This is a genomic window from Paenibacillus sp. FSL H8-0122, assembly GCF_038005345.1.
Lineage (GTDB): Bacteria > Bacillota > Bacilli > Paenibacillales > Paenibacillaceae > Paenibacillus_AQ.
The window spans coordinates 4,958,635-5,016,305 of the sequence record NZ_JBBOTB010000001.1 but is presented as its reverse complement, the minus strand read 5'-3'; the positions used below and the strand labels follow the sequence as shown (position 1 = coordinate 5,016,305).

45 protein-coding genes (2 of these 45 only partly in view) are annotated in these 57,671 nt (G+C 47.4%); 28 read left to right on the top strand and 17 right to left on the bottom strand.

Going from position 1 to position 57,671, the window contains the following annotated elements; translation table 11 throughout:
- From NSS64_RS21555 to NSS64_RS21525, 7 genes are all read left to right on the top strand, one after another.
- Positions 1-231: the 3' portion of an amino acid ABC transporter permease gene (locus NSS64_RS21555; protein ID WP_340991497.1), read on the top strand. The gene continues 480 nt to the left of window position 1, outside the view; the window shows 231 of its 711 coding nt (coding positions 481-711); the start codon falls outside the window, past its left edge; its stop codon occupies positions 229-231.
- The gene (locus NSS64_RS21550) at positions 228-980 is read left to right on the top strand and encodes an amino acid ABC transporter ATP-binding protein (protein ID WP_341141471.1); all 753 of its coding nucleotides are present in this window, start codon (positions 228-230) and stop codon (positions 978-980) included. Before NSS64_RS21555 ends, NSS64_RS21550 begins: the two co-directional genes overlap by 4 nt.
- Before the next feature lie 11 nt (positions 981-991).
- Positions 992-2,014, top strand: coding sequence for an LLM class flavin-dependent oxidoreductase (locus NSS64_RS21545; protein ID WP_341141470.1), 1,023 nt, complete (start codon positions 992-994; stop codon positions 2,012-2,014).
- Positions 2,011-3,219, top strand: coding sequence for an amidohydrolase (locus tag NSS64_RS21540; RefSeq protein WP_341141469.1), 1,209 nt, complete (start codon positions 2,011-2,013; stop codon positions 3,217-3,219). Before NSS64_RS21545 ends, NSS64_RS21540 begins: the two co-directional genes overlap by 4 nt.
- On the top strand, positions 3,203-4,360 hold the full coding sequence (solA, locus tag NSS64_RS21535) for an N-methyl-L-tryptophan oxidase (protein ID WP_341142869.1): 1,158 nt from the start codon (positions 3,203-3,205) through the stop codon (positions 4,358-4,360). The genes NSS64_RS21540 and solA overlap by 17 nt, the downstream gene beginning before the upstream one ends.
- A gap of 322 nt (positions 4,361-4,682) precedes the next feature.
- Positions 4,683-5,183 (top strand): DinB family protein, encoded by a 501-nt coding sequence (locus tag NSS64_RS21530; RefSeq protein ID WP_341141468.1) that lies wholly within the window; start codon positions 4,683-4,685, stop codon positions 5,181-5,183.
- A 54-nt stretch (positions 5,184-5,237) separates the two neighbouring features.
- A complete protein-coding gene (locus NSS64_RS21525; RefSeq protein WP_341141467.1) occupies positions 5,238-6,575 on the top strand; it encodes an LLM class flavin-dependent oxidoreductase in 1,338 nt (445 codons plus the stop codon).
- Between the two features lie 68 nt (positions 6,576-6,643).
- Here the strand turns inward: NSS64_RS21525 and NSS64_RS21520 are convergent, their stop codons facing one another.
- Together NSS64_RS21520 and NSS64_RS21515 are read right to left on the bottom strand one after the other, a co-directional pair.
- Positions 6,644-7,186 carry a hypothetical protein gene (locus tag NSS64_RS21520; protein ID WP_341141466.1) on the bottom strand — a complete coding sequence of 181 codons (543 nt, stop codon included), beginning with the start codon at positions 7,184-7,186 and terminating at the stop codon, positions 6,644-6,646.
- Between the two features lie 234 nt (positions 7,187-7,420).
- Positions 7,421-8,425: a LacI family DNA-binding transcriptional regulator gene (locus NSS64_RS21515; protein WP_341141465.1), complete on the bottom strand. Its 1,005-nt coding sequence runs from the start codon at positions 8,423-8,425 to the stop codon at positions 7,421-7,423.
- Between the two features lie 261 nt (positions 8,426-8,686).
- Here NSS64_RS21515 and NSS64_RS21510 point away from each other — a divergent pair, with 261 nt between their 5' ends.
- From NSS64_RS21510 to NSS64_RS21480, 7 genes are all read left to right on the top strand, one after another.
- A complete protein-coding gene (locus NSS64_RS21510; RefSeq protein ID WP_341141464.1) occupies positions 8,687-10,441 on the top strand; it encodes a sensor histidine kinase in 1,755 nt (584 codons plus the stop codon).
- 3 nt (positions 10,442-10,444) lie between these two features.
- On the top strand, positions 10,445-12,070 hold the full coding sequence (locus tag NSS64_RS21505; protein WP_341141463.1) for a response regulator transcription factor: 1,626 nt from the start codon (positions 10,445-10,447) through the stop codon (positions 12,068-12,070).
- 75 nt (positions 12,071-12,145) lie between these two features.
- Entirely contained in the window at positions 12,146-13,075 is a 930-nt protein-coding gene (locus NSS64_RS21500; protein ID WP_340943181.1) for an ABC transporter permease, read from the top strand.
- A 12-nt stretch (positions 13,076-13,087) separates the two neighbouring features.
- Positions 13,088-13,966, top strand: a complete 879-nt coding sequence (locus tag NSS64_RS21495) for a carbohydrate ABC transporter permease (RefSeq protein WP_340943180.1) — start codon at positions 13,088-13,090, stop codon at positions 13,964-13,966.
- Positions 13,967-14,049: 83 nt separating this feature from the next.
- Positions 14,050-15,624 (top strand): ABC transporter substrate-binding protein, encoded by a 1,575-nt coding sequence (locus NSS64_RS21490; protein ID WP_341141462.1) that lies wholly within the window; start codon positions 14,050-14,052, stop codon positions 15,622-15,624.
- Positions 15,625-15,666: 42 nt separating this feature from the next.
- The gene (locus NSS64_RS21485) at positions 15,667-17,388 is read left to right on the top strand and encodes a glycoside hydrolase family 66 protein (protein WP_341141461.1); all 1,722 of its coding nucleotides are present in this window, start codon (positions 15,667-15,669) and stop codon (positions 17,386-17,388) included.
- A 5-nt stretch (positions 17,389-17,393) separates the two neighbouring features.
- Complete coding sequence (locus tag NSS64_RS21480; RefSeq protein ID WP_341141460.1) at positions 17,394-19,022, top strand: glycoside hydrolase family 13 protein; 1,629 nt, start codon at positions 17,394-17,396, stop codon at positions 19,020-19,022.
- A 108-nt stretch (positions 19,023-19,130) separates the two neighbouring features.
- On the opposite strand, the gene NSS64_RS21475 is transcribed toward NSS64_RS21480, so the two are convergent.
- Positions 19,131-19,802 (bottom strand): PspA/IM30 family protein, encoded by a 672-nt coding sequence (locus NSS64_RS21475; protein WP_341141459.1) that lies wholly within the window; start codon positions 19,800-19,802, stop codon positions 19,131-19,133.
- A gap of 62 nt (positions 19,803-19,864) precedes the next feature.
- The gene (locus NSS64_RS21470) at positions 19,865-20,083 is read right to left on the bottom strand and encodes a PspC domain-containing protein (protein WP_341141458.1); all 219 of its coding nucleotides are present in this window, start codon (positions 20,081-20,083) and stop codon (positions 19,865-19,867) included.
- Positions 20,084-20,381: 298 nt separating this feature from the next.
- Between NSS64_RS21470 and NSS64_RS21465 the strand changes: the two genes are divergently transcribed.
- Positions 20,382-21,011 (top strand): YfbR-like 5'-deoxynucleotidase, encoded by a 630-nt coding sequence (locus tag NSS64_RS21465; RefSeq protein ID WP_036691104.1) that lies wholly within the window; start codon positions 20,382-20,384, stop codon positions 21,009-21,011.
- On the opposite strand, the gene NSS64_RS21460 is transcribed toward NSS64_RS21465, so the two are convergent.
- On the bottom strand, positions 20,986-21,630 hold the full coding sequence (locus NSS64_RS21460; protein WP_341141457.1) for a CPBP family intramembrane glutamic endopeptidase: 645 nt from the start codon (positions 21,628-21,630) through the stop codon (positions 20,986-20,988). The two genes, NSS64_RS21465 and NSS64_RS21460, sit on opposite strands and share 26 nt — an antisense overlap.
- 28 nt (positions 21,631-21,658) lie before the next feature.
- Here NSS64_RS21460 and NSS64_RS21455 point away from each other — a divergent pair, with 28 nt between their 5' ends.
- From NSS64_RS21455 to sigK, 9 genes are all read left to right on the top strand, one after another.
- Positions 21,659-22,246: a hypothetical protein gene (locus NSS64_RS21455; protein WP_341141456.1), complete on the top strand. Its 588-nt coding sequence runs from the start codon at positions 21,659-21,661 to the stop codon at positions 22,244-22,246.
- Between the two features lie 68 nt (positions 22,247-22,314).
- Entirely contained in the window at positions 22,315-23,124 is an 810-nt protein-coding gene (locus NSS64_RS21450) for a protein phosphatase 2C domain-containing protein (protein WP_341141455.1), read from the top strand.
- A gap of 179 nt (positions 23,125-23,303) precedes the next feature.
- A complete protein-coding gene (locus NSS64_RS21445; protein ID WP_341141454.1) occupies positions 23,304-26,573 on the top strand; it encodes a DEAD/DEAH box helicase in 3,270 nt (1,089 codons plus the stop codon).
- Between the two features lie 183 nt (positions 26,574-26,756).
- Positions 26,757-28,676, top strand: coding sequence for an ATP-dependent nuclease (locus NSS64_RS21440; protein WP_341141453.1), 1,920 nt, complete (start codon positions 26,757-26,759; stop codon positions 28,674-28,676).
- Positions 28,677-28,747: 71 nt separating this feature from the next.
- Positions 28,748-29,800, top strand: a complete 1,053-nt coding sequence (locus NSS64_RS21435) for a hypothetical protein (RefSeq protein ID WP_341141452.1) — start codon at positions 28,748-28,750, stop codon at positions 29,798-29,800.
- A 312-nt stretch (positions 29,801-30,112) separates the two neighbouring features.
- A complete protein-coding gene (locus tag NSS64_RS21430; protein ID WP_341141451.1) occupies positions 30,113-31,465 on the top strand; it encodes a DUF262 domain-containing protein in 1,353 nt (450 codons plus the stop codon).
- An 11-nt stretch (positions 31,466-31,476) separates the two neighbouring features.
- Entirely contained in the window at positions 31,477-32,433 is a 957-nt protein-coding gene (locus NSS64_RS21425; RefSeq protein WP_341141450.1) for a hypothetical protein, read from the top strand.
- Entirely contained in the window at positions 32,430-33,236 is an 807-nt protein-coding gene (locus NSS64_RS21420; protein ID WP_341141449.1) for a hypothetical protein, read from the top strand. Before NSS64_RS21425 ends, NSS64_RS21420 begins: the two co-directional genes overlap by 4 nt.
- 212 nt (positions 33,237-33,448) lie before the next feature.
- Positions 33,449-34,150: an RNA polymerase sporulation sigma factor SigK gene (sigK, locus tag NSS64_RS21415; protein ID WP_036691086.1), complete on the top strand. Its 702-nt coding sequence runs from the start codon at positions 33,449-33,451 to the stop codon at positions 34,148-34,150.
- 15 nt (positions 34,151-34,165) lie between these two features.
- Here the strand turns inward: sigK and NSS64_RS21410 are convergent, their stop codons facing one another.
- Positions 34,166-35,029 (bottom strand): helix-turn-helix domain-containing protein, encoded by an 864-nt coding sequence (locus tag NSS64_RS21410; RefSeq protein ID WP_341141448.1) that lies wholly within the window; start codon positions 35,027-35,029, stop codon positions 34,166-34,168.
- A gap of 139 nt (positions 35,030-35,168) precedes the next feature.
- Here NSS64_RS21410 and NSS64_RS21405 point away from each other — a divergent pair, with 139 nt between their 5' ends.
- On the top strand, positions 35,169-38,252 hold the full coding sequence (locus NSS64_RS21405) for a glycoside hydrolase family 2 TIM barrel-domain containing protein (RefSeq protein ID WP_341141447.1): 3,084 nt from the start codon (positions 35,169-35,171) through the stop codon (positions 38,250-38,252).
- Between the two features lie 227 nt (positions 38,253-38,479).
- On the opposite strand, the gene NSS64_RS21400 is transcribed toward NSS64_RS21405, so the two are convergent.
- From NSS64_RS21400 to NSS64_RS21375, 6 genes are all read right to left on the bottom strand, one after another.
- A complete protein-coding gene (locus tag NSS64_RS21400; RefSeq protein WP_341141446.1) occupies positions 38,480-41,599 on the bottom strand; it encodes an amidase family protein in 3,120 nt (1,039 codons plus the stop codon).
- Positions 41,600-42,275: 676 nt separating this feature from the next.
- Positions 42,276-43,286, bottom strand: a complete 1,011-nt coding sequence (locus NSS64_RS21395) for a glycoside hydrolase family 130 protein (RefSeq protein ID WP_341141445.1) — start codon at positions 43,284-43,286, stop codon at positions 42,276-42,278.
- Between the two features lie 36 nt (positions 43,287-43,322).
- Positions 43,323-44,273, bottom strand: a complete 951-nt coding sequence (locus tag NSS64_RS21390; RefSeq protein WP_341141444.1) for an MTP-1 family protein — start codon at positions 44,271-44,273, stop codon at positions 43,323-43,325.
- 246 nt (positions 44,274-44,519) lie between these two features.
- Complete coding sequence (locus NSS64_RS21385; RefSeq protein WP_341141443.1) at positions 44,520-46,082, bottom strand: extracellular solute-binding protein; 1,563 nt, start codon at positions 46,080-46,082, stop codon at positions 44,520-44,522.
- Positions 46,083-46,140: 58 nt separating this feature from the next.
- The gene (locus tag NSS64_RS21380) at positions 46,141-47,013 is read right to left on the bottom strand and encodes a carbohydrate ABC transporter permease (protein ID WP_340943101.1); all 873 of its coding nucleotides are present in this window, start codon (positions 47,011-47,013) and stop codon (positions 46,141-46,143) included.
- Between the two features lie 24 nt (positions 47,014-47,037).
- Positions 47,038-47,973 carry an ABC transporter permease gene (locus NSS64_RS21375; protein WP_341141442.1) on the bottom strand — a complete coding sequence of 312 codons (936 nt, stop codon included), beginning with the start codon at positions 47,971-47,973 and terminating at the stop codon, positions 47,038-47,040.
- 226 nt (positions 47,974-48,199) lie between these two features.
- On the opposite strand from NSS64_RS21375, the gene NSS64_RS21370 reads away from it, so the two are divergent.
- Complete coding sequence (locus NSS64_RS21370) at positions 48,200-50,524, top strand: helix-turn-helix domain-containing protein (RefSeq protein WP_341141441.1); 2,325 nt, start codon at positions 48,200-48,202, stop codon at positions 50,522-50,524.
- Between the two features lie 261 nt (positions 50,525-50,785).
- Here NSS64_RS21370 and NSS64_RS21365 read toward each other — a convergent pair whose 3' ends face one another.
- The 5 genes from NSS64_RS21365 to NSS64_RS21345 form a co-directional block, all read right to left on the bottom strand.
- Positions 50,786-51,502, bottom strand: a complete 717-nt coding sequence (locus NSS64_RS21365; protein WP_341141440.1) for an ABC transporter permease — start codon at positions 51,500-51,502, stop codon at positions 50,786-50,788.
- Complete coding sequence (locus tag NSS64_RS21360; RefSeq protein WP_341141439.1) at positions 51,502-52,452, bottom strand: ABC transporter ATP-binding protein; 951 nt, start codon at positions 52,450-52,452, stop codon at positions 51,502-51,504. The genes NSS64_RS21365 and NSS64_RS21360 overlap by 1 nt, the downstream gene beginning before the upstream one ends.
- A gap of 123 nt (positions 52,453-52,575) precedes the next feature.
- The gene (locus tag NSS64_RS21355) at positions 52,576-53,619 is read right to left on the bottom strand and encodes a HAMP domain-containing sensor histidine kinase (RefSeq protein ID WP_341141438.1); all 1,044 of its coding nucleotides are present in this window, start codon (positions 53,617-53,619) and stop codon (positions 52,576-52,578) included.
- A gap of 1 nt (position 53,620) precedes the next feature.
- Positions 53,621-54,316 (bottom strand): response regulator transcription factor, encoded by a 696-nt coding sequence (locus NSS64_RS21350; RefSeq protein WP_341141437.1) that lies wholly within the window; start codon positions 54,314-54,316, stop codon positions 53,621-53,623.
- Between the two features lie 37 nt (positions 54,317-54,353).
- A complete protein-coding gene (locus tag NSS64_RS21345) occupies positions 54,354-54,728 on the bottom strand; it encodes a hypothetical protein (protein ID WP_340991574.1) in 375 nt (124 codons plus the stop codon).
- A gap of 624 nt (positions 54,729-55,352) precedes the next feature.
- On the opposite strand from NSS64_RS21345, the gene NSS64_RS21340 reads away from it, so the two are divergent.
- A complete protein-coding gene (locus NSS64_RS21340; RefSeq protein WP_340943089.1) occupies positions 55,353-56,333 on the top strand; it encodes a hypothetical protein in 981 nt (326 codons plus the stop codon).
- A gap of 346 nt (positions 56,334-56,679) precedes the next feature.
- Positions 56,680-57,671 carry the 5' portion of an ACP S-malonyltransferase gene (locus NSS64_RS21335; protein WP_341141436.1) on the top strand. 283 nt of this gene lie beyond the right edge of the window, so only the first 992 of its 1,275 coding nucleotides appear in the window; the start codon lies at positions 56,680-56,682; its stop codon lies off the right edge, out of view.

The window sequence follows — 57,671 nt, the reverse complement described above, 5'->3', positions numbered from 1 at the left end:
AATCTGTCGAATTCCGTGATCGGGATGCTGCACGGGTCTACGCTGGCTTTTACCGTATCGGTGGTGGATATCAATGCCCAGGCGCAGATTGTCGCTTCAACCAACTGGAAGTTCTTCGAGGCCTACCTTGCGGCGGCGCTGATCTTCTGGGGACTGACGTTCCTCATTGAGCGGGCAACGGCCCTGATTGAGAAAAGGATAAATCTATATAACCGGGGGGGAGTCGCATGATTAAGCTGTCACAGCTATCGAAGTCGTTCGGGCGCCATCAGGTGCTGAACCAGATTGATCTGGAGGTGTCCAAGGGGGAGGTAGTGGTTATTCTCGGCCCCAGCGGCTCCGGCAAAACAACCCTGCTGCGCTGCGTGAATGTGCTGGAGAAGCCCAGCGGCGGCGAAATCTCGATCGGGGACTTCAAGCTGGACTTCCGGCATGCCCGCAAGAAGGATATCCACCAGCTCCGGCAAAAGACGGCCATGGTCTTCCAGCAGTACAATCTGTTCCGGCACAAAACCGCGCTGGAGAATGTGATGGAGGGTCTCTTGATCGTCAAGAAGCTGCCGAAGGAGGCAGCGAGAGAGAAGAGCATCGCCCTGCTGGAGAAGGTAGGCCTCGGCACCAAGCTGGATGCCTATCCGAGCCAGCTCTCCGGCGGCCAGCAGCAGCGGGTCGGCATTGCCCGGGCGCTCGCACTGGAGCCGGAGGTCATTCTCTTCGATGAACCGACCTCGGCACTGGACCCGGAGCTGGTAGGCGAAGTGCTTGCGGTGATCCGCAAGATCGCCAAGGAAGGCATCACGATGATTGTGGTGACGCATGAAATGGGATTTGCCCGCGATGTGGCGAATCATGTGGTATTTATGGACGGCGGAGTGATTGTCGAGGAGGGCACACCCACGGAAGTATTCAACCATCCGCGTGAAGAACGAACGAAGCAGTTCCTGAAGCGGATTACGCCGGAGCTGAACTATTCCATCTAGGAGGCATATCTATGGCAATTACAATCAGCGTACTCGACCAAAGCCCGATCTATCCGGGGGAGACACCGGAAGAGGCTTTTGCACATACGATCAGGCTGGCGCAGCTATCGGAACGCCTCGGCTTCCGCCGCTTCTGGGTATCCGAGCATCATGATTCCGAGCAGGTAGCCGGGTCTTCTCCCGAGGTACTGATCTCGCACCTGCTGGCCAGGACGGAGCGTATCCGCATCGGCTCCGGCGGAATTATGCTTCAGCATTACAGCCCCTATAAGGTGGCTGAGAACTTCAACGTGCTGGCTTCGCTGGCTCCGGGACGGGTGGACTTAGGGGTAGGACGCGCTCCCGGAGGTCTGCCGCGCAGCACACAGGCCTTGCAGCAGGGAGGCGTGGAAGCCGCTTCATTAACGGACAAAATCACGGAGCTGGACAAATATGTGCATAACCGGCTGGAGGCGGAGCATCCGCTGCACGGATTGAAGGCAGGCCCGCTCCCCGGCATTCCGCCGGAGCTGCATGTACTTGGCGCCAGTGTCGCCAGTGCCGAGATCGCAGCCAGCCTGGGCTTGCCATATGTGTTCTCCCTGTTCATCGGCGGCGATCAGGCTGTTGCTCTAGAGGCGGTGCAGGCTTACCGCAGCGGCTTCAATAGACGCGGCGGGCAGGAGCCGCAGGTGATTATTGCGCTGGCTGTCATCGTGGCCGAGACGGAAGAGGAGGCCAAGGAATTGGCTGGAGCGCATAAGCTGATCCGCATCCGTTTTGCCAGCGGCAAGATCCTGACGCTGGCCAGCCGGGAGCAGGCCGAGGAGTTCACCCGCCAGAGTGAGGAAGCGTACACGCTGGAGGAGCGGGAGCCTGAGATTACCAAGGGGACGAAGGAGACGGTACGTGAGCAGCTGCTGGCGTTGGCCGAAGCTTCCGGGGTGGATGAGTTCATCATCACTACGAATATACAGCCATTCGAGAAGCGGCAGCGTTCCTTCGAGCTGCTGAGTGAGGCGCTCACCGGGGCTATTGCAGGGGCTTCATTATGACCAGTACAGCGGCAGAATCCGCTGCCCGTGAAGTGCATTCCCTGGCGTTCAAGGAGCGGCTGGTTGAAATCAGGCGTCATCTGCACCGGCACCCGGAGCTGTCAGGGGAAGAGGTTGAGACTACCGCATACATCACATCGCTGCTGAAGCAGGCGGGGGTGAAGATTACAGATTCCGGGCTGAAGACCGGGGTCATTGCCGAAGTCGGCGGTCAGCGGGGCGGGCCGGTGATTGCGCTGCGGGCTGACATAGATGCTTTGCCGATCCAGGAAGAGACCGGGCTGCCCTATGCTTCGCTGTATCCGGGCAGAATGCATGCCTGCGGGCATGACTTCCATACGGCAGCGCTGCTTGGAGCTGTGTATCAGCTCAAGGAGCAGGAAAGCGCCTTGAGCGGAACGGTTCGCTTCCTGTTCCAGCCTGCCGAGGAGAAGGCGAAGGGAGCGCAGCAGATCATCGCAGCTGGAGGGCTGGATCAGGTCCGTGCCGTGATCGGAATGCACAATAAGCCGGATCTGCCGGTAGGGACCCTTGGCATTAAGGCCGGTCCGCTGATGGCGGCCGCAGACGGCTTCGCTGTCAGTATCCGGGGCTTCGGCTCCCATGCAGCCGTGCCGGAGGCCGGGATCGATCCCATTGTAGCTGCCTCGCATATTGTAACGGCGCTGCAATCCATTGTCAGCCGGAATGTGAGCAGCCTGGGCAGCGCTGTAATCAGCGTCACGCAGATCCACAGCGGCAATTCGTGGAACATCATCCCGGACACGGCGGTGCTCGAAGGAACGATCCGTTCCTTCGATGGAGCTGTGCGCAGTAAGGTGCTGAAGCGGTTCGAAGAGGTGGTCACGGGTGTGGCCGCTGCGCTTGGAGCCGAAGCCAGCGTGCGCTGGATTGGCGGACCGCCGCCGGTCATCAACGATGCGCTGCTGGCCCGGCTTGGGGAAGAAACGGCAGCGAAGCTGGGCTATACCGCTGTACAGCCGGTGCCGTCACCAGCCGGGGAGGACTTCGCCTTCTATCGGCAGGAGGTTCCCGGATTGTTTGTCTTCACCGGCACGGCCGGAAGCCGGGAATGGCACCATCCTGCCTTCGAGCTGGATGAAGCGGCGCTGCCGGTAGGCGCCGGATTCTTCAGCGGTCTGGCCGTCCGTGTGCTTGAATATCTCGCGGTGGAAAGGGGTGCAGATCATAGCGGAGCGTTCTGATTATGAAGTTATTATTGTCGGCGCCGGCTCCATGGGAATGAGCGCCGGCTACCATCTGGCCCGGCGCGGTGTGAAGACACTGCTGATCGATGCCTTCGATCCGCCGCATACGGAAGGAAGCCATCACGGGGAGACCCGGCTGATCCGGCATGCCTACAGCGGAGATCCAGCCTATATTGATCTGGCGCTCCGTGCCCAGGTGCTGTGGGAAGAGGCCGAAGCGGAGAGCGGGTCGGAGCTACTTGTTCCTTCGGGTGTGCTCAATCTGGCGGACAGCCGTGTGTATTCCTTCGCCGGACGCCATGCGGAAGCGCAGAAGCGGAAGGTGCGGACCGAACAGCTGGATGCGGCGGAAATCCGCCGCCGCTGGCCAGCCCTGAACCTCCCGGAATCCTTCGAGGCGATGTATGAGCCGGATGCCGGTTACCTCTATAGTGAGCGGTGCATTACCGCTTACCGGCAGCTTGCGCTGGCTCACGGTGCGGAGCTGCTGACGAATACACCCGTGCTGAAGGTGACGGCCCGCGAAGGCAGTGTCACGGTCCATACGAAGAATGGCGATTACCATGGAGCGGCTGCTGTTCTTAGTGCCGGGGCCTGGTTCAGTTCATTGTCGCCCTTCGTCAACTTGCCGATTAAAGCGGTACGCAAGGTAGTAGGCTGGTTTGGGAGTACGCCGGATTTCGATGCCGGGAGATTCCCCGGCTTCACGCTCGGTTCAGAGGATGGCGGGTTCTACGGCTTCCCAAGTATCGGCGGGGCAGGACTTAAGATTGGCCGTCATGACACAGGCGAAGAATGGAGGCCCGGTGAACCGTTGGCACCCTTCGGCAGCCTGGAGAGTGATGAAGGCGACCTTCGCCGTGTGCTCGAAGCTTATATGCCCGGCGCAGCCGGGAAGCTGCTTAAGGGCTCTGTCTGTAAATATGAGCATACGCCGGATGAGGATTTCATTATTGACCGCCATCCGGTCTATAGCAATGTGCTGCTGGCCGGAGGCTTCTCGGGCCATGGCTTCAAATTCTCCAGCGCGGTTGGCGAGATTCTCGCGGATCTGGCTGCCGGGGGACATACCGGGCAGAATATAGCTCCATTTGCATTGTCGCGCTTCAATAGCAGTGCATCCGATTTGAAATCATAGAGGGTGTGCGATGATATCTGGAGGACCGAGGAAGTGGAGCGTCCCCCCTTCATATGGCTAGGCGTAACGGACACTCATTCGGGGATAGTTGTAGAATGTACACTTAAAAACAGCGAAAAGGCGTACATGTATCGTATAACTGTAGTCTGTACAACTAAATATGCCCGAATGGTTGAATATCAGAAGCAAATGGATTTTTAGTTGTACGAACTACATTTAAACAGATAACGGGTTGTAAATTAGACGTTTTAGATGTACAAAGTGCAATTAAACATAGTGGCTTGAACAACGGTAATCAAAACCTATACTGGAGGGAATCGCAATGAGCAGTGTGGAGCTAACGGGCTACTTGAATACACATGAGCAATTGGTGCGGGCGATAGAGGGGCTATCAGAAGAGCAATTAAGGTGGAAGGCGGAGCCGACAAGCTGGAGCGTGACCGAGGTACTGGCCCATCTGGCGGATCACAGCATTGTGGTCTCCTTCCGCATCCGCGATATTCTGGCGGATACGAAGGTTCAGCTCCCGGCGTTCAATCAGGATGCGTGGGTCAGCGGACAGCATAGTAATCAGGGGAAGGCCGCAGACAGCCTGGAGCTGTTCCGCAGCTTGCTGCATTATAACAGTCTGCTGCTGGGAAGGCTGAGTCCCGCAGAATGGGAGAAAAGCGGGATTAACTTCAAAGGCGAGCCGGTGCGGATTACCGATATTGTCCGCAGCTTCACTGCCCATGTGCAGAATCATCTGGCCCAGATTGAACGGGTAAAGCAGGGAGTACAGGCTAATCAAGCTGCTCAAGCTTCACAACATGCGGCTCTATAAGGATAGTTCTTGAGGAATCAAGCGGACTGAATACCAATTTGAGGAGGAATGAACATGACGAAATCAAGACAGTTGAAGCTGGGAGCTCTATTGCACGGAGTGGGAGGAAGCACCTCCATGTGGCGCCATCCCGATGCGAAGCCCGATGCCAGTGTGAACTTCGAGCTATACAAGGAGTGGGTACGCAAGGCAGAAGAAGGCAAGCTGGACCTGATCTTCATTGCAGACGGTCTGTTCATCAATGAGAAGTCCATTCCTCATTTCCTGAACCGTTTCGAGCCGCTGACCATTCTTAGTGCATTGGCGGGGGTCAGCAGCCGGATTGGTCTGGTAGGTACTTTATCTACCTCTTACAGTGAACCGTTCACGGTGGCCCGGCAATTCGGCTCACTGGATGTCATCAGCGGCGGACGGGCCGGCTGGAATGTGGTGACTTCTCCGCTCGAAGGCTCCGCGCTCAATTACAGCAAGCAGGAGCATCCGGACCATGGCAAACGGTACCGTATTGCCGCCGAATACCTGGAGGTGGCACGCGGGCTGTGGGATTCCTGGGAGGATGATGCGTTTGTCCGCAATAAGGACACGGGCGTCTTCTTTGATCCGCAGAAAATGCATACGCTCGATCACCAGGGTGAATTCTTCTCGGTGAAGGGACCGCTCAATATCGCCCGCTCGAAGCAGGGGCAGCCGGTTATTTTCCAGGCAGGTTCCTCCGAAGTCGGCAAGGATTATGCCTCCAGCGTGGCGGATGCCATCTTCACGGGTCATGACTCGCTGGAGTCCGCGCAGGAATTCTATAAGGATGTGAAAAGCCGGGTGGCCTCCTTCGGGCGCAATCCCGATGAAGTGCTGATCTTCCCGGGCATCGCACCGATTCTCGGGGCCACCCCGGAGGAAGCGGAGCGCAAATATCAGGAGGTGGCCGGACTGGTGACGATTGAGAATGCGCTGAACTATCTGGGCCGCTTCTTCGAGCATCATGATTTCTCGCAGTATCCGCTGGATGAGCCGTTCCCGGATGTCGGTGATCTGGGCCGAAACAGCTTCCAGAGCGGCACGGACAAAATCAAAAAGGATGCCAGAGAGCAGGGCCTGACTCTGCGGCAGGTTGCCCTGCAATCGGCAACGCCGCGCAGCAGCTTCATCGGGACGCCGGAGCAGGTGGCTGATCAGCTTCAGGCCTGGTTCGAGGGCGGGGCAGCCGACGGCTTCATGCTGGCTGCTGCTGTACCGAACGGACTGGAGGAATTCGTGGATCAGGTGGTTCCGATTCTGCAGGAGCGCGGGCTGTTCCGCACCGAGTACGAAAGTGATACCCTGCGGGGCAACCTCGGCTTGCCGGTTCCGGAGAACCGTTACACGAAGGTCTCTGAACCGGCCGGGCAGCAGTGATTCTTAGACAAAGAAACAAGTTCTTGGCGCTCTTTCCAGCCAAGAACTTGCTCCCGCTTATAGTGAATTTATTTGAACTCTCCCGTAACCGGCATCGCAGGATCGTAAGGGATAATAATGGAGCCCTTAAGAATCCGTTCATCCCAAGGCCGTGTTGGACATGTTGTATTGAGCGGAGTAAGTTCATAGACGAAATTGCCTACCGGGAACTGTTGGTACAGGCATAGCTTGACTAAGGATTTACCGGATGGTAATGCTCCTGAAGATGCGCTGTCAGGGGAAAGCCCCATGGAGTCAGAAGCCGGCGAATGGCATACATACATCGTAATATAAGCCAAGTCCACGGTGATTTGTTGATAATAGTGCCTGCCGCTCCAATCCTGGAACAAGGCGCAGCCGGTTAATGTATTTCGTTTGCCTTGAATGACCCGCTGAACATAAACCCAGAGATTTCCCACATTGGTGTTGGTCCAAATATACACCCAGGTGTTTGTACACAAGGTTTCAGGAGTCGGGGGAATCGGGATGAACGGCGGGGTGGGATTTGACTGCGGCGGCAGGCCAATAGTCTCTAAATTGCAGGTTTGCGGGGACAGCATTTGATTTTCCAACAGAATCGCTCCTTGGCATTGAAATAAGTTATAGAATATATCTATGCGAATGCCTAGGTGAAGTTACAAATAATGGTAAAAAATATATCTCTTCTAGGTCGATGCAATTTAGGACATCCTTGAAAGGGGATACAATTTAAAATAGCAATAGCACAGAAAAAGGTTGTTCCTTCTGCCAATATGGCGTTAGGAGCAACCTTTTTGGATTCAGGAAGAACGGTTATGCGCCCCTGTTCAGGTAATTGCCCGTACGGTTTGTCTTTCCACAATGGAGTGGGCACAGATTAGACTCTCCGCAGGCTCCCCCGTTTCAATCATGCCGATCAGCTTCTCGGAAGCGAGCATTCCAATGTCATACAGCGGCTGGCGAACGGTAGTCAAGGGCGGATTGACCATCCGGGCTAACCGGAGATCGTCGTATCCCATGATGGAGATATCTTCAGGGACATTCATTCCATGCTTCGTAACGACCGAAAGGGCACCAATCGCCATTTCGTCACTGGCCGCGAAGACAGCAGTAATCTCAGGCGTTCTCCGTAATAAGGCTTCCATGGCTCTGCAGCCGCTGTCGTATGAAAAGTCTCCATACACGAGGTAACGGCTATCAAAGACGATGCCTTGTGCTTCCAGCGCTTTGCGGTATCCTTCGACCCGTGGAGTTCCGGCGATGGGATCGCCCTTGGTTCCGCTGATCATGCCGATGCTGCGGTGGCCTTTGGTGATCAGATAATGGACAGCGTCATAGGCCGCCTGATAATCATCGACCTTCACATAAGGTACATTGGCATAATCCGTCTGGGAAGAGACCAACACTACTGGAACCTTCATGCTTTCCAGCATGTCGTAATACTCTTGCTTGAGCACTTCACTGGAAAAAATAATCCCGTCCACCTGCTTCTCGCGCAGAAGCTGCAGATACTTCAGCGTACGTTTGCCGTCCTGATCGGTATTACAGACCATCACACTGTAATTGCGGTCATGGACGAATTCGCCGATTCCGTGGAGCAGATCGGAGGAGAAGGTGCTCGACACATCAGGAAATAATACGCCGATGGTCTGGGTGCGCTTGTTAATCAGTCCGCGGGCGATAGCGTTCGGCTGATATTGCAGCTCTTTGATGGTCTGATCGACCTTTTGTTTCGTTTGATCTGAATATCCGCCTAAGTTATGCAGAACCCGTGAGACGGTGGCAATGGATACGTTCGCCTTTTGGGCAACATCTTTAATTGTGGGATTCATGGACTCTCCTGCCTGCTGCTTAGCAGTAAACGTTTACTGAAAATATAAGGCCTTGCTTTTTCTTTGTCAATTGAAATTAATATTCCGGGGGAATTAAGCGTTGACAAGGAAAAATAAACAGGATACCTTTAGGTGAAAGTTTACGTTGACGTATGAAATCACACTTAAAGAGCTGGACTTTACACATTTGAGTAAACGTTTACTCAAACATATCAGCATACTGAGGTAACTCAATCTTAAGTTCTGTTGTAGAAAGGATGCATGATGAAAAACAGGAAGAACTCGCTGGGCGCAAGACTGATTCAACTGTCTGCTGCAATAACGATTCCGCTCCTCTCCGTTCTTTTTGCCGGGGGATATTATGCCAAGGGAATTGTACTCGATCAGGTATCCAGATCCTATCAGAATCTGGTTAACTCCAATCTTAAGATGATGGAGAGAAGCCTGGAGGACATTACGATTAATCTGGTCGATATTGTCGATCATGATGTGAATTTCCTTCAATTGAATCAGCCGGGGCTGACAGAGTCTGAATATTATTTTGCCCGTATGGGGATTATGCAGAGAAATCAGGCCTATCAGGCCTATTACCATAGCGTGGACATGTTCTATCTGTACTCCGGCGTTAATGATACCTTAACCCTATCCAATGTATTAGGAACGACAGAGGAGGATATGGACCAGATACGGGGGTGGATTACGGCACAGGTTCAACATGAAGAACATCTGGAAACGCTTCAGTACAAATGGTCAATCGTTAACATTGCCGGAGATTATTATTTAAACCGGACCGTCAGCAATAATCTGGGCCATACCGCTTGTATCGGCGCGCTGATCCAGATCGACTCCATGCGCTCACCGCTGGGCAATCTCAACCTGCAATCGGGCGGTGATGTGCTGATTGTGGATAATGAAGGGAATATCTTAACAAGTCCTTCAGCATCCATGGGCTACGACTTCAAGCTGCCGGGTGAGAAAATGAATCTGAATTCTTCCTTTTCGTTTACCCATGATGGCCTGAAGTGGTTTGTGGTGTCCAGCCAGTCCTCCGCACTGGGAATCAACCTGTCTGTGGTCATTCCCGCCTCCGAGCTGCTCCAGGGACTCAATGCCTTCCAGATGATTATTAATGTGCTGCCCTTTATTATTTTGCTCATTTTACTGGTCTACTTATATTATTTCCGCCGTATGGTCATCCGCCCGATTCTGGATTTGCTCAGCGGCATCCATCGAATCCGCAACGGCGCCATGGAAACCAAGCTTCCCGATTCGAACCTGGTGGAGTTTCAGGCGCTGAATCAGGCATTTAATAGCATGGTTGTGGAAATCCAGGATCTGAAAATTGATGTCTATGAGGAACGGATTCATGCGCAGAAGGCAGAAATGAAGCATTTGCAAATGCAGATTAATCCGCATTTCTTCCTGAATACGCTCAATATTATTTTTCAGCTTGCTGATCTGAAGCGTTTCGAATTGGTCAAAAAGACAGTACGGCATCTGGTGCAGTATTTCCGCTTTATGCTTCAGGTCAAGGATAACCGCATTACTTTGGGACAAGAGCTTGAACATCTCCGCAATTACCTGGAAATTCAAAAGATGCGCTACCAGCAGTCGTTTGAGTTTCAGATCACGATTGCCGAAGAGCTTAGCCGCGCCTCCATACCGTCCTTGATCGTACAGCCCTTTGTAGAAAATGCCATGCTTCACGGCATGAGTCTGAAGGCAGAGATCTTTCATCTGGAGATTTCGGCGGGTCTCTCAGAAGAAGCGGCCGATACCATGATTATTGAAGTCTCGGATAACGGAAAAGGCAGCAGTGCAGAGAAGCTGCAGGAGCTGAATTCGCCAGAGTACAACCCGGCCACAGATGAAGGGCATATCGGGATCTGGAATGTGAAGCAAAGGCTGGCGATGATCTATCAAGGGAGAGCCGGAATTCACTTCAGCGGCAATCAGCCGTCCGGATTCCGTGTGCGGCTTAGCCTGCCTATTGAATATACAGAAGGAGAACGTTGAGCCATGCGATTATTGATTGTAGATGATGAACAATTCGCGGTGGAGGGGCTGCTCTACTGCTGCGACTGGAAGGCGTATGGGATTGAAGAGGTCTTGACGGCGAACAGGGCCGACAAGGCCAGGGAGCTGCTGAATGATCAGAGAATAGAATTGCTGATTTGCGATATTGAGATGCCGGATGAAGACGGACTTTCACTGGTTGGCTGGGTGAGAGAGCACTCTCCCTGGACGGAATCGATATTTCTGACCTGTCATTCCGAATTCTCCTATGCCAGGAAAGCCGTTAACCTCGGGAGCTTTGATTACTTGCTGAAGCCTGTTGACACAGAGGAGCTGTTGTCAGCTGTATCGGGGATGATGGCGGCCATCCGTGAGAAGGAAGAGTATGAGTCCTACAACCAGATGTATCATAAGTATCTGAATCTGTGGCAGCAGGAGAAGCCGAAGCGGGTAGAGCGCTTCTGGCAGAATTTGTTGTCCCGCAGCATCCTGTCGTTCGGGGATTTCTTTGACCGGGAGCTGGCGGGTGCGGGGGTAGGGTTAAATCCTGACGATCAGGTGCTCCCGGTTCTGATCAGTATTGAGGAGTGGTCCAAACCGCTCAGCCCGCGTGATCAGGAAATCATGGAATATGCGGTGAAGAAAGCGGCGGAGGAATGTTTTACAGAAGAGCTTCCGGGGGAGGCCATCACCGATAAGAGCGGGGTTTTGTTCATTCTGCTGTATGCCGGAGGTGTGGAGGGAGAACCTGCGGCTAAGAAGATTAGCCTTCAGCAGCTCACGGCCATAGGTAAACGTTTTATCCAAGCTTGCCGTGAGTTGTTCAACAGCATTGTAACCTGCTATGTCGGCTCGTTCAAACCCCTTCAGGAGCTGCCGGGAATGTGTGAAAGTCTAAAGACTATGGAGCGTGACAATATCTCCCGGACCCAATCCGTGCTCGTATACTTACCGCAGGACCAGATGCTGTCCGCCAATTCTAATTCGGAGGATATCCTGCTGGATGATCTGATCTCTTATATGCTGAACGGCAAACGTGAGTCCGCTGTGCAGTTCATTCATCATCTGACAGCGAAGCTGGAAGCCAATCCTTGCTTTCAGGGAAGACATCTGGATGCCCTGCATCAGGATACCCTGCAGATTATCTACCACTTCCTCCAAGTAAGAGGAATCAATGCGGGAAGCATCGCCCTGTTTCCAGACTGGACAACCGCCCGGATCCGGGGACTGCTTCAATACAGGCATTGGGCTGAAGGAATCGTATCGGCGGTCATGGAAGCGGAATTCGAGCGGCAGGAGAAAGGCGGTGTGATTGAGCGTTCCATCCGCTACATCCAGCAGCATGTGGAGGAGGAGATCTCCAGGGCCAGTGTCGCTGACTATGTGGGCTTGAACCCGGCTTATCTCTCCAGGCTGTTCAAGAAAGAGACCGGCCAGAATCTTATTGATTTCCTGATTTCGGTGAAGATGAACCGCACCCGCGAGCTTCTGGACACCACGGATATGCCGGTCAGCGCGATCGCGCAGCAGGTGGGCTACAGCAATTTTTCACATTTCACCAAAATGTTCCGCAAGCAGTTCGACGTCAATCCCCAGGAATACCGCAATGTCACAAAACGAATAGATTAAGGTTATAAAAACGGCAGAGCAGCTGCAGGCCACTCCTTATAATGAAGCCATAACCCAATAAGAAGGTGTGGAACTATGGCTTCGGAAATCAACTCAAAATGGAAAAGCATATGGAAGTACAGGGCCTTGGTCGTGCTGGCACTGCCTGGTGTGCTGCTGATGCTGATCAATAACTACCTGCCCATGTTCGGTATTTTCCTGGCCTTCAAGGACCTGAATTATACGGCAGGAATCTGGGGCAGCAAATGGATCGGACTGGACAACTTCAAGTTTCTGTTTGCTTCGAACGACGCTTGGCTGATCATCAGGAATACCTTGCTGTACAACCTTAGCTTCCTGATCATCAATACGATACTCGCTGTGATGCTGGCCCTTCTCCTTAACGAGGTCAAGAATAAGCTTGCCTCCAAGTTCTTTCAGAGCACAGTAATCCTGCCCAATTTCATCTCCATGGTCATTGTCGGCTATATCGTGTATGGATTTCTGAATCCGGAGCTGGGATTTATTAATAAATTCATTCTGGAGCCCTTCGGAATTGATCCTAGAAACTGGTATGCGGAAGCAGAGCATTGGCCTTATATCCTGACCCTTGTCAACACCTGGAAGGGTGTGGGGTACTCGGCCGTTGTCTATCTGGCAGCCATTGTCGGGATCGACTCTGAATATTATGAAGCGGCCGTCATTGACGGGGCCACACGCTGGAAGCAAATGACGAAAATTACGATTCCACTGATTGCGCCGATCATTATCATCATGACACTGCTGGCGATCGGCCGGATTTTCAACGCTGACTTCGGTCTGTTCTATCAGGCAACCATGGCCTCCGGTATGATCAAAGAGACTACGGATGTTATCGATACCTATGTATACAGGGCGTTAATGGTTACCGGTGATACGGGACTCGCCTCCTCGGCAGGGCTGCTGCAATCGGTGGTTGGCTTTACACTTGTCATTACCGTCAATCTGGCCGTCCGTAAATTCAGCAAAGAAAATGCTTTGTTCTAGAAGGAGAACATCATGGAGAAAAAACGAACGAATCCCTTTATCCTTATTGTCCTGTCCTTGTTCAGCCTTGCCTGCCTGATCCCGTTCTGGCTTATATTTATGATCTCGGTCGCCGACGAAGACTGGGTAACGGCGAATGGATACAGCTTCTGGCCCGGTAAATTCAGTCTTGTCGCTTATCAGTATTTATTGGAAGATGCCGGGAAAATATTGCGGGCCTACGGTGTCTCTGCTTCGGTAACACTGATTGGAGTTGTCGTCAGTCTGTTTGTGACTTCGGCCATGGCCTATGCATTATCGCGGAAAGAGTTTCCGCTCAGGGGTGCTTTAAGCTTCTACATCCTGATCACGATGCTGTTCTCCGGCGGCTTGCTGCCCTGGTATCTGGTCTACACCCGGTTCCTGCATGTTCAGGATACGCTGATGGCGCTTATCATTCCGGGTCTGATCGGCGGCTTCAACGTGATCATCATGCGGACCTTCTTCACGAACAGCATACCGCCTTCCCTGATTGATTCCTCTCAGATCGACGGGGCAGGTGAATTCCGGACCTACTTCAGCATTATTCTGCCGCTGTCCTTGCCTGTAATGGCCACAATCGGGTTGTTCACCACCGTATCCTACTGGAACGACTGGTTTACAAGCCTGGTCTTCATCCAGAATGAGAAGCTGTTCTCGCTGCAATATCTGTTGACCAAAACCTTAATGAACGCTTCGTTCCTGCAGACGATTGCCAATAAGGCTTACAGCTCAACCGCACAGGTCACAACGCCGCTTGAATCCATCCGGATGGCGATGGCGATGATTGCAATCGGACCGCTGGTGCTGGTATTCCCTTTCCTGCAGAAGTATTTCGTCAAAGGCCTTACCGTAGGCGCTGTGAAAGGCTGATCCCAGTATAATGCTGGATTAGTATAAGCAAGTTCAGAATGATGAGGAAGAATACAGAAGGATTCCAGGGAGGTCTACTATTTATGAAGTGGTTGAAAAAGAGTTCTGTTGTATTGACATCGCTTGTGCTGACTTCAGCCCTAGTAATCGGCTGCGGCCGGAATAATGCTGCCAATTCACCGGCGGGCACAGCCCAGCCGGGAGGCACTGCCAGCTCCGAATTGAAGCCTTACGAAGTGGTCATGGTATTCCCCGATGCGCCGCAAAACGATAATCAGCGGGTACAGGATGCGATGAATGATTATCTGGCACAGACCTATCCGGACATGAACATGACGGTCAAGCTGAATCCCATCGACTGGGGCGCCTGGAGTGATAAAACGAACCTGATGATGGCCTCCGGCGACAAAATGGACCTGCTGTTTACAGCGGATTGGCTCGGACTCCAGCAGCAGGTGACCAAAGGGGGCTTGCTGCCGCTGGATGATCTGCTCGCTAAATACGGCCCGGACATCGAAGCTGTGGAGAAGGACTATCACGGGCCGGCTAAGCGCGGCGGCAAGCTGTACGGTATTCATACCCACCAGGAGCTGGGCGGTGCGCAAGGGGTTTATTTAAATAAAGAGCTTGTAGACAAGTACAACTTCGATCTGACTGCACTGAAGTCCGGTAAAGTCGAGGATCTGGAGCCCATGCTTCAGACCATCAAGGAGAACGAACCGGGGATTACGCCTCTGGTGGCACCGAGCTTTCCTCTCGAAGCGTACTATTCATCCACGAATCTGGATTCTATTGTGAGTATTGCAGCGATTAACACCGTGGGAACAGCGGCAGATGATTATACCGTCATCAATTCCTACACGACTCCGCGGTATCTGGAGCTTGCCAAGCTTACCAACAAGTGGTACAAGGCAGGATACATTAACAAGGATGCACTGACACCTGGTCTGGACGCCTGGAAGAAGATTCAAGCGGGTAAGGGCTTCGCCTTTGTCTCAGACATGGATATTATCGCGGATATGGAGATCGGCACAGCAGCCGTATCACCCAATGGTTCGATTAAAGCGGGCCGTGAGATGCTGCAAATTCCGCTTAATATTGACCGTTTGCAGACAGGGAAGATGACAGCAACCATGTATGCGATTGCAAAAAGCTCTGGCGATCCGGAACGTGCCATGATGCTGCTTAACCTGTTCTACAAGGACAAGGAATTGCTGACCCTGTTCAACTTCGGGATTGAAGGCACCCATTATGTGCTCCAAGACGGGCAAATTGCGCTGCCGGAAGGCAAAACGACAGATAATGTCGGCTACTACCATGATATTATGTGGCAGCTCGGCAATCAAATGCTCAACTATACTCGTGTAGGCGAAGATCCGAATAAATATAAGAACTACGAGAAGTTCAACGAACTGGTGTCCTCTAATCCTTCCCGGATCTTCGGATTTGTCTTCGATCCGGAGCCGGTAAAAAATGAATTGATCTCGATCGACAACGCCAACAAAACCTTTGTTGACGGTCTGAAGTCCGGTCAGCTCGATCCGGAGGAGTCTCTGCCTAAAATGCTGGACAAACAAAAAGCGGCGGGAGCAGACAAAGTACTCGCGGAAGTGCAAAAGCAGCTGGATGCCTGGCTGGCTGAAACAGGCAAGAAATAAGCGAAATGACTAAGCTCAATCTACATGGAATGGAGTATTCATATGGACAATGGCGTATTAACGCATATAGATATATATCCGGATCAGGCCCAGTACAAAACCGGTCAATCTGGCAGTATCATCATTGAAGTGGAGACCCGGGAGAAGGCGGTTCTGCAGCTGGTTGTCAGCTTCTACAAGCTGGAGCAGCAGGTTGCTGAAGCAACGTTTAGCATCAGCACGGAACCAGGCGTGAGACAGAGCGTACCCGTTCCCTTGTTCACTGAAGCTACGGAGTGGGCGGGTTACGGGGTTAAGGCTACAGTTCTGTGCAATGAAGCTGTAGTGTCAACCGCTTATACCTCATACGATATTGCCGATCACTGGAGCCGGGCGCCGAGGTATGGATTTTTAAGCGATTTCCGGAGTGAAGAATCCGGAGACACGCGTGACGTTGACAGCATGAACAAGTTCCACTTGAATGTCATACAGTTCTATGACTGGATGTACCGCCATGATGAGCTGGTTCCGGCAGAGGATGAATTTACCGATCCGATGGGCCGGACGATGTCCTATAAGGTGGTCCGTGAAAAAGTCGCAGCCGTACACGATAAAGGGATGGCTGCCATGGCCTATGGAGCGGTATATGCAAGTCTTAAGGACTTCCTGCAGGCGCGTCCGGAATGGGGATTGTACAACCGCCAGGGAGATCCGTTTCACTTAATAGATATGTTCTATATTATGGATATTACACCGGATTCGCCTTGGACCGATCATATTGTTGAACAATTCCGTCAGGCCGTACAGGCCGGATTCGACGGAATTCATATGGACCAATACGGCTTTCCCAAGAAAGCCATACGCCGGATCGCAGGAAAAGAAGAGCTGGTCGATTTGGCGGAATGTTATCCGGCTCTGATTAACCGGACCCAGGCGGCTGTGAAGGAAATCAAGGCAGAGGCCGGGGTTATTTTCAATAATGTGGGTAATTACCCTATAAATAAGACGGCCTCATCGGATCAGGAGGCACTTTATATTGAAGTCTGGCCGCCGGTAGTCCGGTTGCGGGAGCTCAAAGGGCTGATTGATCATGCGCGCTCCCTGGACCCGCATAAGCCGGTGATCCTCTCCGCCTATCTGCCCTCCTTCTACCCGGAAGCCGGACATGACAAGGAATGGGCGGAGAACGGGGCGCTGCTGACGATGGCCTCCATATTCGCCAGCGGGGGATATCACCTCTTGCTGGGTGAGGATCATGGAATGCTGACTATGCCCTACTATCCCGATTATGCAGTGATGCGGCCTGAATTTGCCATTGAGGTCAGACGCTACTATGATTTCATCGTGCGTTTTGGTGTGCTGATCCATGATGCGCAATTAGAAGATGTGTCTTATACCTATACCGCCGGGGTCAATACCGAGATTACGTTCGAGGGCAATGTCCCTTTTGCACCGAACGGAGATATTGACTCGGTCTGGACGATCATTAAGCGCAAGCCGGGCTATCAGATCGTGCAGCTGATTAATCTTGCCGGGCTTGAAGATGATTATTGGGAGCATGGCAAGAAACAGCGGCCTGAAGCTCAAAATGATGTGGTGTGCACATTGCTGATCGAGCAGCCGATTGAATGCATTTATACGGCCAGCCCGGATAATCAGGCCCAGGAAGTGATTGTTCTGGATTACGAGGTAGTTCCTCACGGGCAAGGACTTGCGGCCAGATTCACTTTGCCGTCCATGCGGATCTGGTCCATGGTTGTAGTTAAATTTAGCTTACAGGAGTGAATGGCTTGAATAATACGAAATGGTGGCAGACAGCTGTAATATATCAGATCTATCCCCGAAGCTTTCAGGACAGCGACGGGGATGGAATCGGCGATCTCCGGGGGATTATCAGCAGGCTGGACTATCTGGAGCAGCTTGGCATTACCGCAATCTGGCTAAGCCCCGTATACAAGTCACCCAATGACGATAACGGCTATGATATCAGCGATTACCAGGATATTATGAACGAATTCGGAACGATGGATGACATGGATGAGTTAATCGAGCAAGCCAAGCAGCGCAATATCCGGATGATAATGGACCTGGTCGTCAACCATACCTCGGATGAGCACCCGTGGTTCATTGAAGCCCGCAAAGGAAAGGATAACCCGTACCGTGACTACTATATCTGGCGTGATCCGGTTAATGGCGGCGTTCCCAACTCCCTGCGTTCCACCTTCAGCGGATCGGCCTGGGAGCTTGACGAAGCAAGCGGGCAGTATTATCTGCATTTGTTCAGCCGCCGGCAGCCGGATCTGAACTGGGAGAACCCCAAGGTCCGTCAAGAGGTATGGGACATGATGAATTTCTGGCTGGATAAGGGCGTCGGCGGATTCCGCATGGATGTCATTGATCTGGTCGGCAAAATCCCCGATCAGGAGATCACAGGAAATGGTCCGAAGCTGCATGAATATCTGCAGGAGATGAACCGGGAGACCTTCGGAGCGCATGATGTTCTGACGGTGGGAGAGACCTGGGGGGCGACTCCGGAAGTAGCCAAGCTCTACTCCAATCCGGACCGGAAGGAGCTGTCGATGGTGTTCCAGTTCGAACACATCGGTCTGGATCAGCAGGCCGGAGGAGAGAAGTGGGATCTCAAGCCCCTGGATGTAAGCGAATTGAAGCAGGTGCTGGCGAAATGGCAGACCGAGCTGGGGAACGAGGGCTGGAACAGTCTGTTCTGGAACAATCATGATTTGCCGAGAATTGTATCGCGCTGGGGCAATGACAGGCAGTACCGTGTGCAGAGCGCCAAAATGTTCGCTATTCTCCTGCATTTGATGAAGGGTACGCCTTACATTTATCAGGGCGAGGAGCTTGGAATGACCAATTACCCGATTCAGGACATCAGCGAAGCGCAGGATATTGAGGCGATCAATATGTATCATGAACGGATCGGGCAAGGATATGCCAGGGAAGCTATCATTCAGTCCATTAATGCGAAGGGAAGAGATAACGCCCGGACCCCGATGCAGTGGGATGCTACGCGTAACGGAGGATTTACAACCGGAGAGCCATGGCTGCCTGTACATCCGAATTATGAGGAAATTAATATGGAGGCAAGTCTGAAGGACCCGGATTCGGTGTTCCATTGCTACCGTAAGCTGATTGAACTGCGGAAGCACAACCCGATTGTGGTATGGGGCGAGTTCGAACTGGTGACCGGCGTGCCGGATCAAGTGTTCATGTACTTCCGCCGCTATGAAGGACAGACCTGGCTGGTAACGGCCAACTTCAGCGGGGAGCCCACCACACTGGAATTACCGGAGCTGGGTCACGCCGGATTCATTATCGGCAACTATTCCAGAGATGATGTGGATTTCAAGCAGCTGCAATTACGGCCTTATGAAGCTTTTGCTGTCATACTTGCTTAAGCTAACCTGTCTAGGCCTATTTGGAACAAAGTTCATTGCATCAAAAGGATGCCACCCTGGTAAAAAGGGTGGCATCCTTTTTGTTATTGCTGAGCTTACACCGTCAGCTTATTTGCGGTTGCGGAGACGTTCAAGCTCTGCTTTAACTGCGCTATTAAGCGGGGATTCAGGAGCTGCTGCGGCTGCAGCCAGCCCGGATTGCTCGGCCAGTGCTTCCTGCATGGCGATCTTGTCCTCCATCCGTTCGAAGCCGCGGGCAGCGGCACCGGCATTCAGCACCTGGCCGCTGTATCCGGCCGGGAAGCTTGAAGCGCTGGCTTGGGCAGACTGCTTGATCTCCGCAGCTTTGCGGGCACGTTCAGCCAGCTCGGCTCTTTTGGCTTTGAGGCGCGTATGTTCTTCCTTAACACCGGCAAGCTGTACCTCCAGCGAGGCAAGCGCTGCCTGCGTCTCTTGAAGTCCGGCGGTGCATTCCTGTCCGCTCTCCGTGTAGCGGAGCTTAGCCATTACCGCCAGGCGGGCAGCAGGTTCATTGCCCTCGCTCATGAACTGGACTGCTTCCGCTTCACTGCGCTCTGCGAGCACCTTGTATTCGTAGATCCGGCGCTCCAGCACACTGGCTGCTGCCTTGAGTTCACGCTGTTTGCCTTCGGCATTAGCGATCTTATCCTCCAGGTCCCGCAGGTATTGCCCGGTCAGCAGGATTGGATCTTCCAGTTTGTTCAGTCCTTCGTGAATAGCAGCCTTGGTTAATGTTGTGATTCTTTGGAATATGCTCATAATCATGATCTCCTTTATATGTGGGTTGGTTAAGGTATGACGCAAGAATTTAATAGAAGGAATTAGTAGTTGAAGCCGTCATCGAATCCGCCGTAGGATTCCTGGGGAACAATTAGGCTGCCGATGATATACAGAAAGACTACAGTGCCGAAGCTGAATATCGTAGCGATAGCAACAATCAATCTTACGAGGGTCGCATCCACGCCCAAGTAGCGTGCCAGCCCTCCACATAAGCCGGTGAGTTTCTTGTCTGTTACGGAGCGGGTTAATTTTTTTGTCATAATATATCTTCCTCTCATATTAGATGACCGCCGGTGTGGCGTGTTCATTTCCGTTGTCTATGTATGTATTGTACGTAATTATTCATCCTGGCAAAACGGCCTGCAGACTGTTCTTGATTCCCGACCTTAGTCGGGGATGGGGACCGCAATAGGACGGGGAGAGGCCGGGAAAACACTTTAGATGCGCGCAGCCGTGCGGATTTTACACAATGGGGTGCTGAGGTTCATCCGGGGTTAACACTGGAGGATTAGACTGAACTCTAGCGCAGCCTAACTAACATACGGGAGGACTAGCCCCATGGGAATTCACAAGTATTTCCGGTCACTGAATGAGCTGGAGCGCATCATCCGCTGCCCGGGCAAATTCAAATTCGAGGAGCATAGCGTAGCGGCCCATTCCTGGAAGGTCGTGCAATATGCGAAGACGCTGGCCGACATTGAAGAGAAGCACGGCGCGGTGATCGACTGGAAGAAGCTGTACGAGATTACGAGCAGCCATGATTACGGAGAGATTTTTATCGGGGATATCAAAACGCCAGTGAAGCACTCCTCACTCCAGCTCAGATCACTGATCCAGCAGGTGGAGGAGGGCATGATCGACAACTTCATCAAGGAGCATATCCCGGACGAATTCAAAAGCATCTTCTACCAGCAACTGCGCGAGGGCAAGGATGAGTCGCTGGAGGGACTGATTCTGGAGGTTGCGGATAAGATGGATCAGGTGTATGAGGCCTTCGCCGAGCTGCAAAGAGGGAACACGGAGAAGGAATTTGTGGTCATGTACCGCAATGCGCTGATCAAGATCAAGCATATTGACCTCAAGTGCGTAGATTACTTCCTGGCAGAGATTCTGCCGGACATGGTGAACGAGGAGACGTTGTCTCCGATTGATATCAGACAAATTACGGAAGAGGCGCTGGCTCTGTAGATGAGCTGTGGCTCTTTTTTTGATGCCAGACAGCCGATCCGTTAAATGCAATATGCAGCACAATGGTCAGCCCTAGCGACTCCGTCACCTGCGCGAACAGCCCGAAGAAGATCCCTCCGCTCAGCGCGAACAGCATAAACCGGATACTCTCGCGGTTCAGCCGGTAATACTGCAAATGGGAGACGGCGAACAGGAACGCAGTAAGGAGAATAGCGCCGCTGACATCGATGATTCCCGTGGCATGGAGTTGCCCAAGACCCGGATGCTGCGCCAGAATGGGCAGAACCAGTCCCCGGAAGGCAATCTCTTCAAAGATCGGGAAGCACAGCACGAAGTTGACAGTATTATATGTGCCCATTGGATTATAGCCGGAGGACCGGGAGATGATCAGGTTCACAAGCAGAATGATAAGGAACAGCGGAAGCACTCTCATCACTTGATGCGGCATGCCAAATGTATAGCTGCCACTCCAGAGAACGCTTCCGGCAATCATCGCGGCTCCCCAATAATAGATTGTATACCGCACCTGTGTTTTAGCGATCAGCCCGAGAACCCGCTCGATGATCCGGTAGGAAAAAGACAGCAGTACAGCAATAACGCATAACTTCAGTAATAGCATGAATGTTAATCCTCCTGAGATGGTGAAAGTGTTTGTAGTCATTCTGATCTTTGCTGCTTTGAACGGCTTGCTTATGTACGTCCTTCATCCCATGAATAATCTGCTGCTGATTTCGCTGGCTGCTGCGGGACTGCTCGTTACATACTACTTGTCTTCAAAAGCGGACAGGAAGCGCTTACCCTTCCGTCCCTGGATCTTATTGATCCACGTTTTGCTTGGCGTTAGCTTCTACCTGCTGTTCGGTATGCTGCTGATGAGCAAGCTGATCTTTACCTATAACCTTAACATGACGAATCAGTTTGATATACTCTTTTTTGTCTATGGCCAGGATCGGCCGGTGGTGTATGGGGTGCTACTGATTATGGCTGTATTGTATTTCGTAATCGGGAAGCTGATGCTGCGGCCTCTATATAGCTGGTGCGCGGTGAATTACTACCTGCCTGCGAGAATGAACATTAAGCTGGTTGGAGGAGAGCTTCTAAGCGGAGTGTATATTCTGCGGGACACTGATAGAAGATTCCTGACAGCGAGCGACAGCCTGAACCCGGGACCGGAGGACAGACTCTACAGGATCAACCGGGAGCGGATAGAGGTTATGGAGCGGGACTCTGAATGAAGTCGCGGTAGTAGCCGTTCGAGTATAATAGAAGAAACATAGAGTTTAGATGGGACAGGAGGAGCCGGATGGGACAGACAAGGGAACAATTTAGCTGGGTAGGCAGTAATGAGATGTATTTGGATCAACCCACTACATGTGCATATAAGAGTATGGTTATTGGCCGGTACGGAGGAAACACTGCGGCAGGTGCCGGTAAAAATGAAGATGGGGTATATGTATTAAGCAAGCCGGGCGGGGGCTGGGAGTTCGCGATGCTCCTGGATGCGCACAATACTGCAGAAAGTGCTGAACTGCTGGTTCGCACGATCAACGGTGAGGCAGGTGGAATCATCAGACTGCTGGCGCTGCCGGTCCAGCAGGCGTTCCGGGCGCTGGAGTCTTTTTTGCTGGCGATTTTCCAGTCTGAGGCATTTCTCAGCCAGTGTAGGCAGGTAACAGGGGAGACCGCATGCCTGATCTGTGTCCGGATGGAGAATTATCTCTGGTGGTTCTCGGTGGGGGATAATTCGCTCTATCTGCTGCATCCCGAGCTGGCGGCACGCGGGCAATATCTGTTGAACCAACGCAATTATTACGAGTGGATCGGCTTCGTCAACACCTTCGCCCAGCCTGTGGCCTGTTACTCCTCCGGCATCCGCGAGCTGCGGCAGGGCCGCAACATCATCGTGATGACCACGGATGGTCTGCTGGAGGTGGGGGAAAGACTGCTGGAGGACCCGCGCAGGCTGTATGAAGCTTTTACGGGCAGAGAGGATCTGGAGGAATGTGTGGCGGGAGTAATGGCGGGGGTGCATGAACAGCTTGGGCGGGATAGCGCAACGGTGGTTGCATGGAGTCTTGATAATTTGCGAGCGGGTGCGATGCCGAGTGATTGAGGGTTATTTTCGTTTTGCAACACTTGGATGAGGCCGAGAAGAACCTGTGCCAAGAGTTTTCTGTGGATGGGCTGGCACAGGACATTCGGCATGAGCCGGATAAGTTTGCCCATTTTCTAAAGTGATGTCTACTATATAATGTAGTAAAGAACAACTTAGATACAAAGCAGGTGATGAAGATGGATTTTACATTAGAAGATATCAAGGATATCTGCGGGGATACCTTTTATAAGCGCGGACGATCTTATTATAATTCGGGGCGGGTAAGCAAGCTGGTTTTGGATGCGGAGAATAACCGCTATACCGCCCAGGTAAAGGGAAGCAGAGCGTATCGCGTGCAGATCGACTTTTATTATAACTTGAATGGAGAGCCAGAAGCCCACTGTACTTGTCCCGCCTATGAGAACTATGACTGCTGTAAGCATGTGGCGGCAACACTCATGGCCATACACGCACTGCAGATCAAGAAACCGGCAGGTAGCGAAGTGCAGAAGCCGGGCTCTGCCTCCGTTGCCTCCAAAAGCAAAGATAAACGCAAATATAACCAGATGGATCTGTTGATTTCCTCACTTGCCGGGATGAAACCTGCTATGAATAGAGAGAAAGCTCCTCTGTTTGAGCATGAAGAACAATTGCAGTTTGAGTTCATCTTAAGCACGCTGTACCAGCAGCCCAGAGGATTTACGCTTGAAATGCGGGTGGGCTATAAACACCGGTATGTCGTGACGAAACTGGGACAATTCCTTGAGCATCTGGAGCAGCGGAAGCCGCTGTATTTCACCAGCAAGTTCACATTTGATGCGGAGCAGCAGCAGATAGGCGCTGCCGACCGGGAATTCCTGGAGGTCATGCTTTTACTCAAAAACTCTGAGAAATTACTCAAACCCAGCCCGAACAGCTATTATAGCCCCCCTGAGACTGACGGGAGAACGCTGAAGGTCACTCCGCTGGCCTGGGACAAGCTTAAGCCGCTTCTGCCAGAAGTGAATATTACCCTAAGAAGTGTGGGGCACCCGGAGGTTCCTGCTGTTCTTGCGGGCCAAGTCCCGCCGCTTGAATTCTCGATCGGCCAAGGAAAGAAGAAGGATTATGTTCTGACGGCTGCGAATATGGATAAACTTACCTTGCTTGAGGACTATTCTACTCTAATTATGGATGGGCTGATCTATGATGTGGACAGAGCAGCGCTCCGTACAATTGCACTGCTGCAGCAGCAGTTCACGGCCTCCAGCGACATTGCAGTGGCTCCCGGACAAATCGAAGCGGTCGTGCAGCAGGTGCTGCCAGCCTTAAGAAAGCTGGGGAAAGTAAGTGTGGAACAGGCAGTAAGCGAGCGAATTGTGGAGCCTGAACTGCAGGCTAAGCTGTATCTGGATTATGCGGACGGCACCTTAACGTTTCGGCTGGAATTTCATTATGAGGAGATTGTGATCAATCCGCTGGAAGAGAATAGCGTGGATGAAGCGCGCAAGCAGAAAATCCTGATCCGAAATATGCAGCGGGAAAATAAGATCGTTGATATTCTGGACAACTCTCCGCTTAGACGGGAACGGGAGCACTGGGTTTCCGTAAGTGAACCGGTCATCTATGAGGCGTTATATGAGCTTGTGCCGGTTTTGGAAGAGGTTGCCGAGCTGTTTGTCACCCCGGCTGTTCAGAGACTTGTGCTGGAGCGTAAAGCTTACCCCAAAGTGAAAGCGGAGCTGAGCGAAGGTCTGGATTGGTTGGATATCTCTTTTGAGCTGGAAGGCTTGAATGAGGAGGATACTGTTCGGGTCATGCAGGCGATTGTGGAGAAAAGGAAGTATGTCCGCCTGCGCAGCGGGGCTTTTCTGCCCATTGCCGTAGACAGCTTCAGCGAATTCGGCACCGTTGCCGAACGGCTGAATCTTAGGCAAAAGGATCTTAAACACTCGGTAATCCGCCTGCCCTCCGTACAAGCTCTTCAGCTTCCAGAGCGGGGCCATGGCTTCAAGCATACGAAGTGGGGCAAGTCGCTCCGGGAATTCCTGGACCAGCTGCGGGAACCGGACAGTCTGGAATTCGAGCTGCCCGCTGAGCTGAAGCCGGTTCTCCGGGATTATCAGGCCAGAGGCTTCCAGTGGATGAAGACGTTGTCGAAGTTCAGGTTCGGCGGAATTCTGGCAGATGATATGGGCCTCGGCAAGACCATTCAGAGCATTGCTTATATCTGCTCCGAGCTGGCTGAGATGCCGCCTAAGGTACAGGGGAGAGCTCCGGTGCTGATACTGTGTCCGGCTTCCTTAACGTATAACTGGAGCCATGAGTTCGCCCGGTTTGCACCAGCAGTCAACGTACTGGTGGCGGCAGGTCAGAAAGAGGAGCGCAGTGGACTGCTGGAGAGCAAGGCCATGGAAGAAGCAGATGTGATTATTACCTCTTACCCTCTTCTCCGCAGGGATATTGAGCTGTATTCCGGCACAACCTTTCATGTGCTAATTCTGGATGAAGCCCAGGCGATCAAAAATTCAGCCTCCCAAACGGCCCAAGCGGTTAAATCGCTTAAGGCTGCACGGAAATTCGCTCTGACGGGCACACCGATTGAGAATTCGGTGGATGAGCTGGAAGCTATTTTCAGCACAGTCTTCCCGGCGCTGTTCACCGGACGATTGACCTTCAAGGAGCTGCCCGCCGGACGAATCGCCAGCATCGTGTCTCCCTTTATTCTGCGGCGGCTCAAAAAAGAGGTTCTGGAGGAGCTGCCAGACCGCATTGATACTGTACAGCACACAGAGCTGCTGGACGAGCAGAAACAGGTATATCTCGCATACTTATCGAGGCTCCGTGACGATACCGAACAGGATCTGCTTGCGGACGGATTCCACAAGAGCCGGATGAAGATTCTGGCCGGAATCACCCGCCTGCGGCAAATCTGCTGCCATCCGTCGCTGTTCCTTGAGAATTATACGGGCGGCTCCGGCAAGCTGGAGCAATTGCTGGAGGTTGTGCAGGAATGCCGTGATTCCGGCCGCAGAATGCTGGTGTTCTCGCAATTCTCCAGTATGTTAGCACTGATCCGGCAGCGCCTGGAAGAAGCGGGAGTCCAGCCCTTGTATCTGGACGGCTCGACGCCGGGCAAGGAGCGGGTGGAATTGTGCAGGCTTTTCAACGAAGGTGAAGGGGAAGTGTTCCTGATCTCGCTTAAGGCGGGAGGAACGGGGCTGAATCTGACTGGAGCGGACACGGTGATTCTATATGATCTGTGGTGGAATCCGGCAGTCGAGGAGCAAGCCATCGGCCGTGCACACCGGATGGGGCAACGGAATGTGGTCCAGGTGATCCGGCTGATCACCGAAGGTTCCATCGAGGAGAAGATGCTGGAACTGCAGCAACGCAAGAAAGGTCTCATCGAAGAGATCATCGAAGCTGGCGAGAACAAGACGACCCGGCTGTCGGAAGAGGATATCCGCGAGTTGCTGCGGGTGTAGGAGGCATCAGTTTGTACTGTAAAAGAACAATAATTGGTTTTGTAATTGTGAAGGAAGCTCAAGCGGATAAGCTTGAGCTTTTTGTATGAAATGAACTGGGTAAATATTCTTATTTTGGAGGGAAGTTAAATAAATTGTCGAACTCTATCCTATAGTGAAAATAGTCTACGAGGAGGAAAGAGTATGAAACTGCATAGTTTGAAAATAGAAGGATTCAGAAGGCATTTGGAAACAGAGGTGTTATTTTCGGACGCAACATTCTTGATAGGTGAAAACAACATTGGAAAAAGCTCCATACTAAATGCTTTGAATATTCTACTCAATGATGTTAAAAAACTAACTGAAGATGATTTTTTTGCTCTGCGAGAAGAAGGGCTTACTACCAATACCCGTGGCGTGGATACCATTACATTATTAGCTGAGTTCCGTGAGATACCAGCAGAAGCAGGGGGATGGGTTGGATTTAAAGGTCGTATACTCAGTTTCATTAATGACGACGGTGAGCAAGATTATAGAATTATTTATAGGAAGACATTTAAACCCAATACTGACTGTATTATTGAGATGCGCGAGCAATCAAAAACAATAAAGGCTGAGTTTCAACAATGCCTGACAATTCAAAATTATATTGATGCAGGACTAGACACATCAAGAATAACAGAGCGAATCGCACATATAGTTACAACAAAAAAACTAACTCAAAAAGAGCTTGAACCTATAAAAGAATTGGAGGACTTATATGATTTCGATGACCAAAATGAAGTTTGGTTTACTAATCCAGGTGGGATACCTGCAAACGTACTAACAAAGCTACCCAAATTCTTACTTATACCTGCTCAAGATAAAATAGATGAGTTATCTGGAGCGTCCGGTGCGTTGAATACTACGTTGACTCATTTGTTTAATGACGTCAGGGAAGCTTCTGCTAATTTTAGACAGGCACAATTATATCTAGATTTGTTGGCTGCAGAGCTAAATCCGGAAGATGAAGAAAGTGAATTTGGGCAAATGATGCTGGAACTTAATAAAACTGTTAGCGATGTATTTCCGAATACTGGCCTTAAGGCAATTACAAATTTAGCCGAAGCTGATAAAGTTATAAAACCTCAATTTAAAATTTCGATGTTTAGCAACATTACAACGGCAGTAAATATGCAAGGGACTGGAATTATACGATCAGCAGTGTTTGCTTTATTAAGATACAGAAATATAAGGGAGAATGGACGGGGGGCAGGTCAAAGTAGACCTTTGTTAATTGGCTTTGAAGAGCCAGAGATATATTTGCACCCAAATGCAGCTAAACAAATGAGAGAAACAATCTATGAATTAGCCAGTGCACCTAATAATCAAATTGTTTGTACGACTCACTCACCCTATATGATTGATCTAAGTAAAAAACCTCTGCAAATTCTAAACTGTCTCTCACGAATTAACTCAACGCATAACATGGGGTTACGAGAGGTAAGTGTAGAAAGACTTAAGTGTACTTCCTTCAATACCAGTGAAGAGTTCAAAAAGCTTCAAAATGAAGATAAGATTTACGTTAAAATGCTGCTGAAAATTGATGACTATATTTCAAGAGTATTCTTCTCCAAAAACGTTTTAATCGTGGAAGGAGATACAGAGGATATAGTCCTTAGAGAAACTATCAATCGGATGCCACCTGTTGTAAAGAAAGACATTGAATGTAATTGGCAGATTGTAAAGGCAAGAGGAAAGGCAGCTATAATCTCTCTTGTAAAATATCTTAGGGCAATGGGAATTAATCCAATTGTTATCCACGATAAAGATGAAGGGGTTCCGCGAGCAGAGGTATTTAATGATCCGATTTTAGCAGCTGTCGGAGTAGAAGAGAATCGAATCATGTTGACAAATTGTATTGAGGATATTCTTGGTTATCCAGCCCCCTCAAATGAAAAGCCGTATAAAGCTTACAAACATATTACTGAAAGTTGGACAGAGGATTGGGAGTCAGTCTCAAGTCATTGGAAACTAATCATTGAAGATGTTTTTAAAGATTCATTTAGCCTTATAACACCCACTAATAGGCAAGTTGCTGTTGAGATGGCTGCAGCAACAACGGAAAATCCACAACAACCTTAAAATGGGGTTGAAGTCAGCTCCAGGTCAATGATATACACTGCTAATATAAGTAAGGAAGGAGTGGCTCTCAATTGATTTTTAGTATTATATCAGAGTACCATAAGCAGTCCCTGTTGGATAAACATCATAGGTTCTTATCGTGGGAGCATTGCTATAAATTTTTTAAAAACAATCATAAACTTTTCAAAGAAGAAAAAGTAATGGATCATGCTTCTCTGCACTTGGCTTTTTATCTGGCCAGTTGGGGTATGCTTAGAGGAGGAACATTTCTACTTCAGAAAGACTACAAGGTTCATGAATATCTTTTGGAAAAAGTATTTATGGACGATAAGTACAAAGAGTATTACGCTCCTGAGTTTCGTAATACTCTTTCGCATCAATATTATGATGGAATCGATATGCTAATAGAAGATGTAAGGGATGCCTATTCATATAATGTTAGACCGATAGGTGGCAGAAAGGATATTATCTCTGTTAGTGATACACTTGCTTCAAAAATATTATTAGGACTCTTTGGTGTTGTTCCTGCCTATGATCGTTTTTTTGTAAGTGCAATGAAGCTGCATGGATTTAATAATACATCGTTTAACCAGGAATCACTTATTACTTTAGTTGATTTCTATTTAGATAATGAAATTGAGTTTTTAAAATGTAAGGACATGTTTACAAGTGGGAATAGTGAATATACGCCTATGAAATTAGTCGATATGTACTTTTGGCAAGTTGGCTATATGATGAGTGAGCCCAATAGATTCCCTCAACATGAGCTGGATATGATTATGGCATTTGCGGAAGAAAAATCTGCTGTCTATAACAGTCGAAGAAAAGGTCCTTCATTTACGGAGAAAGCAGAACCAATAAGAAAGAGAGGGCTTACTGATGAAATAAGGCATTACATATTCGAGGCTACTGTGGGGGCAACGAAACGAGGTTTAGCTTATATTGATTTGACATCAGGTGATATACATAAGGATTTGCAGTTATCGAATAGGATGCCTTCAGTTTGCAATGCAATGCTAAGTATTGAGGACGTAGAGATCGAAATTCTTAATGATACCCCCAGTGGGAAAAGTTCAACAAAAAAGGTTCGTTATTGGCTACAAGAATGGAACAAACTTAATTAATTTACAGTGGATCCTTGAGCTAAAAGACCCTAAGAGTAGAATGTGGGCTAATGTCCATAAATTAAAGAAAAGTTTAATATATTTATTTAAAGTTGTTTGTACGTACCCAGATTTCCTTATAAGAATGAAACAGTTAGTATTGTATAGTCCAGAAACAGCTGTTCAGATAAAGGATTTTTAATAATGATAATAAATATGTGTTCATATCTGTTTATGTTTTTTATGCTGAAAACCGCTTCCATAGATGACCTAACTGTAATATAATATTGGAACAATGTGGATATGATAATAATATGTTGGAGGTTGAAGAAAGTGGAGTTATTTGAAGATGATTTCAAAGAAAATGATTTGCTCGAGAGTGAATTTAAAGATATAAATATTACTGATTTGTTAAACACTAAAATAAGCTATAAGACAAAAAATATGGATATTGAGAGCATTCTAAATAGTCTTAAGCGAGGCGATTATTTATTGCCAAAATACCAAAGGAAATTTGTTTGGGACAGATCTCAAGTATCTAATCTAATATTATCTTTAATTAAAAATATTCCAATTCCACCACTATACTTATATCATCAAGCAGAAACAGGGAAATATGTGATTCTTGATGGGCAACAAAGAATTACGTCTATTTTTATGTATTATAGAAATATATTTTACAAAAAAACAAATGAAAGAATAAAAATAGATTTTGCAGATATCTCATACATAGTAGATGAAATAGATGAATTAGGGGAGCTTTTAACTGGTAATAGCGATGAGCATGATAAAACACAAATAGAAAACATCTCAACTAAAAGAAAAAAATTATATAAGGAAATTGAGGAAAAGTATAATCTTGTAAAATCTGAATTTAAACTGACGACTGAATCTGAAACAAAAGATATAACCTTTGAGAATTTTGACGAAAAGGCGAAGCGAATTCTTCGTAGGAAGGATATTGAAACTGTATTTGTACAATGTGATGATGATAATTCAAATAAGGTTTATTCAGACATCTTTAAGTTACTCAATAGTGCTGGTAAAGAGTTAAGTAGCCAGGAGATAAGAAATGGTGTGTATTATGATAATAGTTTATATGATTATATAAATGAATTTAATGAAAAAAATCAATTGTGGAGAAGAATATATGGGGGAAATAGTTTGATTTTTAAAGATTTTGAATATCTACTTAGATTTTTATCTTTAAATTATTATTCTGAAATCAAAAGTACTAAGTTTAGCATTAATTATAAAAAAACATTTTCTTATTCGAATATTATTGATGATTTTTCAGCTATGTTCAACAGCAAACCGTTAAAAAATAGTTCGCAGCAACAAAGTGAGGAAGAAGTGAATAAAATCATGAACTATAATGCGCAAATTAAGGCGAATGCAAAAGAGCAATTAATGAAACTGGAGAAATTTTTCGGTATATTTTACGATGATTTTAAAGATGAGCAACCTAATGGGAAAATTAGTCTTCTCATTCTTGAAGCTGTATTCCTATCATTCTCAAAATTGGGTTTACTTGATTCTGGGTTAAAACTTGACTTTGTATCTTTTTTTAATACATTGAATCAAACGGACTTTAAAATTTCTAAGTCTACTTCAAACCGGGGGACAATCGAAAAAAGAATTAATAAAGCCATAAATATTATTAGAAAGGAATTTCCAAAAAAATGAGAGTGAAGGACGTGAAAAGAAAATTAATTGCTGATATAAATGAGGGGAGAAAAATTTTTAAATACAACCATTTGATAATTGTTGGAGAAAATAATTCAGGGAAATCAAAAATGTTGCGAGATTTGATGAAGGAAATCGGTAAAAAATCCATTTATTTTATAGATTCAACTAATAGAACTATTCCAAATAAAAGGACTGAAATAAGGAAGAGTTTTGGAGATCTGAAAATTGATGAATTATTAAGTACGCGATTAAAGGAAGAAAACTTTAATAGTAGAGATATTTTCACGGACCTTGACGGGAATGAATTAGTTTTAAATGAATTATTTGTTAATTTTGATAAATATAAATTATTGTTTAATGAAATTTTAAAAATTGAAATTGCAAAGTTAACCGAAGAAACGCAACTTAGTGATATTACACAAAATGAAGAGTTTATTACTTTTAATGGAGATAAATTGGATGTTATTTCAAATGGTATTCAAGCAATGGCTCGGATAACTATGGAAGTTGAATTTGCACATTGTTCAAAATGTGAAATGATTTTTATTGATGAAATTAATATGAACTTAGATCATAAGAATTCCTGGATTTTCATTGAAAGCTTAAAAGCTAAATATCCAGAGGCGAAATTTATTATAACTTGTCATTCACCATATACATTATTAGGGATTAGTGATTTTGATATATTAAAAATTAATAAATTGTATAAGGACATAGATGATAATTTAATAGAAATATTTGATAGTAATGATTTGGATAATACGGAAATAATTGATAGGAAAATTTTTAGGGGGGAAAGAAAACGTGACGAAAAGGATATCATATTATCAAATTGCACTAAATTGGTGATACTTGGAGAGGAACTTCATGATGATCAAGTAACTGCATTAAAATCTTTGAATGGTCTTAGTATAAGACAAGAAGTTATATTAAATTATATTAAAGAAAGAAGTGGGAAATTATGAATCTTCAATTTCCGACATCCTTCCAAGTTTGCTATCCTAAAGAGAATAAAAACTATTATAACACAAGTAAGACAAGAGATAGTTTTGAACGGTTATTACTTGATGCATGCGAAGAGTATTGTATGTACTGTGGGAAAAGTCTAGTGGTTGATGGAAAGATTGAATTTAACATTGAGCATTCTTTAGAAAAAACATATCAAACACAAGCTATTGAGTTCTTAAAACACTGTAAATATAACCTTTCAATTACCTGTGCTTCGTGTAACCAGATTTATAAAAAGAGAATGATAGAATCGCTTCCGGAGAAAGTATTAGAAATTACAATTGATTGTAAATCTAAGTCATGTACTAACTTTTGTTCTGAGTATAGACATTATTATAATTATTATATAACGCTTAATAAAATAATATTACAACCATATGGTATAGTTAACAAGCAATCTGAAAATTTGAATATTGAATATAGCTTGCTAAAACATATATTTAAACCTTCGGATAACTTCCTTGATGAAACAAGCGATCATCAAGACTTAGAATTTATCAGGGAGCATATATCGAGATTTCATTTAAATAGAGAAATGTTTACTGATTCCGTCCTAAAAATATGTGAAAAAATATGTAAAACCATTGGTACATTTGGGTTGGAGATATCTGTTGATTCTGTAATGGAATTAATCGAAATTGATAAACCTGAACATATAATAGGTGGTAGATTTATTGAATTTTTAAAAGATAAGTTTAAAGATGGCACTCGTAGTCTTTTAAGTTTCTGTACAATGCTCATACTTATAGAATATATATAGGCTTCTAGTCTCTTTTAGAGCAATAAGAATCTGTACCAGTACAAAGGGTAAAGTATTTCCTCCGTACTTCTTACAAAAAATCAGAGAACCAGTACCAATTTCTTTCGTACATGCACTTCTAGGCACCTACCCACATACAATAAAAGGACCATGAACCCGTTGTTCTCCTAACTGATCGGTTTCATTGTACATGTGCGGGAGGTGTCGCCAAGTTGCCTGGAATCATAAGCACGATTGCGCTGCTGATCAAAGAACTGACGCTGCTGGTATCTTACGTAAGGAACAACGCTTTTCCCCAGCCTCTATCGGAGCAGGATGAGAGCAAATACTTAGGCATGATGGCCGAGGGAGATGCCAAGGCACGGAACCTGCTGATCGAGCATAACCTGCGGCTGGTTGCCCATATAGTGAAGAAATTCGACAACACCGGCGAAGACATGGAGGACCTGATCTCCATCGGCACCATCGGCCTGATCAAGGCCATTGAGAGCTACCGCCCGAACAAGGGCACGAAGCTGGCTACTTTTGCGGCAAGATGTATCGAGAATGAAATCCTGATGCACTTACGTTCGCTGAAAAAAACACGTAAAGACGTATCCCTCCACGATCCGATCGGAACGGATAAGGAAGGCAACGAGATCACCCTGATCGATATCCTCGGCTCTGAAGCCGATGATGTCATTAAAGAGGTCGATCTGAAGATTGAGAAGAGCAAGATCTATCGGAATCTGGATATCCTGGATGACCGGGAGAAGGAAGTCGTGGTCGGCCGCTTCGGCCTGGACACCGGCGGAGAAGAGCGGACGCAGCGGGAGATTGCGAAGGAGCTGGGGATCTCGCGGAGTTATGTGTCGCGGATAGAGAAGAGAGCGCTGATGAAGCTGTATCATGAGTTTTATAAGGTGAAGCGGTGAACTCATAATCAATTTCTAAAGCAACTTGTCTGCGGATGAGTTGCTTTTTGTTTTACGAATATATCGTCCTGGAGATACCCCTTCGGACTTCGTGAATTGTTTGGTGAATGAATATATATCCCCGTAACCAAGACTGACGGCTACGTGTTTGATGGGAAGTCCAGACAGCAGCATCATTTTTGCCTGTCTCATTAAATGTTCAGTATGGTATCGCTTAGGGGAAATTCCCGTAGTCTCTTTAAACAATTTCCGAAAGTTCTCGTAGCCCATATTCACGGCAGATGCCACTTCCTGAATATCAAAGTGAATATCATTGGAGGCACTAATCAGCTCGCAGGCTTTTGTTATTTTACTTTCATTTTCATTGCTATGAGCATTTTGAATGCTGCTGTGTAATCGGATAATCAAATCCTGAGACTTCATTAGCAGGGAGGGAAGACTTTCATCTGTTGCACTTTTCAAGGCTTTCAGCAAGGAAACAAAATCAAAGAAAAAATCATTCGTATGCTGTGTCGATTGAACTTCCCTATCGGAATTAATAATGCCAAGTGTCTGTAAGTATGAATAGACAGGATACCCGATACTGATATAAAACTCGATCCAATTCCCATCTGGTTCAATTGCAGTAGAGTGCAAACGTTCAGGTAGACGTTGAACCAAATCGCCTGCTTGCATAGGAGTAACAGTACCGTCCGCAGAAATAAACGTTCCACTGCCTTGCAATACTACAAAACAGCTGTAATATCCTATCTTGAAATCATATTGAGAACGCTCTGCTGATCTTTTGCGCATAAAGCCGCAAGATAAAATACCCTGATTAAAATCTTTGCCGATACACCGGTAGATTACATCATTTTCATCAATGTCTTCAAAATTCATGTATTCACACTCCTGCCAAAATGGATAAATGAAATACCATACTCAACATTTAATACAATGGATTTTCCTTATATTATAGGGTTATCTACATTGAAAGATCAACCAATTAGAACAATCGATGGGAGTGTTATTTAAGCCTATGAAGCTAAGCAGAGATTTGGAAAATCAATATGTTACTCAAAAAAACCGTTATCCCATGCATGAGCCCTACGGAGTATACGAAACCGTTGAACAGGCTTTAAGCGGAGACCGGAGAAAGTCTAAATACGTAAAAAGCCTGAATGGAATATGGAAGTTTAAATGCTTTGGATCTCCCGATGAAGTAACGGATGAATTCTATAGTCCTGAACATGATGTTTCCGATTGGGATCATATTCCGGTTCCTTCCCATTGGGAGCTTTCGGGGTATGGAAAACCTGTATACACCAATATGTTGTATCCCTTTGTTCAAAAAGGGGAGGGTTCACATCATGAGATTCAACTCAAGCCTAATGAATACATTTTGAATCCGCCTCATGTGCCGGAGAGTAATCTTACCGGTTGTTACGTCCTAACGTTTGAAATTGACGAACATTTTTACGAAAGGGATATATTTATTGATTTTGGAGGTGTAGAATCGTGTTTTTATCTTTGGTTAAACGGCAAGCTGGTTGGTTATTCTCAGGACAGCAAGCTTAACGCTTCTTTTGAGATCACGGATTACATTCAAAAGGGACAAAACCGTATAGCTGTTCAGGTGATGCGGTTTGGAGCCGGTACTTATCTGGAGGATCAGGATTACTGGCATCTCTCGGGAATCTACCGGGATGTTCTCATTTATGCAAAACCACGTATGCGCATTCATGATTATAAGATCGAAACCCTCTTTTCAGGGAATTACAACAATGCCGAATTAAAAGTGACGGTTGTACCTAATAATCAAGCGAATCGTTATGGTGAAGCCCATGTGCGGTTGTCCCTGTATGATAGAGATCAGCAATTGGTGACTGCGTTTGAAACGCCAAAGTTTGCGGACTTTGCATTCTACCTGCAAGAAAAATATGTAGCAAAGGTTACGAAAGCCATTTCAAATCCTCACTTGTGGAGCGACGAGAATCCGTATCTCTATAAATTGGTGTTAGAAATGATTGATTGTTCTGGAAATGTGGTTGATATTGAGAGCGCGAATGTCGGCTTCCGTGAAGTGAAGATCGATCGCAAAGGGGTCCTGAGAATTAATGGGAAGCGTCTCATTATACGGGGAACCAATCTTCACGCCTTTTGTCCTGAAACGGGACGAGTCGTAACAACAGAATATATGCGTGAGCAAATCAAGGTCATGAAATCGCTGAATATCAATGCGGTAAGAACAAGTCACTATCCCCATGCAATTGAATGGTATGACCTGTGTGATGAACTGGGCATTTACCTGGTGGATGAAGCGAATATTGAAACACACGGTCTTGGCGGTCAATTAAGCGCATCCCCCGAATGGACAAATGCGTATATGGAACGGGCTACACGGATGGTTCTGAGAGATAAAAATCATCCATCCATTATTCTCTGGTCTCTGGGTAATGAATCCGGTTATGGAGCGAATCATGCTGCGATGTACGGCTGGATTAAGGAGTATGACAAAACAAGGTATGTTCAGTATGAGTCTCTGAGTCCTCCGGCAAATATCTCCGATATTGTGGCGCCTATGTATCCTCAGAAAGATTGGATCTTGGATGTCATGGCTGATAGCGAAGATTTGCGTCCTTTTATTATGTGTGAATATGCGTATGCGAAAAGTAACAGTAACGGAAACTTTAAGGAATTTTGGGATCTCGTTCATAAATTCCCGCGGTTTCAAGGAGGATTTATTTGGGATTTTCAGGATAAAGCGCTGGTTAAGCAGGATAAAGACGGAAATAAAAAGTATGTCTATGGCGGGGCATTCCATGAAGAAGTTACGGATCCTGCTCCTGATATGTGCCTGAATGGTATTGTTTTCCCTGATCTAACGCTCAAGCCGGCTGCGAATGAAATAAAAAATGTACAATCTCCTATCCAAATCGATTACATGCCTGGGAATAATGGCTTTCGAATTTATAATCATTACACGCATCGGGATTTAAGCCATTTGAATATGGTTTGGGAGCTGGTTTGCGATGGAAAGGTGACTGAAAGCGGTAGTTTGCCTAGATATCACACAGCACCCGGATCCGTTGATAAGCTGCAAGCGCCATACGATTCGTCTAAAGTCTCCGGGGAAGCTTTTCTGAATCTCTATGCTTATTTGGACGAGGACACCTTTTATTCTAATAAGGGAGCCTGTATTTATGCATGCCAGATAGAGATTAAAGATTCTATTAATAAAGTGCATACCGGAGATATAGAAAAGGATAGCTTGAAGTATGATGAAACGGCAAATGAAATTCATATCTATAATGAAAATACAATGGTTCTTTTTTCGAAAGAAACCGCAGAGTTCATCTCTGTAAAATACAATAACAAGCATTATTTCACGGGAGGAACAAATAACTTCTATCGCCCTCCGACAGGCATTGATGCAGGTATTCATCTCGAATCGTCCAATTATGCAGATGAATGGAAAGCGCTCGGTCTCCATTCCAATCAAAAAGAAATCAAGAATATCCGGGTATTTGCAGCTCCAGCTGCTGTTATCATTCAAGTTCATTGTCTCTATCATGGATGCATTGAAACAAAAACCAATTATACCGTTGGCGGCAAAGGTATAGAAATCACCAATACAGTTGTGAACAATGCCAAGGTCGACACCCTCCCGAGAATTGGGCTAAGCTTTAAGTTCTCAGATGCGTGGAAGAAGTTGAAATGGTATGGTCGCGGGCCATGGGAAAACTACGCGGATCGTAAATCTGCTGCATTCGTTGGAGTATATGAGAGCACTGTAGAACAGCAGCACGTACCCTATATCTTACCGGTAGAATGCGGTGGTAAGGAGGATGTCCGGTATTTATATTTGTCATCCGAAGAACAAGCAGTAAAAGTATCGGCAGCGGGACATTTCCATTTTGATATTCATGGACACAGTATTGAGCAATATGACAATGCCGCCTATGAAGACGAGCTGGGACATTCAGATTCTGTTTATCTTCATATTGATTACAAACATGCAGGTCTTGGCGGAGATACCGGCTGGACCAAAAATATTCACGATCCATATCAAATTAAGAAAGGTATTTATGTGTATACGGTAACTATAGAAATTATTTCTTAAGAAAAACGCATCCGCTGCAAACTTCAGATGATATCCTTTCGTTTATATGCCGAAATTATTTGAAAAAGATGAGCAACTGGAGATGCCGACAATGATAAGTGAGGGGCAAATGGTTAGAGAATATTGTACAGGAAAGATCAAGAATATGACTGAGCAGGACTTCATCCATGAATAAGACAAAGGCCATCCTTTTTAGGATGGCCTTTCCTTTACACTTTTAACTCCTCTTACTTCCCACTCTCCAGCAACCTCGCCACCATAGTAGCGAACTCTGCCCGGGTAATGTCTTTTGCAGGCTTAAACGTACTGTCTTCGTATCCGGTAATAATTTTATTCGATGCGAGTGCATCAATAGAGTTATAATACCAGGCCTCTTTGTTAACATCTTTGAATGAGGTGGTTCCGGTACCTGTCAGCTTGAAGGCTCTGGTGATTAGTGTTGCTAGTTCACTGCGGCTAATCTTGGCATTGGGGCGGAAGGTGCCGTCGCTGTAACCGTTCATCAGGCCGGCACTGGCTGCTGCGCCGATATACTTATTGGCCCAATGTGCCCCAGATACATCGGTGAAGCTGCTTGCTTGTCCTTCAAGTCCCATGTGCGTTGTAATGACCTTAATGGTCTCGGCACGGGTCAGGCCTGAATTCGGACGGAAGGTTCCATCTTCATAACCTGTTAGTAATCCTTTGGAAATCAGCAGGTCAATGCTTGCTTTTGCCCAATGATTCAGTGTATCTGTGAAGCTGACCACTTCCGGCGCAGGTGTTGGTGCTGTTGTTTCTGCTGGTGCTGGTGTAGCTGTAGGAGCCGGTGTAGCTGTAGGTGATGGCGTTGGTGTTGCCGGTGGAGTTACGGTACCTCCTCCAGGACTTGGATTGCTTGGTTCATTGTCTACTGGATCAGGATCAGTAGGGGTTGGAACATATGGGAGTGCTGGTGCAAAAGCGGTAAGCAGTCTGGCTTGACTTTGCTGCTCAAGCGCATAGCCCATGCCCAGAACCTTGGCATCGTCCCACGCTCTGCCCACAAGCTGCATCGAGATCGAATATCCGCTGTCGTTCGTTCCCACAGGAACCACTACCGTAGGGAGACCGACATTAGACGTTAATACGCCTGTGCCCCGGTCCGAGCTTAATTGAGAGGCTGATGCGTCATTGTTGTAGACGTCACTGATGAAGCCTGCATACACAATGGCATCCACGCCATTCTCGTCCATCCAGCCTTTGATAACTTCTTTATAGTCCGTTCTATACTTGATGTAATCTTGTACAGCCTGTTCCGTCATCCGCGTAGGTGCAGTGTAACCTCTCTGATTATAGATAAGCACCTTATCTGAAGCGAGTACACTTGCTCCGTCCTCGTAAGGGAAGGCTTTGTGAAGCTCAATGTAGCGCGCCCAGCCTTCAGTAGAACCGTTAATGCCCTGAGGGCGGGTAGGGGCTGCTGGCATTTTTGACATTTCAACCATTTCCGCTCCCGCAGCTTGCAGTTCTGAGAACTTATTCTTTACGGCTAGTCCGGTATCATCATCCGCATAACTGGAGACAAAGGATTCGGGGATGAATCCGATTTTCTTTCCTTTCAATGCCCCGGCATCCAGTGATTCCTTCCAGTTCTCCGGACGTTTATGATCGGCATCAGCAGTTACGGTGAAAATATCCTGCGGGTCCGTACCCGTTGTAGCATTCAGCATAATGGCCAGGTCTGTTACGGTTTTGGCGATGGGCCCCGCATAATCCTGTCCCCAAGTGAGCGGAAGCACACCTGTCGTACTTGCCATGCCGTCTGTCCCGCGGAAGCTCTTTAAGCTGGCGCCTGTCGTAGGTGCATAGAGAGATACCCCTGTCTGCGAGCCCATGGCTGCCGCTGCAAAATCAGCTGCTACCGATACGGCCGAACCGCCACTGGAGCCAAAAGAGGTTTTGGACGGATAGAGCGCATTCCATGTCTGCATCCAGCCGCTTTCACTGAAGCTTCCGCTGTTGGCGAACTCCGAAGTGTTGACTTTACCAATAATGACCGCGCCGGCTTCCCGCAGCTTATTCACCTGGAAGGCATCCGATTCCGGCCGCCAGCCTTCTAGTGCTTTACTGCCGCCTGTTGTAGGCATGTCCTTGGTGTCGTAGATGTCTTTGATCGCAATCGGAATTCCCAGCAGATCGCCTGAGGCGCCTTGTGCACGGGCATTATCAGCCGCTTTGGCCTGGGCCAGCGCAGTTTCGGATACATGCAGGAAGGCATGGAAGCCAAGTTGCCCCATATCGTATGCCTTGATTCGATCCAAATACGCTTGAGTAATTTGTACAGAAGTCGTTGTACCACTAATCATATCCTGCTGCATCTGTGCAATGGATTTATTCACAACATCGTAAGGGGAGGAGGTGATGAAGCTTTGCGCTGCAGGAGCCTCTGGAATGAACAGGTTATCTCCAGTATTAATTCCCTCTATGCCTGAGATATCCCAGTTGCTGATAGAGCGGATCTGTGCAGGGGTTAAGCCGGATACATCCAGCTGCTGATGGAGTCCATTAAGCGTGGCAACCAGATTGTTCAGCCCGGCTTCACCAGCTTCTCCAACTTGTACAAAATTCACCAGGGATTTCGACTGGCCCGGTTCAAGATTCAAGGTATTAATGAAGCCATAGAAATTCGCCTCATTACCGGACTTGGCCAGAGGTGTGGTGAATGGATTCTGCTGCTGATTCCCAAGAGCCGTTAATCCATTATTAAATGGATGTGGAGACCCGACTGCAACACCTAGAGGTTTATTGTTTCTGGCACTGCTATCGACCACAATCCATGAATCGTCTGTCGTCACCTCAAGATCATTGGAGTAGGTTGTCTTGACCACTGAAGCATTAGCCGCTGTGCCATAGCCTAAGGAGCCGCCGAAGGATACATCTACTTTTACAGCCATATCATTCTTATTGGTAAAAGTATCAAAGAATCTAGTCCGATTATTGATAGTGTCCACATACACATCACGGGTGACGGTGACATTTCCGAGATTAACAGATTGAGAGGAAGTGAATCTATTAACGCCATCGTATTTGAGGTCGAACCCGCGCATCATTTGTCCATTCATTAGGGAGGCGGAAGGTGAGGATACTTTAACAAAGATATTACCGAATCCCTGCACTTGTGTAGTACCGACGGTACGCAAGCTTCCTGTGTCCAAGCTGGGTGCAAAAGCATCGTGAATCTCCCATACTGTGCCACTAGAAGAAGTAACCCTCGTTAACGCATCTGCCGTTTGAAAAGGAATGACTCCTGAAGCAATGACAGATAATGCAATGGAAGTAGCTATAACTTGCCTCTTAGTTCTACGCAGACGTTTCAACTTACTCATGTAGGCAATCTCCCTTTCCTCTATGTATATTATTAATTGTGTTAAGAAATATAACATTGCATATTAATTCAGTCAATGAATAATATGAAATTGAACTATTTTTAGAGATTTTAACAAAGGGAGAGTACTGTATTTATTAAAAAGTGTATAAAAAATAATATAAAGGTGTTTTACATAACATTTAATGTTATGTATATGGTAGTTATCCTGGTTAGTTTTTTCATAACCCTGCTTTTCTGCTGATAGATTATGGAATGTGCTACAATTCACCCATCCTGATCGTTACAGGGGCTGTGGGCGGCTTTTCTCATTGTTTTTACAATCCAATTCTATTACCCGGCAGTTTTGGAAAAGCGTGTGGATCGCGTGGAGTCCTTTTTACGCAGCCAGAAAAACAATCCTGCGCTGTACATTCAGTATGTTCTTGCGAACAGGCTTGAGGATGAAGCGAGAACGGTTATTGATCAGCTGATGAGCAAGCATAAAAGCCGGCAACAGGGAGCTTGCGGTTAAGTATGCCAGGGAAGCGGTAGAGGCTTCGAGGGGCGTCCAGCGTTATGTGTTATATAAGGAGTACGAACGAACGTTACCGCAAGCGGTTGAAGTATAGTTTGAAAAAGCGGGTATCATCCTCATTCAAGGATGATACCCGCTTCTGTTAGTTAGGATGCCAGTCTTACTGTCCCAAACAAAGCCTGATCAGATCATCGACATGCGCGGTGGCCAGACATTCCACGGTGTCGGCGGCGCCGTAATAGATTTTCACTTCGCCGTCGTCCTCCAGGATCATGCCGCCGGGGAAGATGACGTCGTTGCGGAAGCCTCCGTCTGTTTCGTAGGGGGCTTCCGGGGCAAGCAGCGGCGAAGCGCTCATCCCGAGAATTTTCTTCGGATTGTTCAGGTCAAGCAGCATAATACCTGCCGTATACCGCTTCTTCCAGGACGGCTCCCAGCCGTTCTTCCCTCTGGCGGGATCAACATCCACCGCATGGAAGGTGGTCAGCCAGCCCTTATCTGTCTTCACGGGCGGTGCTGCCGGACCGATCTTGTCATTGGCGAACGGGACCTGCTCCACCGCCAGCAACAGATCCGACCGTCCCCAGTAGATGAGATCCGGCGACTCCGCGATCCAGGTGTCGAACCGGTCCTTGCCTCCGCGGCTATATACGGTGAACGGCCGTTCCAATCGCACATAGTTGCCGTTGATCTTCTCCGGGAACAGCACCATGTTCCGCAGGTCCGGCGTGGACAAGCTCAAGATTTCAAAGGATTCGAAGTCATCCGTTACGGCGATCCCTCCCCGGATACCGTGCCGAGTATCTACAGCGAAGCACATGTAGCAGCGGCCGCCAATTACCGTCAGGCGCGGATCATATGCACGCACGAACTCTTCATCGTTTAGCTTGAACACTGGCTTCGGCCCGGCCGTCCAGTGAACGCCATCTTCACTGAACGCGATACCAAGATCCGTTGTATGAGACGGCTCAAGGGTCTGCTGCTCAAGGGAGCCATAGTCATTGCGGAATACCATCACATACCGGCCGCCGAACTTCACCACTCCCGCATTGAACACAAGTGCGGTAGGGTAAGGGACCCGAGCCGCATCCAGTACCGGGTTGGCCGGATGACGGCGGATGAGCGGGCTGGATGCCAAAGCTCCTATGACGGGTGTACTTGCCTGATTCATCGTTTGAATATCCTCCTTATGAGTAAGAACTGTATTCTAAACAATATGTCCATGGGGGGCGAACGGATAGTCGATTGTAATTCGCCCGGCCTGGCAGTCGCCAACGCCGCTGTACAGATCGGCCTTGCCGTCGCCCCGCATCACGATCCCCGAAGAGAAGACGCAGTCCGTCAAATAGGGTAACTTGGCAGGTCCGGGCGGGTAGCAGGAACGGCTTCCGATCAGATGCAGGTCATGGGATTCCCGGGTCACGGGATCGAAGACGAAGGCCATGTTCAAATATACCTTGATTTCCTGCCCATTCTCATCCTTATGCGAATAACAGATATGGCCGATGATTCCGATTTTGCCGCTGCTCAGCAGGTAAGCCTGATTGACGCCTCCCCATTCGCCTGCTCCGAAGATACCATCAATGTAAGGTGCATTCTCAATGACTTCAGCAGTCAAATCCTCCAGCTTGTCAATCACCGTGAAGCCGATCATGGATTCGCTGCCATATTGGCCCTTCACCTCGTGGCCCCGTGGACGCGAGAAGACGCCAATTCTGCCGTCCGCCAGAGCAACAAGACGGATATCCTTCATTTTGTTAGGACCGGTAGTGAAGTAGTACAAATCGTGGAGGTCCGTCCCCCGGTAAAAGTAACCGAAAAATGTGCTATATTTGCCGCTTTGATATTGCACATGGGTCCCGCCTAGTACGAGTTCATCTCCTATTTCGCTGATAAACGGGTCCTCCAGCGTGTAGATCATGCTGTTCTCCACCAGGGTCCATTCATCCTGGCCTGTCTGCTCGAACAGCCGGACCCAGGAGCGGGCCCATTCCTCCCGGCGTTCTACCCGGCCGAACAAGTAGCGCTTGCCATCCCGTTCAAAAGGAATCGAAATATTATAGACATCGAATCCGTCCACGTTATTAAATACCAGAGTTGTGCTGTCATAGATGGTTTTGGTTGCTTCAAATTCTAGTTTTTGCTGGTGCAGGCTCAAAATTTTCCCACTCCTTTATTCTATATAGATTGAACTAAAAAATTAAGTTAAAGAAAAAGTGGCGGAGGGGAATTTTGGAACTGGAGGAGCGGTAGCGTCCGCCTTTGTCTACGGATTTCAACCGTTAACAACGGTATAAAATCATGAAATCTGTAGACAACAGCGGCCGGAAGTCCAAAACTTCTCTGGAGCCACGGCTAATTCCCAAACATAAAAACATTAGTTCAATTTATATAGCAGCTCGTTTTATTGCTGAGAAGCTTGATATTCCTTGAACTGCTTCTGGTATTCGGCAACGACCTTGTCCAGACCTGCTTTCTTCATTTTATCCAGAGCCTCGGGGAATGCCTTGTCGTAATCCAGAACACCCATATAGATCGGAGTGATGCTGGCGGAAGCTTCCGAGAGAATATTGGTATACTCGGTTCTTACATTCGTCGGGTCAAAAATAAAGTTGGCTGCAATACTGTTGACCGCACTCGGATTAGGCTCGAATAAGACCTTGTTATTCTCAGGAATACTGCTCTCCGGGTCAAAGCGCATAAAGTTCACATTCCCGTTCTGCGAATCAGAGCCCCTGTATCTTGGATTATTATTGTTATTCGGGTCTCTGATCGGCTTTAGGCCTTTGTCACCATCTTTGGTGTAGTGCTCACCCTCGATGCCGTATTGAACGAGATCGTAGTTATCCTGGCTGGCTAGCATCCAATCCATGAATTTAACGGCAGCCTCCGGGTGCTTGCTGTTCGCCGGTACGGCATTTCCGTTCTTGAAGGAGAGGGGACGTAGATACTCTTTCTCCGGGTTAAACCATACCACTCCGATATCGTCCACTGTAGCTGCCGGGTTGTATTTCTGGAGCCCGTTCAGGCTTCCGCCGGTTCCCAGGCGTACGAACCATTCTCCGCTGTCGAGCTGGGCATCTACCTGTTCCTGCTTCATGACCAGGATGTCAGGATTCGTAATTCCCTTGGTGTACAGCTCGTGCATGAAGGCAGCATCCTTCTTGAATTCGTCAGTTTCAATCCAGGATTTGACCTCTCCGTTCTGGTTGACATAGAAGAACTTATCCTTAACGGTGAACGGGAAGGTGTCATAGGTCCGGTGCAGGATGGAGGTATGCAGATTGATCGGGTCAAAATCGGCCCGGGTGCCTAAGTAAGGCTTGTTCTTTCCCTTCCAGTTCTTCATCACCGTCTCCCAGGCGCTAATCAATTCAGCCGGAGTTTTAGGCTCCTGCAAATTATTTTCGCGGAGAATATCGCGGCGGATATTAAACTGGCCTTCGCTCGCCATTTCAACCCAGTAGGAGGGGACGATATAATATTTCCCGCCGATGGTTGCCCCGCTAAAGATATCCTCCGGAATATACTTTTTCAGGTTGGCTCCATACTTCTCAATCTCATCCGAGATATCTGCCAGTGCGCCCCGGGTATAGTAGTTGGAGAACGGAGTACGGTCCTGCATGACATGGAACAGATCGAAATCATCGCCGGTGGACAGCATCAGGTTCAGCTTCTGGTCCCAGGCATCCCAGGGGATGAAGATTTTCTCTACGGCAACTCCGACACCGTCTGCAGCCAGCTTCTCATTGACCTTCTGGAACACCTTTTGGTAATCCTTGGGCTCAGTGCCGGGAACCACGTATTTGATCTTGACGACCTCAGAGCCATTAGCATTCTCTGCATTCGGGGATGAAGCATTGCTTGCTCCATTTGCGGCAGGGCTGGCATTATCGGCTTTGCCGCACCCAACCAGGGTGGACAGGGCAAGCACCACAGCTAACAGGGTTGCATAGGATTTTCTCATGAATAATACGGACCTCCTCTTATGATGTCTTCTATATGTTAACCCCTAAGGGATGACATCAGCCTTTCACTGAACCGATCACGAGCCCTTTCACGAAGTATTTCTGTAAGTAAGGATAGAGGAAAACAATCGGCCCGATGGTTACGATGGCTGTCGCCATCTTGACCGACTCCGAGGGAAGCGTAACATCGCTTGTTCCCGCCAGCATGGCCATATCGTTCAGCATACTGATCTCCGATTGCATCTGCAGCAGCATGAATTGCAGCGGGTACAAATCCTTCGTGTCAATCAGCATGATCGCATTCCACCAGTTGTTCCAATAATCCAGTCCATAGAAGAGGGCAATCGTCGCCAATACCGGTTTACATAACGGAAGATAGATCTTAAAAGCAATGACAATATCACTGGCTCCGTCTATGGTGGCTGATTCCCGCAGCGAGTCAGGAATACCGTTCATGAAATTGCGCACCAGGAAGAGATTGAACGGGCTGAACAGCAGTGACGGAATAATCAGAGCGAGAATATTATCGGTTAATCCGAGCGCACGGTTCATCAGATACCAGGGCACAATGCCGGCTGAGAAAATCATGGTGATAAAAAAGTAAAGGGCCAGCAGATTGCGGTGCCTCACATTTTTGTTCGCCAGCGTGTAGCCTGCCATAGAAGTAATCAGCAGGGCCAGCGTGGTACCGGCGAGAGTGACAAAGATCGAAATGCCGTAGCTCTGAATGACCTGGGAACCGCTGGTAAAGATCAGCTTATAGGCATACAGAGAGAATTTCTCCGGAAACAGGCTATAGCCGTTCTTAAGAATAGCATCCTCATCCGTGATGGAGATCATCAGCACGAGCAGCATCGGAAGCAGGCACAGTGCCGAATAGACCGCAGTCAGCGTGTACATGACCGTCCTGCTGATTGAGATTCTTTTCATTAATACTCCTCCTCCTTCCTGGATTTAATATAATGCGCCATCTTTGAAGTACTTGCGGGTAATGGCATTGGTACCAAAGACAAGGATAAATCCGATCACCGACTGGAACAGCCCCACGGCCATGGCTTCGGAAGGGTCGCCGATCTGGCGCAAGGAACGGAATACATACGTATCAATAATATCTGTGGTCGAATACAGGGTACCGTTGTCCCCGATGAGCGCATAGATCATCCCGAAATCGCCGTACATAATTTTGCCGACCGAGAGCATCGTCAGAATAATAACCGTTGGCATCATTAGCGGAAGCGTGATCCGAAAGCACATCTGCAGGCGGCCCGCCCCGTCAATTTCTGCTGCTTCATACAACGTCTCATCGATGCCGGTAATGGTCGCCAGGTAGATGATGGCACTCATGCCGGCGCCCTTCCAGACATGCATGATGGTCAGAATCGCCGGCCAGGACTGGGCTTCGGTATACCAGTTCACGGAGGTCATTCCGAATTGGTTCAGGATTCTATTGATCACGCCCATATCCATCGAGAAAAGCGCATACAGCACATAGCTGATGACGATCCATGAGATGAAATTCGGGAATAACATCAGCGACTGGCTGATCTTCACAAACAGCTTCTTGCGCAGCTCGTTCAGCACCAGTGAAATGGCCAGCGCCATCAGCGTGCCGAAAACAATAAACAGTAAGTTGAGGTAAATGGTATTAAAGGTAACTGTAAGCGCTTTATTGGAACGGAAGAAAAACTCAAAGTTTTTGAAGCCCACCCATTCGCTATGGAAGATTCCCTTTGTATAATTAAAGCGCTGGAAAGCAATAACCATATAAGGATAAGTCAGATAGCCGAAAATAAACGTGTATGCCATGGCCGGCAAAACCAACAAATAGGATGTGCCATTTCTGCGGATGTCTGACAGTATGCTGAGCCCTCGACGCCGTTTTTTCTTCAATTCCTGTTCCCCCCTATTTGTTTGTTATAGATGACGGTTGCCTTGATTTCAGCTTAGCCATAGCCGCAGTAAGAGTCTATTTTAAAAGATAGCAAACGCTTTCAAATTCGCTCTTAAGGCTTTCAAAAAAACGGAATGGCTTTCATTTTCCCCTGATTCAGTACCTTTTCAGCCGGAAATGTACTATATTTAGAAATGATACCGAGCAGCATGGGGGGAATACAGCATGCGGGCAACCATCAAGCGGCTTGTTCGATACAAGGCCTTTCAAAAACTCACCATTTCATATTTCCTTCTCGTGCTTTTAACCGTAAGCCTGCTGTCCAGTGTACTCTTCTCCCTGTTCTCCCGAAGCGCCATCAAGGAGATCGAACGCAATTCCCGGGCCATGTTATCCCAGATCACATACGCTTCGGATGTCGTCTATAATCAGGTCATGACAATCGGAAATACACTGCTGATTCAACCGGAGATCCTGTCCTTTCTGGATGAGAAGGTGGAGAACAAGGTAAGCAATTATCATATTTATCAGCAGATCGAACAAATTGCCAATCTGAACCCGTATATCCACAGTATCGGAATCCACCGGCCTTCTACAGGAACAACAATCGATACAGCCGGGCTTCCCTTCGACGCATCGCTCACCGCTCTCAGTGCGAAGCAGTATATGGAGTTCAATCCGCGCAGCCTGAAGGTTGCGGGCCGGAATAACGGCAGGCCCTTACAGTTCCTGACCTTCTTGCTGTACCCGAATTTCGCATACCAGACCGCAGGCAATCCGCTGATCTATATCAATGTAGAGGAGCAGTCGATTCTGACGACCATCCGCAAGATCGGCAAAGCGGACGCGGCTAATAATGTCTTCGTGATCAATAATGAAGGTAAAGTATTATCTCATACCGATTCCAATCTGTTCCTGGATGATTTATCCGGGGATGAGTATGTGCGGACCCTATTAATCGAGAACCAACCGGAGAACAGCTTCACCACAATGATCGGAAACGAAAAGAATCTGGTCACTTATGTGAAATCAGAGGGACTGGACTGGTATTTTGTAAGCGTTTCACCGTATTCTGAGCTCATCACTGACATTGACAGGCTACGGAGTATTACGCTGCTGGTCACAGCCGGTATTGTGCTTGCTGGTTTGTTGATCTCTATCCTGTTGACCTCGAACATGAATAGGCCCTTATCGGCGCTGCTTGAAAAAGTAATGCCTAACCCGGCTAATCCCGCACGCGGCTTGGCGCTTATAGATGAGTACAAGATGATGAACGAGGTGTTCCAATCCTATCATGAACGTGAGAAATCGATGCAGTTCGTCATCAGCCGCTCTTCCCGGACCGTCCGTGAGCATTATCTGCATGCCTTGCTGCGTGGTCATTCCCTGGAGGACTCGGCCTCCAGCGAGATGATTAAGGAGATCGGCGAGGAGGTTGCGGGACCGTTCTTCGGCGTGCTGGTGTTCAAGATCAATGAGTTTGAACCGGTAGGGGAGAGGGGAGAGGGGAAACAGCAGTCCTTGCTGCGCTTCGCACTAGGGAATATTGCCAAAGAGCTGCTGGAGCATATCGGCCCCTGTGATGTTCTCATTATGGGAGGAAGTGAAGCCGTTGCCATCCTTCAATACACGAAAAATCAGCTGCCGGAGGAGTTGAAGCCTGCCTTGCGTAATGTTCAGAGCTTCCTGAACCGTTACTTCAAGGTGACTGTATCGGTAGGTGTAGGAGATATCTCCTTTGGCAAGGGGAATATTCCGTCCTCGTACACTTCAGCCCAGCAGTACGTGAAATACCGCTTAATCTATGGAAAGGAAGCGATTCTGGATGCAGCAGCGACACGGCACCATGTGTTAACGGCCTTAAGCTATCCCGCCGCCTGCGAGAAGAAGCTGATTGATGCCGTGCAGCAGGGGAAGCCGGAGCCTATTGTTAGCGCAATCGGAGAATTTATAGATACCATATCCGGCGGTTCCGTTCATCAGGTCATCACCTTCAGCAGTCAGCTCATGTTGTCTTTGCATAAAGCTTTTGACTATTTACAGCATGTGCCGGATTCCAATTTTAATGATTACCTGCAGGCCGTAACCGAGATTGAAGGGGCTGAGGATCTGACGGAGATCCGTAACCTGTTTGGCCGCTATTGCAGCACAATATGCACTTTAATTGAAGAGAAAAATCACTGGCTGAATGCGCAGAAGCATAATATTCTCATTGAAAAAGTGCAGAATTATGTCCATGAGCATTATGCAGAGCCTAACATCTCCCTCGACCTGGTCTCCAAAATCGCCGGCCTGTCCCCCAGCTATCTGGGCAAGCTGTTCAAAGGAGCAACCGGGCAATCCTTCAGTGAATACCTGAACAACATCCGGCTGGACAAAGCGAAGGAGCTGCTTGCTTCCACGCCTGACACGGCGGCCAAGATCAGTGAAGCGGTCGGGATCTACAACATCACTTACTTCTCCACCCTGTTCAAGAAAAAATACGGGCTGACCCCTTCGGCCTTCCGTGAGCAGGAGGCGATGAAGAGCGCCGCAGATGATGATGAGTGATCATTTCCCGCTTAAACAGCGGAGTGGACGGAACGATTGTGGAAAAGCGGCAGCGGTCGCCTTTATCCCCGGATTTTCACCGCTAAGGAGAATCAATAAAATCTGGGGATAACAGCGATTGGAACAACGGTCCGTTCGCGGAGCGTCCATCGAAGAGCTCACGTTGATCCTGCTCCGCAATAAAAAGCTGTCCCAAGTAGCCATTTCATGGCCTTTGGGTACAGCTCTTTTCTTCATATGATGTGAGATGATCCGGCCCTCTTATGGCTGCTCTGCATATCTCCACCAGGCAAAGGTCCCGGCGATTCCGATGATCCCGGTATAGGCAAGAATGATGATACTGCTTAGCTGCAGCGAACCGGTGCTTTGGAATACCGACGGGATGGTCCATGGGAAGTAGGGTGCAAATCCGAAGGAGCTGAGCACATTGGACAGAATGACGATGATCAGGATGAGCCCCAGAGGAGCCAGGTAGCCCTTGGTTACATTAGCCAAAAGAATGCTTGGTGCGGTTACAAAGATGTACAACAGTGAGGTAATGAGGAACTTAAGAAACAAGCTCCAAATGAAAGCGGCGGACCCGCCTGTAACGCCCAGGATGGCTCCTACAGCAAGACCTACTGCGAACATATAGATGGAAAGTAACAGGCACCATGCTAAAATGACCAGGAATTTGGATAATACAATTTTCGCCCGGGAAATGGGCTTGGCCAGTAAATCCTTGATCGTCCGATCTGAAAACTCCCGTCCGAATACCCATGCCGCCACAAAGGTGTATCCGATCAGTCCCAGCGGGGCAAGCGTCTCCAGCAATCCGGTTAAATACGCTTCCCAGGTAACACCGCCGGCGGCACTGGATAATACATTTCCAACGCCCATCATGATGGGCCCGAAGCCCAAAACCAGGAACATGATCCAGAACACATTCGAGCGGATAATCTTGCGGAGCTCACAATGTAACACCGATAGAATATTCATTATCTAATCCCCCTGTTAACCCCGATAGTGCGGAGAAAATAGCCTTCCAGATCCTCTGTAACTACCCGGAGGGATGTCGGCGGCTGATTGGATTGAACCAGCAGTTCGGCCAGCCGTTCAGGATGATCTGCCGCATGTTCATTGGTGAGTCTGATATAGCCGTCCGGGGTATCCTCGAAGGCATAGCCATGCTCCTCCAGCACCTTCTTTAAGGCAGGCTTGTTCCGGCCGTTAACGACCAGGCTTTTCTCTAAGGACTGCTCCAGCTTGTCCATTGCGACTTCTTGCACCAGCTGACCGCCGTGAATAATTCCAATCCGTGTGGACACCTTCGAGAGCTCCTCTAACAGATGGCTGGATATGAACACCGTGATGCCGAAATTGTGCGCCAGATTATATAACATATTTCGTATCTCAGCTACGCCTGCTGGATCAAGGCCGTTGATCGGCTCGTCCAGGATTAGAATTTCCGGATTGTGAATCATCGCTTTCGCAAGCCCCAGGCGCTGTTTATTTCCGAGTGAGAGATGTTTTGCTTTTTTCTTTTGGTGCGGCGTAAGCCCCAGTTTGTAGATTACCTGAGATACGGCATCCTTGTCCGGCATCCCTTGCATGCGTCTTGCGATCTCAAGATTCTCTGTTACAGTCAGATCTGGATAAAAGGTAGCCTCTTCCAAATATCCGACGTTGCTCCATAATTTAGAGTTTCCGGCATCGACCTTTTCACCTAACATATAGAGCTTGCCGGAAGTAGGCTTGATCATCGCCAGCAGCATCTTGATCGTTGTTGTCTTCCCGGCGCCATTCAGTCCCAGGAATCCGAAGATCTCGCCCCGGCTGACCTCCAGCGAAAGATTATTTAATACGGAATAGTCGCCAAACCTTTTGTGCACTCCGTCAATTTGGATAGCGGGCGTGCTGCCGATTCTTTTCTTGGATAAAATACTCATTCTTCCCCAGACCTCCTACTTGTAAAGCCAGTGTTTGTTGTGTTCTGCTACAACCTATTGTCACATCCAAACATGAAGCTTCTTTAAAGGAAAAATAAATAGATCTGAAGAGAATATAAAAAACTATAAAGGAAGGCTGAATCTGATCCCGAGACCGCCATATTCGGAGGAGAAGGCCACAATCTCGCCCCCGTGATGCTCAATAATCGATTTACAGCTGGCCAGTCCCAGTCCAAGCCCGCCCTTGCGGATCTGCCGCGACGGGTCCACCGTGAAGAATTTGAGGAACAGCGAAGACATATCCTGATCCGGCACGCCAATGCCATTATCCTCTATTTGAAAATAGGCATGATGCTCCCGCAGATATCCGGTCATATAGACCTTCAGCTTAGGCTTCCCTCCATATCTTACGGCGTTGCTGAAGAGGTTGCCGAACACCCGGCGGAGCATCGGTTCATTAACCGTCAGCCATATGCTGTCCGTGAAGGAATGGCGGCAAGCCAGTTCAATATCAAGTCCCGCCAGCTCATACTCATATTCAAAAGCAATGTCTACAAACAACTCTGTCGCTTTCACTGGTGTAGCGCTCATGGACTCGAGCTCCATTTTTTCTTTGGTGAAACTGGAGAAATCATTGAGGAGTTCAACCATAAAGGCTGACTTCCGCTGAATCAATTCATAAAATTCCTGCTTTTCAGCATCAGGTAAGTCCCCATGTGTAGCCAGCAGCTCAGTGAAGCCGTTAATCGAGGTCAGGGGTGTCTTCAAATCGTGGGCGATGGCGGCAATCATATCGGTCTGTTCTCTGTGGGCAAGCTGAAGCCTGTGCTCCATTTTATTGAAGTGCTTATACAGCTCTCCAATCTCGTCCTTACGCTTCAAAGCCAGCGGAGGCAGGGGGTGGACGACGTTGACTTCCTCCAGCCGGGCATTCAGACGCCGGATAGGCTTCTCAATATAATAATGAATATAGATGATCAGAATGGAAAATATGCAGCCGGCGATGACGAAGATGGGCAGAAGTAATACTACATAGGGTGAGTCCAGCAAAGTGGTACGTATGGGGGAATATACGGCGAAGACAAACTTCAAGTACAAACCAATAGAGAACATCAGAATCAGCAGCATTAGCAGGAATAACAGGGGAAGCTTTATTTTCAGTTTCATCCTATTGCTCTCTTTCTGTGTATTTATAGCCTATGCCCCAGATGGTTTTAATGAAGTTATGCTCAAGACCCAGCTTCTTGCGGATATTTTTGATATGAACCGTTACGGTATTGATCTCTCCGTATTCGTCTCCCCACACGTTCTCATAGATCTGCTCACGGCTGAGTACCTGGTTGGGGTGACGCATCAGGACAGACAGAATTTGAAATTCCTTCGCGGATAAGTCGAGCTTCCGGCTATAGAGGAAGGCTTCATACGTTTTATCATTCAAAAGGAGCGGAGCATCGGCCTTTTCTTTAGCGGGACTAAGCTCGCCCCACTCTTTGTGCAGCCTGTCCACCTTGCGGAAATGAGCCTTGATTCGGGAAGCCAGCTCCTGAATACTGAATGGCTTGGTCATGTAATCGTCTGCGCCGATTTCCAGACCGACAATTTTATCAATGTCCTGATCCCGCGCACTTAATAACAGAATCGGAACATTATAAGACGACCGGATCGTTCGGCAGACATCCAGTCCGCTCATATCAGGCATGACGATATCGAGAACAATGAAATCAATAGGGTGATCCTCCACCGCAGACAAGGCTTCTCGCCCGGAACTGGCCGTAATTACAGCGAATTGCTCATACCTTAGGGTCTTGCTGATGAGCTTCACGATTTCTTGATCATCATCGACAACTAATATTGTTTTTGACATTTGACTACCTCCCGGGCACTAACCGTTCTGAGGTTAATCATAATTGCTGGATAGTGTTGTTGCAATCCTCAGCAGGTCTCTTAATTGGAGAGATTAGGTCCGGTGTATGTTCATAAATAATAGTCTTTCCTGTTAAGGCAATATCATCATTTGCGCCGGGTAATTCCCAGTCAGGGAAAGAAACCTTAACTTCCATTGTTGTCTCGTTATCTTGAATAAAAACAATGTTCTCAGAAAATGTCCCCCACTCTGAACATCCGAGGAAGGAGAGAGAAGAAAGTGATGAAAAATGAGGGAGAGAGATTTGCTGACCTAGACAAGAAATATGATCATCTAATTCTTTGTGTAAAGATGGAATATTATATTTCTCGTTGATTGTATTAGGAAAATAATCATTTAGATTAGGTACCATTATTTCCGGATAAGAAATGGGTGAAATTTAATTTATTATTATTAGAACTGTACATAGGATCAATACAGATCAAAGTTCGATCTTCTTCCGAATAGCCAATGACCAGTATGAAATGACCACGGTCCTCTTTTTGATAGCCGTCAACCCATGGAATCCAAAATGTACTCATATAAATACCAACCGGGTAATTCTAGCCCCCAAGCGCTGGTGTACATTAGTTCTTAGTCTCTCCCCCAAAACGAAGAAACACTCACTATTAGGTCTTGTGTACATGTTTTCTTAGGATCATAAACAGGCATTATTTCAAGTAACATAAATTACCCCTTTCATTTAAAATGGGTAGAGAATTAAGAGAAATACATAAAATGTGAAGTAAAACGTTAATTTATTTATTGAGAATATAATTTTATGTATGTGACTGAAGTGAACTTAATCACTATTAGATTCATTATTAGGGATTTTATTACAATCTGGTTACGATGATTGCGCTTTCTAAAAATTAAACTTATACTTTCTTAAAGCCTGTGCCAAAGAGGTGAACTTAAAGCGAATTCTCAATGTTATGCGAATTGAAATTTCAGTATGAAGTCGATTACTTAACAGATTAAGATGGAGGTGTTATTTATGAATGTATACACATTGCCTGTATGCATACCGCAGGTTTATGGATTTCTACATCATGCACATAAGCTCTCTATAGTGCTGGAGAATGAAAAGAACTTACCTTGGTTTTATAGCAATTATCTCCAGTTATACACAGCCGAATACTCAAATGAATTTAAACTGGACTTTTACTCTTTTGATGGGAAATATCCCCGTCATCCCGGAATCAATGAGAACTGGTACGAAAAAGAATTTTTTTTAGACATGCATTTTAATATAGTTCCATTTATTATAAATTGTATAAAAAATGGACGTTATGTTGAAATTTTAATGGATGAATACTATTTGTCCTGCAAACCATCCTATCAAATTTCTCATTTCACACATCAGAGTTTAATTTATGGATTTGATAAAGAAGAAGAATGTTTTTTAATTCTGGGTTTTAATCGTTCGGGGAATTTTAGCAGAATTCAGGCGTCCTTTGAAGAGATTGAAAAGGCATTTCACAATTCCAGTATAGGTGGAGTTGGTTTTTTTGACTGCACTACTTCACTTGATTATTCCAATTCTGATCCTTCACTTAATCTTGCAGTCATAAAAACTTATATAAGCGACTTTATTCATTCTACTAATTCTTTTTTAACATACAATCCCCCAGGGGCTACTTATGGATTAGGTATATACAAAGAATTATGCAACCGATTAACTCTAGTAGAATCCTTCAGAGAAGATATCAGACCGATACATATTATACTCGAACATAAAAGTTGTATGGTTAACAGATTGCGTTATCTGCAAAAAGAAGGGATTTTTACTGATGCTTCTTATTTAATTGATGGATTTTCCGGTCTTGTTAAGGATGTAAGTAGAATAAAACAAGTACAACTAAAATATGTTTTATCAAAAAAACAACAGTTGATAAATTATGTAATACAAGAAATCCTTACTATTATGGAGCGGGAAGAGGAGCTTTTGCATAACTTTTTAAAGAAATTGGATTAGTTGCCCTCCAGACAACCTAGCTCTTATTTTGCTCACATCCTGCGTTTTTTTGTTAAAGCTATCTATTTCGGCGTAAACTGTCGGGATAGATTTTTTTTGATTTAAATTTAAAAAGGAAAAAAGACACTATCATAAAATATAGCATGGTCTTATGTGATTATACATGATGGTCATCACAATTTTTTATATTATTAGGATAAAATATCAATTATGTTACAATGGTTGTGCTTTCATGAATTCGAACGTATACTTTCATTATTGTACGAAAATAGGTATTTTATAGAAGAATATATAAAATATTTGGTTGTAATACTATTTTTGATGATCTAAGGGAGTGCGAAGAAAATTGTATAAGAAGAAGGCATTTATTTTTCCGGGACAAGGTTCACACTACGCTGGGATGGGACAGACGTTCTACAACGACTTTCATTCTGTACAGATATTGGTTGAGGAAGCCGGTGATCTGCTTGGCCTTAATATAAAGGATGTGTTACTTCATTATACAATAGATGAATTGGAACAATCGGAGTTGGTACAGACTGCAATAGTAATAGTAGGTTATTGTTCGTTTAAGGTTTTAACGGAGGAGTACGGCATCTATCCCGATTTACTGGCCGGACATAGTCTGGGGGAATTATCGGCACTCGCCTGCTCTGGTGCGATAACGTATAAAGATACTTTAGCATTGACCCGAAAAAGGGAAAAAATTATGAATATGATTGGTGCCGGGCAAGGGGGCATGATAGCAGTTATGGGAATTGACGCTGATTCGGCCGACAAAATATGTAAAAGCATATCAAGTCATCTCGGATATGTTGCTGTTTCAAATTACAACTCGGATGAGCAAGTGACGATTTCAGGAACGGAACAAGCTTTGAAAGAACTGATATCTCAACTAAACAATCAGGGAGTCAGAATATTACCGGTTCCAGTTCCCGGACCCTATCACAGCAGATTAATGGAATCTTCGCTCCCCTTCATGAAAGATGAATTGAATAAATGTGATTTTTCCCCTCTTGAGTATCCCGTCATTTCCAGCATTACAGGAACCCTATACAGATCAGAAAAAGAAATTTATGAGCGTTTGGCAATTCAATTAACCAACCCCGTTCGCTGGACACAAGTGTTGGCCTGTTTTGCTGAGGGTGGGATAAAAGAATTGATTGAAATTGGTCCTCAGTCAGTCCTGCGCAATCTCTCAATGACTAATTGTATTGACTTGACTGTTCTGGCAATGGAAAACCGTCGTGACTTTCAAGAAATTCTTCGCAGGTTTTCAAAGGTACGCGAGCTTGAAGCAGTAAACTCCGTTAGTCGTAATCAACTTCTGAATGATTG

Excerpts from the sequence above, each read along its gene's own strand:
- NSS64_RS21515 (WP_341141465.1), bottom strand. The coding sequence starts at position 8,425 with ATGAATCCCACAATTAAAGATGTTGCCCAAAAGGCGAACGTATCCATT.
- NSS64_RS21440 (WP_341141453.1), top strand. The coding sequence starts at position 26,757 with ATGAAACTGCATAGTTTGAAAATAGAAGGATTCAGAAGGCATTTGGAA.
- NSS64_RS21395 (WP_341141445.1), bottom strand. The coding sequence starts at position 43,286 with ATGAATCAGGCAAGTACACCCGTCATAGGAGCTTTGGCATCCAGCCCG.
- NSS64_RS21345 (WP_340991574.1), bottom strand. The coding sequence starts at position 54,728 with ATGGTACCTAATCTAAATGATTATTTTCCTAATACAATCAACGAGAAA.
- NSS64_RS21405 (WP_341141447.1), top strand. The coding sequence starts at position 35,169 with ATGAAGCTAAGCAGAGATTTGGAAAATCAATATGTTACTCAAAAAAAC.
- NSS64_RS21510 (WP_341141464.1), top strand. The coding sequence starts at position 8,687 with ATGATGAAAAACAGGAAGAACTCGCTGGGCGCAAGACTGATTCAACTG.
- NSS64_RS21420 (WP_341141449.1), top strand. The coding sequence starts at position 32,430 with ATGAATCTTCAATTTCCGACATCCTTCCAAGTTTGCTATCCTAAAGAG.
- NSS64_RS21475 (WP_341141459.1), bottom strand. The coding sequence starts at position 19,802 with ATGAGCATATTCCAAAGAATCACAACATTAACCAAGGCTGCTATTCAC.
- NSS64_RS21490 (WP_341141462.1), top strand. The coding sequence starts at position 14,050 with ATGAAGTGGTTGAAAAAGAGTTCTGTTGTATTGACATCGCTTGTGCTG.
- NSS64_RS21400 (WP_341141446.1), bottom strand. The coding sequence starts at position 41,599 with ATGAGTAAGTTGAAACGTCTGCGTAGAACTAAGAGGCAAGTTATAGCT.
- NSS64_RS21340 (WP_340943089.1), top strand. The coding sequence starts at position 55,353 with ATGAATGTATACACATTGCCTGTATGCATACCGCAGGTTTATGGATTT.
- NSS64_RS21505 (WP_341141463.1), top strand. The coding sequence starts at position 10,445 with ATGCGATTATTGATTGTAGATGATGAACAATTCGCGGTGGAGGGGCTG.
- NSS64_RS21470 (WP_341141458.1), bottom strand. The coding sequence starts at position 20,083 with ATGACAAAAAAATTAACCCGCTCCGTAACAGACAAGAAACTCACCGGC.
- NSS64_RS21530 (WP_341141468.1), top strand. The coding sequence starts at position 4,683 with ATGAGCAGTGTGGAGCTAACGGGCTACTTGAATACACATGAGCAATTG.
- NSS64_RS21465 (WP_036691104.1), top strand. The coding sequence starts at position 20,382 with ATGGGAATTCACAAGTATTTCCGGTCACTGAATGAGCTGGAGCGCATC.
- NSS64_RS21365 (WP_341141440.1), bottom strand. The coding sequence starts at position 51,502 with ATGAATATTCTATCGGTGTTACATTGTGAGCTCCGCAAGATTATCCGC.
- NSS64_RS21355 (WP_341141438.1), bottom strand. The coding sequence starts at position 53,619 with ATGAAACTGAAAATAAAGCTTCCCCTGTTATTCCTGCTAATGCTGCTG.
- NSS64_RS21495 (WP_340943180.1), top strand. The coding sequence starts at position 13,088 with ATGGAGAAAAAACGAACGAATCCCTTTATCCTTATTGTCCTGTCCTTG.
- NSS64_RS21360 (WP_341141439.1), bottom strand. The coding sequence starts at position 52,452 with ATGAGTATTTTATCCAAGAAAAGAATCGGCAGCACGCCCGCTATCCAA.
- NSS64_RS21545 (WP_341141470.1), top strand. The coding sequence starts at position 992 with ATGGCAATTACAATCAGCGTACTCGACCAAAGCCCGATCTATCCGGGG.
- NSS64_RS21370 (WP_341141441.1), top strand. The coding sequence starts at position 48,200 with ATGCGGGCAACCATCAAGCGGCTTGTTCGATACAAGGCCTTTCAAAAA.
- NSS64_RS21445 (WP_341141454.1), top strand. The coding sequence starts at position 23,304 with ATGGATTTTACATTAGAAGATATCAAGGATATCTGCGGGGATACCTTT.
- NSS64_RS21350 (WP_341141437.1), bottom strand. The coding sequence starts at position 54,316 with ATGTCAAAAACAATATTAGTTGTCGATGATGATCAAGAAATCGTGAAG.
- NSS64_RS21485 (WP_341141461.1), top strand. The coding sequence starts at position 15,667 with ATGGACAATGGCGTATTAACGCATATAGATATATATCCGGATCAGGCC.
- NSS64_RS21410 (WP_341141448.1), bottom strand. The coding sequence starts at position 35,029 with ATGAATTTTGAAGACATTGATGAAAATGATGTAATCTACCGGTGTATC.
- NSS64_RS21500 (WP_340943181.1), top strand. The coding sequence starts at position 12,146 with ATGGCTTCGGAAATCAACTCAAAATGGAAAAGCATATGGAAGTACAGG.
- NSS64_RS21525 (WP_341141467.1), top strand. The coding sequence starts at position 5,238 with ATGACGAAATCAAGACAGTTGAAGCTGGGAGCTCTATTGCACGGAGTG.
- NSS64_RS21380 (WP_340943101.1), bottom strand. The coding sequence starts at position 47,013 with ATGAAAAGAATCTCAATCAGCAGGACGGTCATGTACACGCTGACTGCG.
- NSS64_RS21385 (WP_341141443.1), bottom strand. The coding sequence starts at position 46,082 with ATGAGAAAATCCTATGCAACCCTGTTAGCTGTGGTGCTTGCCCTGTCC.
- NSS64_RS21450 (WP_341141455.1), top strand. The coding sequence starts at position 22,315 with ATGGGACAGACAAGGGAACAATTTAGCTGGGTAGGCAGTAATGAGATG.
- NSS64_RS21540 (WP_341141469.1), top strand. The coding sequence starts at position 2,011 with ATGACCAGTACAGCGGCAGAATCCGCTGCCCGTGAAGTGCATTCCCTG.
- NSS64_RS21460 (WP_341141457.1), bottom strand. The coding sequence starts at position 21,630 with ATGCTATTACTGAAGTTATGCGTTATTGCTGTACTGCTGTCTTTTTCC.
- NSS64_RS21550 (WP_341141471.1), top strand. The coding sequence starts at position 228 with ATGATTAAGCTGTCACAGCTATCGAAGTCGTTCGGGCGCCATCAGGTG.